The 57,143-nt window shown below is 69.6% G+C and carries 49 protein-coding genes, 1 tRNA gene and 1 other RNA gene (2 of these 51 running past the window's edge); 23 read left to right on the top strand and 28 right to left on the bottom strand.

From position 1 onward, the window contains the following. The 3 genes from G495_RS0105270 to G495_RS0105260 all read right to left on the bottom strand — a co-directional run. Positions 1-234 carry the 5' portion of an Mrp/NBP35 family ATP-binding protein gene (locus G495_RS0105270; protein ID WP_028586944.1) on the bottom strand. 684 nt of this gene lie to the left of the window's left edge, so only the first 234 of its 918 coding nucleotides appear in the window; its start codon is at positions 232-234; the stop codon falls past the left edge of the window. Between the two features lie 131 nt (positions 235-365). Then, the gene (locus G495_RS0105265; protein ID WP_028586943.1) at positions 366-1,328 is read right to left on the bottom strand and encodes a DUF368 domain-containing protein; all 963 of its coding nucleotides are present in this window, start codon (positions 1,326-1,328) and stop codon (positions 366-368) included. A 30-nt stretch (positions 1,329-1,358) separates the two neighbouring features. Beyond that, complete coding sequence (locus G495_RS0105260) at positions 1,359-2,003, bottom strand: protein-L-isoaspartate(D-aspartate) O-methyltransferase (protein WP_035250934.1); 645 nt, start codon at positions 2,001-2,003, stop codon at positions 1,359-1,361. 172 nt (positions 2,004-2,175) lie between these two features. Here G495_RS0105260 and G495_RS0105255 point away from each other — a divergent pair, with 172 nt between their 5' ends. Then, positions 2,176-2,616 (top strand): CBS domain-containing protein, encoded by a 441-nt coding sequence (locus tag G495_RS0105255; RefSeq protein WP_028586941.1) that lies wholly within the window; start codon positions 2,176-2,178, stop codon positions 2,614-2,616. A 94-nt stretch (positions 2,617-2,710) separates the two neighbouring features. On the opposite strand, the gene G495_RS17780 is transcribed toward G495_RS0105255, so the two are convergent. The 5 genes from G495_RS17780 to G495_RS0105230 form a co-directional block, all read right to left on the bottom strand. Beyond that, the gene (locus G495_RS17780; protein ID WP_245588369.1) at positions 2,711-3,331 is read right to left on the bottom strand and encodes a hypothetical protein; all 621 of its coding nucleotides are present in this window, start codon (positions 3,329-3,331) and stop codon (positions 2,711-2,713) included. A gap of 316 nt (positions 3,332-3,647) precedes the next feature. Further along, a complete protein-coding gene (locus tag G495_RS0105245) occupies positions 3,648-3,920 on the bottom strand; it encodes a HypC/HybG/HupF family hydrogenase formation chaperone (RefSeq protein WP_028586940.1) in 273 nt (90 codons plus the stop codon). Positions 3,921-3,937: 17 nt separating this feature from the next. Continuing rightward, on the bottom strand, positions 3,938-4,444 hold the full coding sequence (locus tag G495_RS0105240; RefSeq protein ID WP_028586939.1) for a HyaD/HybD family hydrogenase maturation endopeptidase: 507 nt from the start codon (positions 4,442-4,444) through the stop codon (positions 3,938-3,940). A gap of 89 nt (positions 4,445-4,533) precedes the next feature. After that, the gene (locus G495_RS0105235; protein ID WP_028586938.1) at positions 4,534-6,252 is read right to left on the bottom strand and encodes a nickel-dependent hydrogenase large subunit; all 1,719 of its coding nucleotides are present in this window, start codon (positions 6,250-6,252) and stop codon (positions 4,534-4,536) included. Between the two features lie 68 nt (positions 6,253-6,320). Beyond that, on the bottom strand, positions 6,321-7,274 hold the full coding sequence (locus G495_RS0105230; RefSeq protein ID WP_028586937.1) for a hydrogenase small subunit: 954 nt from the start codon (positions 7,272-7,274) through the stop codon (positions 6,321-6,323). Between the two features lie 527 nt (positions 7,275-7,801). Here G495_RS0105230 and G495_RS0105225 point away from each other — a divergent pair. After that, entirely contained in the window at positions 7,802-9,106 is a 1,305-nt protein-coding gene (locus G495_RS0105225; RefSeq protein ID WP_035250931.1) for a M23 family metallopeptidase, read from the top strand. Between the two features lie 266 nt (positions 9,107-9,372). Here the strand turns inward: G495_RS0105225 and G495_RS0105220 are convergent, their stop codons facing one another. The 5 genes from G495_RS0105220 to G495_RS0105200 all read right to left on the bottom strand — a co-directional run bounded on the left by G495_RS0105220 (position 9,373) and on the right by G495_RS0105200 (position 19,030). Next, complete coding sequence (locus G495_RS0105220) at positions 9,373-9,867, bottom strand: GNAT family N-acetyltransferase (RefSeq protein ID WP_028586935.1); 495 nt, start codon at positions 9,865-9,867, stop codon at positions 9,373-9,375. A gap of 13 nt (positions 9,868-9,880) precedes the next feature. Next, the gene (locus tag G495_RS0105215) at positions 9,881-10,543 is read right to left on the bottom strand and encodes a uracil-DNA glycosylase (RefSeq protein ID WP_028586934.1); all 663 of its coding nucleotides are present in this window, start codon (positions 10,541-10,543) and stop codon (positions 9,881-9,883) included. Positions 10,544-10,624: 81 nt separating this feature from the next. Next, positions 10,625-14,209: a PEP/pyruvate-binding domain-containing protein gene (locus G495_RS0105210; protein WP_028586933.1), complete on the bottom strand. Its 3,585-nt coding sequence runs from the start codon at positions 14,207-14,209 to the stop codon at positions 10,625-10,627. Between the two features lie 162 nt (positions 14,210-14,371). Beyond that, complete coding sequence (locus G495_RS0105205) at positions 14,372-18,058, bottom strand: pyruvate carboxylase (protein ID WP_028586932.1); 3,687 nt, start codon at positions 18,056-18,058, stop codon at positions 14,372-14,374. 81 nt (positions 18,059-18,139) lie between these two features. Further along, a complete protein-coding gene (locus G495_RS0105200) occupies positions 18,140-19,030 on the bottom strand; it encodes a biotin--[acetyl-CoA-carboxylase] ligase (RefSeq protein WP_028586931.1) in 891 nt (296 codons plus the stop codon). A gap of 226 nt (positions 19,031-19,256) precedes the next feature. On the opposite strand from G495_RS0105200, the gene G495_RS22770 reads away from it, so the two are divergent. Together G495_RS22770 and G495_RS0105190 are read left to right on the top strand one after the other, a co-directional pair. Further along, on the top strand, positions 19,257-20,456 hold the full coding sequence (locus G495_RS22770; protein WP_028586930.1) for a tRNA nucleotidyltransferase/poly(A) polymerase-related protein: 1,200 nt from the start codon (positions 19,257-19,259) through the stop codon (positions 20,454-20,456). Between the two features lie 246 nt (positions 20,457-20,702). Then, entirely contained in the window at positions 20,703-21,620 is a 918-nt protein-coding gene (locus tag G495_RS0105190; RefSeq protein ID WP_028586929.1) for a DHH family phosphoesterase, read from the top strand. A gap of 95 nt (positions 21,621-21,715) precedes the next feature. On the opposite strand, the gene G495_RS20210 is transcribed toward G495_RS0105190, so the two are convergent. After that, positions 21,716-22,651, bottom strand: a complete 936-nt coding sequence (locus G495_RS20210; RefSeq protein WP_169734355.1) for a diacylglycerol/lipid kinase family protein — start codon at positions 22,649-22,651, stop codon at positions 21,716-21,718. Positions 22,652-23,209: 558 nt separating this feature from the next. On the opposite strand from G495_RS20210, the gene G495_RS0105180 reads away from it, so the two are divergent. Continuing rightward, positions 23,210-24,208 carry a glycosyltransferase family 4 protein gene (locus G495_RS0105180; RefSeq protein ID WP_028586927.1) on the top strand — a complete coding sequence of 333 codons (999 nt, stop codon included), beginning with the start codon at positions 23,210-23,212 and terminating at the stop codon, positions 24,206-24,208. Between the two features lie 64 nt (positions 24,209-24,272). Beyond that, entirely contained in the window at positions 24,273-25,148 is an 876-nt protein-coding gene (locus G495_RS17770) for an esterase/lipase family protein (RefSeq protein WP_051445085.1), read from the top strand. 13 nt (positions 25,149-25,161) lie between these two features. On the opposite strand, the gene G495_RS0105170 is transcribed toward G495_RS17770, so the two are convergent. Genes G495_RS0105170 through G495_RS17765 form a run of 3 tightly spaced genes read right to left on the bottom strand, consistent with a single transcriptional unit; the run spans position 25,162 to position 28,963 of the window. After that, a complete protein-coding gene (locus G495_RS0105170; protein WP_051445084.1) occupies positions 25,162-26,391 on the bottom strand; it encodes a glycosyltransferase in 1,230 nt (409 codons plus the stop codon). Position 26,392: 1 nt separating this feature from the next. Continuing rightward, positions 26,393-28,057 carry a glycosyltransferase family 4 protein gene (locus G495_RS0105165; RefSeq protein WP_028586925.1) on the bottom strand — a complete coding sequence of 555 codons (1,665 nt, stop codon included), beginning with the start codon at positions 28,055-28,057 and terminating at the stop codon, positions 26,393-26,395. Positions 28,058-28,090: 33 nt separating this feature from the next. After that, entirely contained in the window at positions 28,091-28,963 is an 873-nt protein-coding gene (locus tag G495_RS17765) for a glycosyltransferase family 2 protein (protein ID WP_051445083.1), read from the bottom strand. 260 nt (positions 28,964-29,223) lie between these two features. Between G495_RS17765 and G495_RS0105155 the strand changes: the two genes are divergently transcribed. The 8 genes from G495_RS0105155 to ispD all read left to right on the top strand — a co-directional run bounded on the left by G495_RS0105155 (position 29,224) and on the right by ispD (position 36,291). Further along, the gene (locus G495_RS0105155) at positions 29,224-30,708 is read left to right on the top strand and encodes a GGDEF domain-containing protein (protein WP_028586924.1); all 1,485 of its coding nucleotides are present in this window, start codon (positions 29,224-29,226) and stop codon (positions 30,706-30,708) included. Positions 30,709-30,889: 181 nt separating this feature from the next. After that, positions 30,890-31,579 carry a queuosine precursor transporter gene (locus tag G495_RS0105150; protein ID WP_028586923.1) on the top strand — a complete coding sequence of 230 codons (690 nt, stop codon included), beginning with the start codon at positions 30,890-30,892 and terminating at the stop codon, positions 31,577-31,579. Positions 31,580-31,624: 45 nt separating this feature from the next. Then, the gene (locus G495_RS0105145; RefSeq protein ID WP_028586922.1) at positions 31,625-32,530 is read left to right on the top strand and encodes an NAD(P)/FAD-dependent oxidoreductase; all 906 of its coding nucleotides are present in this window, start codon (positions 31,625-31,627) and stop codon (positions 32,528-32,530) included. Between the two features lie 155 nt (positions 32,531-32,685). Then, positions 32,686-32,761 (top strand) — tRNA-Ile (locus tag G495_RS0105140). An 86-nt stretch (positions 32,762-32,847) separates the two neighbouring features. Continuing rightward, entirely contained in the window at positions 32,848-33,636 is a 789-nt protein-coding gene (locus G495_RS0105135) for a Nif3-like dinuclear metal center hexameric protein (protein WP_028586921.1), read from the top strand. A 105-nt stretch (positions 33,637-33,741) separates the two neighbouring features. After that, a complete protein-coding gene (locus tag G495_RS17760; protein ID WP_084457876.1) occupies positions 33,742-34,620 on the top strand; it encodes a C4-type zinc ribbon domain-containing protein in 879 nt (292 codons plus the stop codon). Between the two features lie 57 nt (positions 34,621-34,677). Then, positions 34,678-35,035: RNase P RNA component class A (gene rnpB / locus G495_RS20215), an RNA gene on the top strand. Positions 35,036-35,109: 74 nt separating this feature from the next. Beyond that, positions 35,110-36,291 carry a 2-C-methyl-D-erythritol 4-phosphate cytidylyltransferase gene (gene ispD, locus G495_RS0105125; protein WP_028586920.1) on the top strand — a complete coding sequence of 394 codons (1,182 nt, stop codon included), beginning with the start codon at positions 35,110-35,112 and terminating at the stop codon, positions 36,289-36,291. 146 nt (positions 36,292-36,437) lie between these two features. Here the strand turns inward: ispD and G495_RS0105120 are convergent, their stop codons facing one another. After that, positions 36,438-37,211, bottom strand: a complete 774-nt coding sequence (locus tag G495_RS0105120) for an EF-hand domain-containing protein (RefSeq protein WP_028586919.1) — start codon at positions 37,209-37,211, stop codon at positions 36,438-36,440. A 324-nt stretch (positions 37,212-37,535) separates the two neighbouring features. Here G495_RS0105120 and cysS point away from each other — a divergent pair, with 324 nt between their 5' ends. Both cysS and G495_RS20205 read left to right on the top strand, forming a co-directional pair. Beyond that, a complete protein-coding gene (cysS, locus tag G495_RS0105115; RefSeq protein ID WP_028586918.1) occupies positions 37,536-38,993 on the top strand; it encodes a cysteine--tRNA ligase in 1,458 nt (485 codons plus the stop codon). 361 nt (positions 38,994-39,354) lie between these two features. After that, entirely contained in the window at positions 39,355-40,200 is an 846-nt protein-coding gene (locus G495_RS20205) for a substrate-binding periplasmic protein (RefSeq protein ID WP_084457871.1), read from the top strand. A gap of 109 nt (positions 40,201-40,309) precedes the next feature. Here G495_RS20205 and G495_RS0105105 read toward each other — a convergent pair whose 3' ends face one another. From G495_RS0105105 to G495_RS0105065, 10 genes are all read right to left on the bottom strand, one after another. Next, positions 40,310-42,019 (bottom strand): GMC family oxidoreductase, encoded by a 1,710-nt coding sequence (locus tag G495_RS0105105; protein ID WP_028586916.1) that lies wholly within the window; start codon positions 42,017-42,019, stop codon positions 40,310-40,312. A gap of 9 nt (positions 42,020-42,028) precedes the next feature. Further along, positions 42,029-42,757 (bottom strand): gluconate 2-dehydrogenase subunit 3 family protein, encoded by a 729-nt coding sequence (locus G495_RS0105100; protein ID WP_028586915.1) that lies wholly within the window; start codon positions 42,755-42,757, stop codon positions 42,029-42,031. A gap of 458 nt (positions 42,758-43,215) precedes the next feature. Next, positions 43,216-43,539 (bottom strand): type II toxin-antitoxin system RelE/ParE family toxin, encoded by a 324-nt coding sequence (locus tag G495_RS20930; protein ID WP_084457869.1) that lies wholly within the window; start codon positions 43,537-43,539, stop codon positions 43,216-43,218. After that, complete coding sequence (locus G495_RS0105095) at positions 43,526-43,774, bottom strand: CopG family ribbon-helix-helix protein (protein ID WP_028586914.1); 249 nt, start codon at positions 43,772-43,774, stop codon at positions 43,526-43,528. The genes G495_RS20930 and G495_RS0105095 overlap by 14 nt, the downstream gene beginning before the upstream one ends. 334 nt (positions 43,775-44,108) lie before the next feature. After that, positions 44,109-45,461, bottom strand: coding sequence for a DNA repair protein RadA (radA, locus tag G495_RS0105090; protein ID WP_028586913.1), 1,353 nt, complete (start codon positions 45,459-45,461; stop codon positions 44,109-44,111). Positions 45,462-45,582: 121 nt separating this feature from the next. Beyond that, positions 45,583-46,527, bottom strand: coding sequence for a DUF3426 domain-containing protein (locus tag G495_RS0105085; RefSeq protein ID WP_028586912.1), 945 nt, complete (start codon positions 46,525-46,527; stop codon positions 45,583-45,585). A gap of 44 nt (positions 46,528-46,571) precedes the next feature. Beyond that, positions 46,572-47,090, bottom strand: coding sequence for a hypoxanthine phosphoribosyltransferase (gene hpt, locus G495_RS0105080; protein WP_028586911.1), 519 nt, complete (start codon positions 47,088-47,090; stop codon positions 46,572-46,574). A gap of 61 nt (positions 47,091-47,151) precedes the next feature. Then, the gene (locus G495_RS0105075; protein ID WP_028586910.1) at positions 47,152-47,619 is read right to left on the bottom strand and encodes an N-acetyltransferase; all 468 of its coding nucleotides are present in this window, start codon (positions 47,617-47,619) and stop codon (positions 47,152-47,154) included. Between the two features lie 4 nt (positions 47,620-47,623). After that, entirely contained in the window at positions 47,624-48,163 is a 540-nt protein-coding gene (locus G495_RS17750) for a TlpA family protein disulfide reductase (RefSeq protein ID WP_051445081.1), read from the bottom strand. 17 nt (positions 48,164-48,180) lie between these two features. Further along, positions 48,181-50,589: a homocysteine S-methyltransferase family protein gene (locus tag G495_RS0105065; RefSeq protein WP_028586909.1), complete on the bottom strand. Its 2,409-nt coding sequence runs from the start codon at positions 50,587-50,589 to the stop codon at positions 48,181-48,183. Positions 50,590-50,836: 247 nt separating this feature from the next. Between G495_RS0105065 and G495_RS0105060 the strand changes: the two genes are divergently transcribed. The 7 genes in view from G495_RS0105060 to tkt are tightly spaced (at most 59 nt apart) and all read left to right on the top strand, a layout consistent with a single transcriptional unit that may run on beyond the window. Then, positions 50,837-51,868, top strand: coding sequence for an RNA polymerase factor sigma-32 (locus G495_RS0105060; protein WP_051445080.1), 1,032 nt, complete (start codon positions 50,837-50,839; stop codon positions 51,866-51,868). Then, on the top strand, positions 51,861-52,631 hold the full coding sequence (locus tag G495_RS0105055; protein WP_028586907.1) for a hypothetical protein: 771 nt from the start codon (positions 51,861-51,863) through the stop codon (positions 52,629-52,631). The genes G495_RS0105060 and G495_RS0105055 overlap by 8 nt, the downstream gene beginning before the upstream one ends. 55 nt (positions 52,632-52,686) lie before the next feature. Continuing rightward, positions 52,687-54,363 carry a tetratricopeptide repeat protein gene (locus tag G495_RS0105050; RefSeq protein ID WP_051445079.1) on the top strand — a complete coding sequence of 559 codons (1,677 nt, stop codon included), beginning with the start codon at positions 52,687-52,689 and terminating at the stop codon, positions 54,361-54,363. Further along, a complete protein-coding gene (locus tag G495_RS0105045; RefSeq protein WP_028586905.1) occupies positions 54,360-55,235 on the top strand; it encodes a hypothetical protein in 876 nt (291 codons plus the stop codon). The genes G495_RS0105050 and G495_RS0105045 overlap by 4 nt, the downstream gene beginning before the upstream one ends. 18 nt (positions 55,236-55,253) lie before the next feature. Beyond that, complete coding sequence (locus tag G495_RS17745; protein WP_051445078.1) at positions 55,254-55,682, top strand: hypothetical protein; 429 nt, start codon at positions 55,254-55,256, stop codon at positions 55,680-55,682. Positions 55,683-55,709: 27 nt separating this feature from the next. Beyond that, positions 55,710-56,150: a ribose 5-phosphate isomerase B gene (rpiB, locus tag G495_RS0105035; RefSeq protein WP_028586904.1), complete on the top strand. Its 441-nt coding sequence runs from the start codon at positions 55,710-55,712 to the stop codon at positions 56,148-56,150. 59 nt (positions 56,151-56,209) lie between these two features. Next, positions 56,210-57,143: the beginning of a transketolase gene (gene tkt, locus G495_RS0105030; protein ID WP_028586903.1), read on the top strand. Its footprint extends 1,055 nt past the window's final position; only the first 934 of its 1,989 coding nucleotides appear in the window; the start codon lies at positions 56,210-56,212; the stop codon falls past the right edge of the window.

Here is a 57,143-nt window from a genome sequence, read left to right as displayed (position 1 = left end):
GCCGACCTTGTAGCCCAGCCGGGCCAGGGCCGCCGCCGTGTTCACGGTGATGGAGCTCTTGCCCACCCCGCCCTTGCCGCTCATGATGAACAGCTTGTAGCGGATGTGCGACAGGGTGCTGGAAATCACCTGGTCCTGGACCTTGAGCTTGGTCTCCTTGGGGTCGTCGCACCCGCCGCCCTTCTTGGCCGACGCGCACGAGGACGCCGAGGAGCAGGAACCGCAGGAACCCATATCCTCACCTCGTGGTTTGCTTGTGGCGTGGGCGGGGCGCCGGCCCGGAAAGCCGTCCGGACCGGCTGCCCCCGCGAAGTCTCTGCTAGCATAAGTCCCCGGGCCCTGTCTGCAAGGCCGAGGGGCGAAATTCACTGCCTGCGCGCGCTGACGGCCAGGCGGTCGAGGGCCAGCACGGCCACGAACCCGGCGGCCATGAGCCCCAGGGCCAAGAGCACTCCTGCGTCCAGGGCGCCGGGCAGCACCAACGCCTCGCGCAGCACAAGGACCTTGCCGCCGACGGTCGTGGTCTCCAGGGCTTCCTTCCAGGGCCAGACCTTGCGCGCCGCGCCGATCATGAAGCCCGTGAGCAGCGCCACCATGGGCGCGTGCCAGCGCGCCAAAAGCCAGCCGAGCAGCCGCGAGAACCCGGCGATGCCCACGGCGCAGCCGCAGCCGAAAACCAAAAGGATCAGCAGGTTGCCAGAGTCCAGCGGGTTGCGCAGGGCGGCGGTGACGTACTCGTACTTGCCCAGGATGAGCAGCAGGAACGAGCCGCTGATGCCCGGCAGGATCATGGCGCAGATGGCCACGGCCCCGCACAGGAACAGGAACCACGGCGCCTCGGGGGTGGACACCGGGATGAGCCCGACGATGGTCCAGGCCGCCACGGCGCCCAGGGCCAGGGCGCCCAGGGTCCGGGCGTTCCAGCGGCCCACCTCGCGGCCCACCACCAGGATGGACGCGGCGATGAGCCCCAGGAACAGCGCCCAGGTCTGCACGGGATGCACGGTCATCAGGTAATGCATCAGCCCGGCCATGCCCACCAGGGCCGTGCCCAGGCCCAGCAGCAGCGGGACGAGAAAGCGCAGGTGCAGCTCGGCCAGGGCCTGGCCCGGGCGCAGGCGCGCCAGCGCGGCAAAAAAGCGCAGGTTTACCGAGCGGATGGCCGCCAGCAGGTCTTCGTAGATGCCGGTGATGAAGGCCACGGTGCCGCCGGACACGCCGGGGATGATATCCGCCGCGCCCATGCAGAAGCCCTTGGCCGCCAGCAGCAGGGCCTGGGGCAGCGTCGTCGGGCCGGGCCCTTGGAGCCACGCGTGCTTGAACGTCATACGCCTTCCGCAGGGGTTCGGGGATAGGGGCTACCAGCCGTGGCGGCCCACCAGATCGACGAAGACCACGCCGCCCTTGTTCTCGCGCAGCAGCTCGCCGCCCTGGCGGCGGACCATGACGAGCTGCTGGTCGCGCCGCGAGCCGCCCACGGGGATGAGCAGGATGCCCGGGTCGGCCAGCTGGGCCAGCAGCGGCAGGGGCACATCGGGCCCGCCCGCCGTGACGAGAATCCGGTCGAAGGGCCCGGCCTCGGGCCAGCCCAGGGTGCCGTCGTCGAGCTTGCAGCGCACCCCGGCGTGCCCCAGGCGCGACAGGCGCACCCGGGCGGCGTCGTACAGTTCGGGGATGCGCTCCACGGTCCAGACCCGGGCCCCCATTTCGTCCAGCACGGCGGCCTGGTAGCCCGATCCGGTGCCGATTTCCAGCACGCTCATGCCCGGCTCCAGTTCCAGGTACCAGGTCATGAGCGCGACGATGTAGGGCTGGGAGATGGTCTGCCCGAAGCCGATGGGCACGGGGTGGTCGGCGTAGGCCTGGCCGTGCAGGGCCTCGTCCACGAACAGATGGCGCGGCACCCTGCGCATGGCCGCGAGCACGCGCGGGTCGCGCACGCCCCTGGCCTCGATCTGCTCCCGGACCATGCGTTCCCGGCTGCGGCGCATGTCAACTCGCATCACCCCTCCCTTTCCGGCGCAATCCATACGCCGCGCCCAGGCGCCACGCAAGGCGTTTCCCACCAGATTTCGCCACGCAAGTCAACTTCGGGGCCGTCCCGGGGCCAGGGCGCGGCCTTGACAGCCCGGGCGGGATGCGGGACTATGCTATGCAATACAAAGGAGTGCGCCCATGCTCACCGTGGCCGACCTGATGACCGGGGAAGTGTTCACCCTGCGCGAGACCGACACGCTCAAGACGGCGCGGTCCATGATGTCCCTGGCGCGCATCCGGCACATTCCCATCGTGGGCAAGGACATGGAATTCCTGGGCCTGCTCACCCACCGCGACATCCTGAACGCGACCATCTCGCAGTTCGCCGGGGTGGACCGCAAGACCCGCGACGAGATCGACGCAGGCATCCCCATCATGGAGGTCATGCGCCGCGACGTGACCGCCGTGGCCCCGCAGATGAAGCTGCGCGACGCCGCCGACATCCTGCTCAACCACAAATACGGCTGTCTGCCCGTGGTCGAGGACGGGGTGCTCAGGGGCATCATCACCGAGGCCGACTTCCTCAAGCTGACCATCCGGCTCATGGAGGCCCTGGAGGGCGACCTGGCCGACCTGTAGCGCCACGCGCGCCAGGCCGCGCCACGGGAAAAACGCATGGAGCGGGGCCGCCCTGGGGGCGGCCCCGCTCTCTTGTCCCGGCCTGGCCGGAGAGTCAGATCGAAAGATCAGCGGGCGGGCGAACGGCCCCGGGCTGCGGGCCCAGGTCCGCAGGGTCGAGCCCGCTGCCCCCGTACAGGGCGCGCACCTCGTCCAGGTCGATGAGCCTGGGCTCCACCAGGGTGAACCCGCTGGTGTCGCACCAGTCGTGGCGGTCGGCGAACTCCCCGTCGTAGCGAATCTCGTCCAGGATGTAGTAGTCCGGGACGCCCATGATGCGGTCCCACTTGTGGACCATGAATTCGAAACGCTGCGGGTCGAAATCGGACACGTTGTTCCAGGTCCACTGGAACTTGCAGATCTCGTTGTCGTAGCCCAGCACGCACAGGTAGCGGGCCTTGCTGTCCAGATACATGCGCCTGCGCAGGCGCAGCGGGTTGGCGACGATGCGCGACACGTCGAAGGGCACAGGCGCGCCGTCCAGTTCCACGCGCACGTTGCATTCGTCGTCGATCTTCATGCCCCAGGTGGCGGTATTGCCCTTGCGCCACCAGCGCAGGATCTTTTCGCGGTACACGTCCGTGCCCAGGCGGCGGATCATCCGGGCCGTGCTTTGCGAGACGGGATGCAGGGCCAGATCGCACGAGCGTCCGTGGACAATGACAGACAGGACCATGGGGCTGCTCCTTGGGCTGGGGTTGCACGTAAGACTGTCGCAGTGGTTGCATCCTCCGTGCCCAAAGCCGCCCTCTGCCTGCTTTTGCCCGATATTTCCCCACTTCCTGATCGGGGCTTTCCCGGACGCGCCGCCGCGCGGGCCATCGCGCCGCGCGTTGCGCGCAAGGCGGGCGCCTTGCGCGACTCCTGGCGCGACCGCAGCGCACCGCGCGGCGCCTCGCGCAGCGCACCGCGCGGCACACAAAACGGAACGCCCCGGCCGCCAGAAGCAGCCGGGGCGCCCATCGCGCAGTATCCGCCACCGCGCGGCGGCCTCACTCCGAAAGGTCGAAGGCCGTGTTGCCCACGGGCACAGTGCCCGTCAGGTCGGACATTTCCTTGAGCAGGGCCAGGGTCTTGCGGGCCTCTTCCTCTTCCACGGTGTTGATGGCGAACCCGGCGTGGACCAGGACGTACTCGCCCACGGCAGGCTTCACGGGCAGCAGCATGCAGGCGCACTTGATGAACGTCTCGCTGTCGCCCACCTGGACCCGGGCGATGTCCTCGTCAAGGTATTCGACAATCTTGCATGGCGTGGCCAGGCACATCCGCGTTTCCTCCTGGTCTAGTTGTCGTTGCGGGGCACGCAGGTGCCCCCTGCGGCCCTGATCTCCGCCAGGGCGCGCTCCATCAGTTCGGGAATCCTGTCCTCGATTTCCGGGCTCAGGGCCACCAGGGGGTCGGACTGGTAGTCCTTGGGCTCGATGCCGATAATGGTCGCGCTGGGGCGCTTGCCGGAAATCAGCTCGCAGCAGCACATGGTCTCGAGCAGGTCCATGTCGTGCACGGAGTTCTTGAAGGCCACGGACAGGCGCAGGTCGTCGCCTTCCAGGCGGTAGAGGGTGCCCGGCGGGTGGCCGTTGACCACGGCGTCGATGACCACCACGTGGTCGGCGGCGATGATCGGGTCCATGAGGATCATCCCGCGCACTCCGCCGTCCATGAGGCGCACGTTGTCGGAAAATTCGTACTCGCGCTCCAGGCGCTCGACCACCCGCACGCCGACGCCCTCGTCGCGCAAGAGGATGTTGCCCACGCCAAGCACCAGGATATTCTTTTGCGGATCGGCCACATGCGCTCCTTGCCGTGAAAACAGGAAAAGGGACCCGACCCCTGGGGGCCGGGTCCCTTTGTATAACCAGCGTTCGTGTCCTGTCTACCCTAGCAGACCTTGAACTTGTAGGTTTCGTTGGTCTTGGGGTCGATGATGTGCACGCCGCAGGCGATGCACGGGTCGTAGGAGTGGATGGTGCGCAGCACTTCCACCGGACGCTTGGGATCGAACACCGGGGTGCCGATCAGGGCCTCTTCCACCGGGGAGAGGACGCCGTCGTCCGAGCGCGGGCCAAGGTTCCAGGTGGACGGGACGACCAGCTGGAAGTTCTTGATCTTGCCGCCCTCGATCTCGATCCAGTGCGACAGGAAGCCGCGGGGGGCGTTCACGCAGCCGACGCCGAAGGCGGAGTCGGGCATCTTGAAGGGCGCCACGATGTCCTTCTTGCCGGCGGCCACGTTGGCTTCCAGCTTCTCGATCCAGGCGACCATCTCGTCACCGATGACCTTGGTCTCGATGCAGCGGGCAGCGGTGCGGCCCAGGGTCGAGAACAGGGCCGCGGGGCCGACGCCCAGGTGCTTGAGCACCAGGTCCACCACCGGCTTGACGCGCGGATGGCCCTTGCCGTAGGCGACCAGCACCTGGGCCAGGGGGCCGACCTCGGTGGCCTTGCCGTCGTAGCGCGGGGCCTTCATCCAGCTGTACTTGCCGGTGTTGCCCGTCTCCATCTCGTCCAGCGAGGTGTACATGGGCTCGGTGACGCCCTGCCACGGGTGCTTGGGCGAGCCGTCCTTGTACCAGCTGTGGGCCACGTGCTCCTCGATCTTCTTCAGATCGAAGTCGTGGACCACGGACAGGTCGTTGTTGAAGATCACGCCGGCGGGCAGGTAGCGCGAGCCCAGGTCGGACTCGTCCATGGGGAACTCGCCGCAGGCCGCGAAGTGCGTGGTGTGGCCGATGCCGCCCCAATCCAGGTAGTACGGCGCAACGGCCAGCACGTCCGGGATGTAGGTGTTGTTCACGAACTCCATGGTCTGCTTGAACAGCGCCTTGAACTGGGCGATGTTCTCGGGCTTGAGGGCGTCGTAGCAGGTGATGCCGCCCTCGTAGAGGCTCTGGGTGTGCGGGTTCTTGCCACCGATGATGGCCATCATGCGCGACGGCAGGATCTGGATCTTCAGGGCCTCCAGATAGTGGTGCGTGGCGATGAGGTTCAGCTCGGCGGGCAGCTTGTAGGACGCGTGGGGCTCGAGGAAGTAGGCGTTGGTGAAGATGCCCAGCTGGCCCTGCTCCACGAACTTCTTGACGCGGTCCTGGGTGGCCTGGAGCTCCTCGACGGTGTGCGGGCGGTGGCCCAGACCGGCGGTGTTGGCGATCTCGGCGGCCTTCTTGGGGCTGGCCGACAGGGCGCTGACAACGTCAACCCAGTCCAGGGCGTGCAGGTGATAGAAGTGCACGATGTGGTCGTGCAGGAACTGCGCGCCCAGCAGCAGGTTGCGCAGCACCAGGCCGGTCTCGGGGATGTCCTTCTGGACGCCCACGGCGTTGTCCACGCAGCGGGTGGAGGCCAGGGCGTGGGTGTGCGTGCACACGCCGCAGGCGCGCTGGGTGAAGTGCTTGGCGTCGCGCGGGTCACGGCCCTGGAGGATGATCTCCAGGCCGCGGAACAGCTGCGAGCTGGACCAGGCGTTCTTGACGCGACCGTTCTCGACCTCGACCTCGATGCGCAGGTGGCCCTCAAGGCGGTTCACCGGGTCGATGACGACCTTGCCGTTATAATTGCCGACGGGAGTCACCGGCATTTTACTCGTTTTACAACCAGCCATGATTTCCTCCTAAAAGGTTGCTCTTGTTCTTGCTTGTTGTTCAGGCGATAAAATGAAGCCGCCGAGCCTTACAGGGGCTCGTAGAACGGGCTCATCTCATCCCAGAAGTCAGGCTCGGAGCAACCGATGCAGGGGTGGCCCGCCTGGATCGGGAAGCTGACCTGGTTGAAGAGCACCTTGGGGCAGTTGTTGTAGGTGTCCGGGCCCTTGCAGCCCAGGTCGTACAGGCAGTAGCCCTTTCTGGCCTCTTCGGAGTCGAAGGACGGCGCGAACTCGCCGGCGTCGAAGTGCGGCAGGCGCGGGCAGTTGTCGTGCACGGTCTCGCCGTAGAACAGGGTCGGGCGGCCCAGGTCGTCCAGCTCGGGCATGCCCTTGGTCAGGAAGTAGACCACGGTGCCGATGAAGCTGATGGGGTTGGGCGGGCAGCCGGGAACCTGGACCATGGTGGCGCCGCCGAGAGCCTCGGAGCAGCCCTTGGCCGCGGTGGGGTTCGGGGCGGCCTTCTGCACGCCGCCGTAAGCGGCGCAGGTGCCGATGCAGATGGTCGCGGCGGCCTTGGGGTACACTTCCTCAAGGATGGAGAGCATGGTCTTGCCGCCGACCTTGCCGTGGATACCGCCCTCGGCGGTGGGAATGCCACCTTCCAGGACCAGAACGAACTTGCCCTCGTTGTGGTGGATGGTGTCGTGCAGGGCTTTCTCGATGGCCTCACCGGCGCACTGCATGAGGGTCTCGTGGTAGTCCAGCGAGATCACGTCGAACAGCACGGTGGCCATGTCGGGCTCGGTGGTGCGCAGCACGGACTCGGTGCAACCGGTGCACTCGGCGAAGTGCAGCCACACGACCGGGGGACGGCTGCCGGAGGTCAGGGCCTCGGCGACCTTGGCAGGGGTGAACGTCGCATCCGCGGCCATGGCGGCGGACACAGCGGCGCAGAATTTCATGAAGTCACGGCGGGAGATCCCTTTCTCTTCCAGAGACTTCATCACATCATTCTTACCGCTTCCAATAGAACATTTCATAAGACACCTCCATAGTTACCAAACAATCGGTGGGCACGTGCCCGCCAATATGGCAAACCTTCCTTCCAACCTGGTTGAGGGTTTATGAATCACTGCATTCGTCAACTGAAATTTGCAGGAATTTTCACCACAATTTCCGGAGGGCGTCAACCGAAAACCAGAATTTTCAGCCAGGATTTGAGCATATTCCCAATGGTTTACATGTTTGATGCATTGTTATGCCGAATGGTAGCACTGACGCAAAAATACGTATCACCAGCAGCGCTGCAATATCAAAATGTTCCCACAGAACGCTTGACGATGATTCTCCTTCTCCCCTGCGTCGGTGCGTCCGGAGGCGGCGGGCGCGCACGGTCCGCCCCTGCTCCGGACGCGGCGGCCAGCCACGCACCCACGGCGCACAAGCGCCCCTTGGCATGCGGGCGCGAAACGGGTACGCTGCACCCCCAGCAAACCACGGACGCCGCCGGTAGCGCACCGGGCCGCGCCCCCGACACCCAATCACCATCCCGAGGACCAGACCGACCATGCAGAAGATGCTCACTTTCGTTTTTGTCGCCCTGTTGGCCGCTGCGGCAGCCGGGGCCGCCCTGCTGTTCCTGTCCGACGGCCAGCCCCCCGCCCTGACCCTGACCCCCGCCTCGGGCCCCGTGGGCAAGGCCACCGAGTTCACCCTGGAGGCCGCCGATCCCTCGGGCGTGCGCGCGGTCATCGTCTCCCTGCGCACGGCCTCGGGCTCCACCGTGCTCGCCTCGCAGGACTTCGACAAGCTGCCCTCCGCCAGCCTGACCTTCACCCTGGGCGAAACCAAGGCTCCCGAAGGGCCCATCGAGATCGTGGCCTCGGCGGTGGACGGCTCCATCCGCAACCTGGGCAAGGGCAACGCGGGCGAGACGGTCTTCTCCATGACCATGGACACCCGGGCCCCGCACGTGTCCGTGCTCTCCGGGCAGCACAACCTGACCCGGGGCGGCGTGGGCTGCATTTCCTACACGCTCAACGAGGACGTGCGGCGCAGCGGCGTGCGCGTGGGGCCGCATTTCTTCCCCGGCTACCGCCTGCCCGGCGGCAACTACGCCTGCCTGTTCGCCTTTCCCTACAACATGACCCCCGCCGAGTTCTCCCCGCGCCTGGAAGCCGAGGACCTGGCCGGCAACCGCCGCGAGCAGACCTTCCCCTTCCACGTCAACGACCGCACCTTCCGCGCCGACGTACTGGAGATTCCCGACAGCTTCCTGGACGCCAAGATGCCCCAGTACGAGGCCGACTACCCCGAGGCCAGCACGCCCCTGGAGATCTACCTCAAGGTCAACACCGAGATGCGCGCGCGCGACGACGCGGCCATCCTGGAGCTGGGCCAGACCAGCGTCTCCGAGCCCCTGTGGCGCGGCGAGTTCCTGCGCCTGCCCAACTCCGCCCCCCGGGCCGGGTTCGCCGACGCCCGCACCTACCGCTACAAGGGCGAGACGGTGGACAACCAGACCCACCTGGGCGTGGACCTGGCCTCGCTCCAGGCCGCCCCGGTGCCTGCGGCCAACGCGGGCGTGGTGGTGCGCACGGGCTTCCACGGCATCTACGGCGAGAACATCATGATCGACCACGGCCTGGGGCTGATGACCATCTACTCCCACCTGTCGCAGATCGACGTGGAGCCCGGGGCCACCGTGGCCCGGGGCCAGATCATCGGGCGCACCGGCGCCACCGGCCTTGCGGGCGGCGACCACCTGCACTACGGCGTCTACGTCTCCGGCGTGGCCGTGAACCCCATCGAGTGGTGGGACCCCAGCTGGATCAAGAACAACGTCGCCGACCGCGTGGGCCACACCGAGTAGCCCCCGCGCCCACGGGCCGGGCACGACCCGGACCCCGGCCGACAACGGAAAAGCGCCCCGGAACCGCAAGGTTCCGGGGCGCTTCGCGTTGCGCGCCCCAAAAAGGCGGGGTGCCCCCCCGCCATCATCAGGGGCGAAACCGGGCGCGGCGCGCTGCACGCCAACAAGGCCGGGCTGGTTCCCGGGCAGGCAGGCGCCGCTGACTCCCGGCGCGGGCCGGGCGCTGATGCGCGCGCCAGCGCCCGGCAGGCCCCGCCCCGCGCCGCTCAGCCCAGGTCCAGGCGCATCTCGCGCCAGGCGGCCCCGCCGTGGGCCGAGGCCGAGGGCCCGCCGTCGGCAAAGCCCAGGCCACGGTAGAAATCCTTCAAGTGCTCCTTGCAAAGCAGCAGCACCCTGCCCCGCCCCCGGGCCCGGGCCTCGGCCACCAGCCGCGCCATGAGCGCCGCCGCCACGCCGCGCCCGCGCCAGTCCGGGGCCGTGGCCAGGGAAAAGACCACCAGGTTGGGCCCGGCGGGGTCGTGGCCCACCAGGGCCTTGAAGGCCTCGTCGGTGATGTCGTCCTTGCGCGTGGCGCCGCAGTTGACGTGGCCGACCACGGCCCCGCCCGCCTCGGCCACCAGGAAGGCCTCGGGAAAGCGCGCGATGCGCGTGGCGATGCTCTCCCGCGAGGCGGCCTCGGCGGGCGGGAAGCAGCAGGCTTCCAGGGCGTGGCAGGCGTCCAGGTCCTGCGGGCGGACGCGGCGGATGGTGAAACCGGACACGGGGCGACGCTCCCTACGACGGGGTGATCCAGCGCACGGGCGCCTGCCCGCGCGCGGCGAGCCACTGGTTGGCCCGGGTGAAATGGCCGCAGCCCAGAAAGCCGCGATGGGCCGACAAGGGCGACGGATGGGCCGCCTCCAGGACCAGGTGCCGCGCAGGGTCCACCAGGGCGGCCTTGGCCCGGGCCTGGGCGCCCCACAGCAGGAAGACCAGCCCCTCGCGGCCCTGGGCCAGGGCCCGGACCACGGCGTCGGTCAGCGCCTGCCAGCCCAGCCCGGCGTGGGACCCGGCCCGCCCGGCGTCCACCGTCAGCACCGCGTTGAGCAGCAAAACGCCCTGCCCGGCCCAGGGCGTCAGGTCCGGGCTCATGTCCGGCGGCGCGCCCAGCTCCTTGAAGATATTGCGCAGCGAGGGCGGGGGCTTGACCCCTGCGGGCACCGAGAAGGCCAGTCCGTGGGCCTGGCCGGGGCCGTGGTACGGGTCCTGCCCCAGGATGACCACGCGCACGGCGGAAAACGGGGTCAGCTCCAGGGCGCGCAGTTCCCGGCCCCGGGGCGGGCAGACCTCGCCCCGGGCGCGCAGGGCGTCCACGCGCGCCAGCAGCTCCTCGGCCAGGCCCCCGGCCAGCTCGGGCACATGGCGGCGCCACCGGCGCAGCGGATCGGAACGGGACATGGCGGCTCCTGCGGCGGAAAAACGAGCCCCCCGGGAATGTCCGCAGGGGGCTCGGGTGTTCGCATCGGGCCGGGGCCCGGACTACAGCTTCTTCTGGCGCTGGGCCTCCAGGGCCCGGGCCTGCTCGTCGAAGTCCTTGAACCCGGCCTGGTGCAGGGCGTCGGCCACGGTGGCCTCCCAGTCCCAGTCGGCGTAGATCACCGGCTTGTGGAACAGGGAGCGGAAGCGCTCCAGCTCCTGGCGGTAGAACTCCTCCTTGTCGGCGTCGAGGTTGTCGCGCAGCTGCACGGCAAAGCGCGCCAGTTCGCCCTCGTACCACTCCATGAAGTCGGCGGAGGTCTTGTACTTCTTGAGGATATGCCCGTACTTGTGATCTTCGATGAGCTTGACCAGCCGGTTCAGGTGCTGCTCCTTGATCCAGGCCCCCAGGCGCGAGGCCGGGATGCCCAGGGCCTCGACGGCGGCCATGTCCAGCTTGGTCTGGTGGTAGGTGTCGGGCACCACCGAGGCCGAAACGATGCCCGCGATGGCCACCAGCCCGCGGATGACCAGGCTGTTGGACACGCCCTGGCCGCAGAAGCCGACTTTCTTGCCGAACTTCTGGCCGGTGAAGATGGTCACCAGGATGGCCCAGACCACCGCCGGGTCCTCCTCGTCGTAGATGTGCTGGAGGCGCGAGTTGTCGCGGTCGGTGGCCAGCACCATCTGGGTCATGTCGTTGGAGCCGATGGAGAAGCCGTCGAACTCCTGAATGAACTGCTTGGCCAGGATGGCGTTGGCCGGAATCTCGCTCATGAGGATGAGCTTCAGCCCGTCCTTGCCGCTCCTGAGCTTGTGGACCTGCTCCAGGTAGCGCTTCATGCTGCGGGCCTCCTCCAGGGTGCGCACGAAGGGCAGCATCATCTGGAGGTTCTTGCCGCCGAACACGCCGCGCGCCAGCTTGAAGGCCTCGATCTCCCAGTCGTGGAGATTGCGCGACACGCCCCGGTAGCCGATCATGGGGTTGTCCTCGTGGGCCTCGAAGAGGTTGCCGCCCAGCAGGTTGCGGTACTCGTTGGACTTGTAGTCCGTGGTCCGGTAGACGATGTCGCGCCCGTGGAAGGCCATGGCGAACAGGGCCAGGCTCTGGGCCAGGGTCTGCACGTAGTGCTCCTTGCCGTTGCGGAAGCCGCGCGAGCGGATCAGCTCGCGGATCTTCCCGGGCAGGGTGCGCACGTCCTCGATCTCCTTTTCCAGGCCCACCTGGCGGGCGACCTCGGTCCGCAGGCGGCTGATGCGCTCCAGCACGTCCTGGACCATGGGCTCGTCCTGGACCTTGGCGCAATGGGCCTGCACGGCCTCCAGGGCGTCCTGGCGGCGCTTGTCCACCTCGGGGTCGGTGCCCGGGGCCTCGAGGATCTCGGTGTAGCCCATGATCACGGCCACGTGGGCTTCCAGGTCCTCGGAGGTCTTGAGCACTTCCAGGCGCTGGGTGGCCAGCTCCAGGTGGCCGTCGAGCTTCTTGTCCAGTTCGCGCAGGCGGCGGTGGATGGCCAGCACCTCGTCGGTGCCGCCCCGGGCGCCCTCGCGCTCGGTGAGCCCGGCGATCTCGTTGCCCAGGCCGCTGACCACGGCCACGTACTCGCGCAGCTTGAGGTCCAGGGTCTGGATGCCCGTGGCCAGGTGCTCGCGCAGGATCTTGGTCAGCTCGGCGTCGAGCTGGCGCAGCTTGCGGTTGACCAGCACCTCGAGCTTGCGGTTGTCGTAGGCCTCCAGGGCCAGGGGATGCACGGCGATGTTGCCGAGCATGAACTCGGCGCGCAGCAGGCCGACTTCGAAGTCCGGCACCTGGCGCAGGCGCGACAGGAACAGCGACTGGCCCACGTCGGCCAGGATCAGGCCGACCTTGGTCTTGGTGGCCGGCAGGGCCGCGGTGTCGATCTCGCCGCCGACTTCCATCAGCGGCAGGCAGCCGCGGTAGACCTTGCCGCGCGAGCCGTCCACCGTGACCTCCTGGCCGTCCAGGCTGCGCAGGATCTCGGCGCGCTGGATGCCGATGACCGCCGGGATGCCCAGCTCACGCGAGGTGATGGCCGCGTGGGAGGTGTCGCCGCCCACGTCGGCCAGGATGGCCGAGGCGATGCGCATGCCGGGCACCATGTCGGGGTCGGTGCGCTCGGCGGCCAGGATGTCACCCTTGTTGATCTTGTTCAGCTCCAGGGCCGAGCGCAAAAAGCGCACCGTGCCCTGCCCCGCCCCGCGCGAGGCGCCGTTGCCCTCGATGATGACCTCGGCCCGGGCCAGGGCCTTGGGGTCCACTTCCAGGCGGCGCATGAAGATGGTGTTGGGGTGCTGCTCGAACTCCTCGTTCCAGCGCGTCTCCGGGCGGGCCTGGACGAACCACAGCCGGTCGGAGCTGTCGATGCAGAACTCGGTGTCCATGATCATGCCGCCGTAGGCGCTGGAGATGCCACGCACGCCCCGGGCGACCTCCTCGGCCTGGGCCAGGGACAGGGACCACTGGTAGGTCTCCAGGTCGCCGACCTTGACGACCTTGGTGCCGCCTTCGGGGTCGTAGACGATCTTCTTGTCCTTGAAGCCCATGAAGCGGATGACGACCTCGGCCCCGTCCTCGCGCTCGAAGACGTAGAACTTGTCGGGGGTGACCATGCCGCCCACCACGGCCTCGCCCAGGCCGTAGCTGGCGTCGATGGACACCAGCTCCTTCTTGTCCGTGCCGCGGCAGCCGGTGGCGGTGTCCGCCGAGAAGGCGGTGCCCGAGATCACCGGGTTGATCATGCGCATGATGCACACCGACAGCGAGGTGTTCTCGATGGCCCATTCCTTCTTGGCCTGGGCGGCGTACTCGTCGTCGCCGGTGCGCTCGGCACGGGCGATGGCGTCGAGGATGGCCTCGCGGCGGTAGGTCATGGAGCGCAGGTTGTAGGCCGAGGCGCAGTCCCAGTGGTAGGCCTCCACGCACATGTTCTCGCCCACGATGTTCAGGTAGGTGTCCTGAAGCCCGGCGAAGGCCTTCTTGCGGCTGTCCTCGCCAGCGGCGGAGGAGCGCACGGCCACGGGCACGTCTTCGAGCCCGGCCTCCTTGCAGATGCCCAGGTAGGCGGCGCGCACGGCCTGGTCCACCTCGGCGGGCAGCTCCACGGAAAGGATGGCCGACTGCACGAGCACCGAGCGCTTGCGCAGCTGGTCGATGCCCTCGGGGGAGGTGGCGAAGCCGTCCACCACGTTGTTGACAAAGGTGCGCAGGCGCACCAGCGGGCCGCTGGAGGCGCCCTGGCGCACGATACGCGCGATGTTGCGCACGAACTTCTGCAGGAAGTCCGAGTCCTTGTTGACCTCCTCGTCGTTCCAGTCCACGCGGTTGTACTCCGCGTCCACGGTGGAGCGGACCAGGGCGGCGTTGACCTTGGTCTCGTCCAGCAGCTTGTGGAAGGCGATGGAGGAAATGGCCCGGAACTGCGGAGCACGGATGCCCGGCACCTGGCTGATGATGGCGGTGTTGTAGTTCTTGCCGCCGACCAGGATCTCGGACTCCTCGCCGATGGCCGTGATGTCGGCCCCGTTCAGCACGATCTGCCTGCGCAGCTCGGCCACATCCAGGCTCTGGGGCTGGGCGGCGGGGGCTTCGGCGCTCTTTCCTTGCTCGGCTTTCTTGGCTTTGGCCATGCTCTCCTCCTTAGCGGCATGGAACGGGAATGCTCACCTCGGGCCGGCCCCATCCGGAGTCCGGCCCGTCGCACGTCGAACAGCCACGCGCGCCGGAGCCCCGGGGGGGGCTTCCGGCGGCGAGGGCCGCGCGGCGCCGAGGGCGCCGCGCGGCCTTCTCGTCTACAGCTTCTGCCCGCACTCGGAGCAGAACTTGAACCGCTCGTCGAGGACGTGCATCTTGCAGGTGGGGCAGGTCCGGGGGATGGGCCCGATCTCCACCAGCAGCTCGCCTTCGACAACGGGAACCATCTTCTTCTCGTCCTTGTAGTTGGCGGACTTGAGCACCCGCCGGACCACGCCGTCCACCGGGGAGAGCACGGCCTTTTCCTGCTTCATGATCGAGATGTTGAACAACTCTTCCCCGGCCTTTACCACATCTCCGGGGGCCACGTACATGATCCAGAGGTCGCCGTTGGAGGGCGAGCCCACCTGCTGGGGGTTGTCCGGGTCGGCCATCTCCACCGTGCTCTTGCGCGCCCCGGTGCCCTGGGCCACCTTGACCTGCTCGGAGAGCGTCTCGGCGTCGAGCACGTAGCGCACGATGCTCATGCCGCGCTCGTCGGGCTCGGCGATGTCCAGAATGGACATCATGTGCGGCTTGCGCTTGGAGTCCTGGAATGTCACCTCGCGCCCGGGCTCCAGGCCCTCGAACCACACGTCCAGGGGCAGGTTGTTCGGGTCGCCGAACTTCTGGTGGAACTGGATGGTCTTGAGCGCGTCGCCGGGGTGGTTCAGGTACATGACGAACTCCTCGTCGGAGGGTTCGCGCTTGATGTGCCCGCGCAGGGCCTCCAGCTCGGCGTCCATGTCCATGTCGCACAGCTTGCCCAGGGGCGATTCCTCGGAGCGCGAGGCCAGGGCCTTGCGGTATTCGGGGCCGAAGGCGCTCTCGTAGACCCAGTCCGGCGGCCAGCCCAGGGGCAGGCGGCCATACTGGCCCAGCAGCAGGTTGCGGAAGGCGTCGTTGGCGTCGCAGTAGATGGCCAGCCGCTCGCGGCGCATATTGTCGGACATGTCGCGCTCGGGGGTGGCCACCACGTATTCCAGCACGTCGAGCAGGTCGCGCACGGCGCGCTCACCGCCGCGCTTGTGGGCCCCGGTCACGGCCAAAAACGCCGTGTTCCAGGTGATCTGCGAGCCGGGGGTCACGTCGTGGTAGCGCACGATCTGGCGCGTGCCGGCCAGGAACTTGAGCATGTAGGGCAACAGGTGGATGTGGCCCTGCTTCATGGCCCCCTCCTGGGAGGAGGAGGTCGCCCCGCCGGGCATGCCGTGGTCCACCACGTCGTAGTCGATGCCCTGGAAATACGGCGCGGTGTAGCGGTCGTAGTAGGGCATGATCTGCTTGAGCACGAAGTTGCAGGTGCGGATCATTTCCTTGTTCAGGTTGGTCTTCAGGCCCAGCTCCTGCTCCAGGTAGGCCGCCGTGGAGAGCACCTCGCCCTGGCCGTACCAGCGCACGCTGGCGCCGATGGCCGTGTCCACGATGTGCGCCCCGGCCTTGGCCGCCGCGCCCACGGCGGGCACGAACAGCCCGTCGGTGTAGTGGCGGTGGTAGTGCAGCACCAGGTCGGGATACTTGCGGCGCAGGGCGCCCACCAGCTCGCGCATGAAGTGCGGCGGGCAGACCCCGGCCATGTCCTTCAGGCCGAGGATGAACAGCCGCTGGGCCTTCTTGGCGCTGACGCCCGCCACCTGGCGCACCAGGGTCACGATGGCCTCGGTCACGTCCAGGTAGTGTTGCACGGTGAAGCCCTTGGCCCAGGACAAGGAGATGGCCGGCTCGAAGATGTTGCGCTTGCTGGCCAGGGCGACCTCGGCAAAAGGCCGCATATTCTCGATATGGTTCAGGAAGTCGAAGCAGCGGATGACGTCGTAATGCTCATTGATCATCTCGCCGGTCTTGCGCATCAGGTTCGAGGGCTGGGGCTTGTAGCCCAGCACGTTGGTGGAGCGGATGAGGATCTGCTTGAGGGTCTTGGGCGCGAACTCGTTCCACAGCGCGGCCTCGGTGAACGGGTAGGTCATGTTGGCCAGCATGGCCACGTGGAAGTGCGCGCCGCCGCCGTTCTCCAGGGAGAAGAACCCGCAGTTGTCCAGGTACTGGGCGATGAGCTTGTCTTCGGCCCAGCGGAAGCGGTTGCCGCTGTTGGACTGGGTGATGTCGCGGGTGGTGGTGTCCATGAAGTGGACGTGGTCCGAGTCGCGCAGGTAGTCCAGGGTGGCTTGGCGGTCGTGGCGCGGATACGGGTACTTGTAGGCGTTGGGGTAGATGCGCGGCAGCACCACCTCGAGGTGGCCCATGCGCTTGTCGCGCCGCCCCCGGTATTCGCCAAGCTGCACGTAGGGGTTGTAGCCCTTGGCCGAGATCTCGGCCACCAGCCGCGACAGGCGCAGGGCTTCGGGCTCCCAGTCCACGTAGTCCATGAGCTCGGGATGCGTGCGCACGAAGTTGGTGTCGAACTCGGCGTCGCGGAAGGCCTGGTTGCGCACGATCTGGCGGTGGAAGGGGATGGTCGTCTTCAGCCCGCCGATATGGTACTCGCGCAGGGCGCGGTCCATGACGCGCAGGGCCTTTTTCCACGACTTACCGTAGGCCACCAGCAGCGAGGCCGCCGAATCGTACTGCGAGGGGAATTCGTAGCCTGCGGTGATGCACGAGTCGAGCCGGATGCCGGGGCCGCCCGGGGAGACGTAGCGCGTGATAACCCCGGAGTTGGGGGCGAAGTTCTTCTGCGGGTCCTCGCAGTTGATGCGCACCTGGATGGCGTGGTTCAGCGGCCGGGTGTCGCGCTTGTTCAGGCGCAGCTTGGCCCCGAAGGCCACGGCGATCTGCTCCTCCACCAGGTCCACGCCGTAGCGGATCTCGGTGATGCCGTGCTCCACCTGCAGGCGCGTGTTGACCTCGATGAGGTACGGCGTGCCGCTCTGGTCCACCAGAAATTCCACCGTGGCCAGGGAGAAGTAGTTCACGGCCTTGACCAGGCGGATGGCGTATTCCTTGAGCCGCTCGCGCAGCTCGGGGGTCATGCCCGCCCAGGGCGAGGGGGTGATCTCCACCAGCTTCTGGTGGTTGCGCTGCACGGTGCAGTCGCGCTCGTCGAAGGCGAAAGCGTTGCCAAAGCGGTCGGCCACCACCTGGATTTCGATGTGCCGCACGCTGGTCAGCAGGCGTTCCACGAACAGGCGCGGGTTGCCGAAGGAGGCCTGGGCCATGGCCGAGGCCTTGGCGAAGGCGTCCTCGAGCTGGTCGGGCCGGAAGACCTCGTAGATGCCGCGCCCGCCGCCGCCGCCCTCGGCCTTGAGCATGATGGGGTAGCCGATCTCCTCGGCGATGCGCCGGGCCTCGGGGATGCTCACTGCACCCTCGGAGCCGGGCACCACGGGCACGTCCAGGGTCTGGGCCAGACGGCGCACCTCGACCTTGTTGCCCAAAAGGCGCATGGCCGTGGCCTCGGGCCCCAGGAACAGGATGCCCGCGCGCTTGCATTTCTCGGGGAAGGAATCGTCCTCGGCGGCGAAGCCCCAGCCGGGATGGATGGCCACGATGCCGCGGGCCTTGGCCTTGCGGATGATGCGGTCGATGTCCAGGTAGGCGCGGGGGTTGTCGCCCAGCAGCAACAACTCCTGCACGCCGGACAGCACCGGGGAGGTTTTGTCCACGTCCGTGGCGGTCATGATGGCCACGGCCCCGCCCATCTCGCGGATGGTGCGGGCGATGCGCCGACCGGGAATGCCCCGGTTGGCCACGAGAATCTTCTTGCCGGAAAGCTCGTTGAGCACTTCCTTGAAAGGCTTGGGACGCAGTTGCTGCTCAGACAATTCCGTACACTCCCTTTGGGCTGATGGTCCTCAACCGTCCGTGCACCCCCCGGCGCAGCAGGCACGTCATGGCAGGAAAACGCTCCCGGAGTGCAGGGTCACCCTGCGGCCCGAACGCTCAAGGACAAGCCCCCCGTCAGGGGCCAGGCCGAGCAACCGGGCCGAAAAGTCGCCCTCCGCTTCGCGAACCCTCACCTCCCGGCCCACCCAGGCCAGGCGGAGGGTGAAGCTTTCCAGAAATTGTGCAGGACTGCCGCCGGAAACTTTCAGGGCATACCAATTTTCGGCCCGCTCCACAAGACTCCGCCACAGGGAGATAATCGATTTCATTTCCCCGTGGGCCGTCAGGAAATCCGCCCGGGGCACGGCGTCGTCACGCAGCTCGTGGTCCTGCGGGGCGCTGGCGAGGTTCAGCCCCAGGCCCACGAGCACCACGCCCCCGCGCTCCTCCACCAGGATGCCGCCGACCTTGCGCCCGCCCACCAGCAGATCGTTGGGCCATTTGACGCGCACGGCAAGGCCCCGGGCGGCCAGCTCGTCGCAGACCACGGCCCCGGCCAGCAGCGGCGCCAGCGCGGCCCACGGCCCCGGGGGCGCGGGCCAGCGCCAGGCCGCCAGCAGGTCGCCCGGGGCGCTGTGCCAGGCGCGGCGCAGCTGCCCGCGCCCGGCGCTCTGGGCCACGGCCAGCACGGCGCCCCACTCGGGCAGCGCGCCTTGCCCCGCCAGGGCCCAGCCCACGTCCAGGGCCGAGGTGCACGGGCCGCACACGCACAGCGGCGCGCCGGAAGGCGCCCCGGCGGCGCGGTGCAGGCCGTCGTCGTCCTCGACCCAGGGGCCCAGGGCGGCCACGTCCGCAGCCCACAGGGCATGCGCCGCCCCAAGGGCCTCGGGGCGCAGGGGGCGGGCCAGGCCGTCGAGGCCCGGGCCCAGGAGGCTGACTCCGGCTGGCAGGTGCATGGGCGGGTTGTACGCGTGCCCGCGTGCGCGGTCAATTCGTGATTGCGCCAGGATTCCAGGAAGAAGCACCTCGCCGCTTCTCCCCGCGCAAGGACCAAGGCACCGGCCACCCGCCACCCCATGGGAGAGGCCCGGCCCAGCGCCGGGCCCAAGCGCCCGGGGGCCGCGCAATCCCCCGCGCGGCGCGGCCATTGGCAAGGCTCCCCGGGGCTGCTATTGCTGGGCCATGCTCATCTGTCTGGTCGGCGGCGCGGTCCGCGACATGCTCCTGGGGCGCGAGGCCAACGACAGGGACTACCTCGTCCTGGGGGCGACCACGGCCCAGTTCCTGCGCCGCTTCCCGAGGGCCCGCCAGGTGGGCAAGGCCTTCCCGGTGTTCCTGGTGGGCGGGCAGGAGTTCGCCTTCCCGCGCGAAGGCGGGCGCGTGGCCTGCTGCGGCGGCGCCCAGGCCTGCGACCTGCTGGCCGACCTGGGGGCGGACCTTCTGGCGCGCGATTTCACCATCAACGCCCTGGCCCTGCCCCTGCCCGACTACCCCGCCGAGCCGGACCCGGCCCGGGTGCGCGAGCTGGCCGTGGGCCTGCCCCACTCCCTGGCGGACCTGGACGCGCGCCTGCTGCGCCCCGTGGGGCCGACCTCCCTGGACGACGACCCCCTGCGCGTGGTGCGCGCGGCGCGCTTTCTGGCGCGCATGCCCGACTTCGCGCCGCACCCCGACCTTGTGCCCGCCATGGCCCGGGCCGCCGCCGGGGCAGCCTTTGCCGCCCTGCCCCCCGAGCGCGTGGGCGCCGAGGTGCGCAAGGCCCTGTGCAGCCCGGCCCCGGGGCGGCTGCTGCGTGTGCTGGCCCAGGCCGGGGCCCTGGCGCCCTGGCTGGCCGAGCTGGCCGGGGCAGAGACCATCCCCGCCGGGCCCGCGCCCTGGCACGACGAAAGCACCCTGGAGCACACCGCCCAGGTCATGGACCGCCTGGCGGGCGACGAGCTGCCCTGCTGGATGGCCCTGGCCCACGACCTGGGCAAGACGGCCACCCCCCGGGAGCGCCACCCCAGCCACCACGGCCACGACCGCCTGGGCGCGCCCCTGGCCCGGGCCCTGGGCCAGCGCCTGGCCCTGCCCAACCGCTTCATCCAGGCCGGGGAGCTGGCCGCCGCCCTGCACATGACCGCCGCGCGCTACCCCGAGCTGCGCCCGGCCACGCGGGTGGACCTGCTGGACACCCTGCACCGCGCGCGGCTGGTGGAGGAGATGTTCCGCCTGGCGCAGGCCGACCACGGGCAGGACCACGCGCCCCTGGCCCGGCGCGACCTGCGGGCCATGCTCGCCGTGACCCTGCCCGGCCCGCTGCGCGGCCTGGGCGAGGAATCGGGCCGCCGCCTGCGCGAGCTGCGCTGCCAGGCCCTGGCCCGCCAGGGCGCCGCAGGCTAGCCCGGGCGGGCCAGGCAGCCGGAGAGGACTCGCGCACCGCCGGGCAGCCCTGGCCCTGCGGCGCTGCCCGCGCCGAGCCGACACGGCGCGCTCCCGCCCGGCGGACATTGTGAGGCCACGCATTTCAAATACTTTGACAATAAAATTCAATTGGGCATATTACAGGGTGCAGGGGCGAATGCCACACGGGCCCGCCGCCCCGCTGCGACAGGCCCGCCGAGACAGGAGAATTCAAGGAGGACATCCATGAGGCTGCTTACCCGTTCCGACTTCGACGGCCTGATCTGCGCCGTCCTGCTCAACGAGCTGGGGCTCATCGACGAATGGAAATTCGCCCACCCCAAGGATTTGCAGGATGGCACCATCGAAGTCTCCGAGAACGACATCCTGGCCAACGTGCCCTACGTCAAGGGCTGCGGGATGTGGTTCGACCACCACGCCTCCGAGGCTGCCCGCCTGGGCACGGACTTCGAGTTCAAGGGCGCCTACAAACAGGCCCCCAGCGCCGCGCGCGTGATCTGGGAATACTACGGCGGACACGACAAATTCCCCAAAGACTTCGATGAGATGATGACCGCCGTGGACAAGGTGGACGATGCGCAGCTCACCGAGGACGAGATCCTGAACCCCACGGGCTGGATCCTGCTCGGCTTCATCATGGACCCGCGCACCGGCCTGGGCCGCTTCCGCGACTACCGCATCAGCAACTACCGGCTCATGGAAGACCTCATCGAATACTGCCGCGCCATGCCCGTGGAAAAGATCCTGGAGCTGCCCGACGTGCGCGAGCGCGTGGACCGCTACAAGGAACAGGAGAAGCTCTTCCGCCAGATGCTGCTGGACAACTCCACCGCGCAGGGCAACGCCGTGATCATCGATCTGCGCGACCAGGAGACCATCTACGCGGGCAACCGCTTCATGATCTACGCCCTGTTCCCCAAGGCCAACATCTCCGTGCATGTGCTCTGGGGCCTGAACAAGCAGAACACCGTGTTCACCGTGGGCAAGAGCATCGTCAACCGCACCAGCAAGACCAACGTGGGCCAGCTCATGCTGCGCTACGGCGGCGGCGGGCACCAGGCCGTGGGCACCTGCCAGGTGGACAACGAGCGCGCCTCCAAGGTGCTGGACGAAATCCTGGCCAAGATCAACGCGGACGGCTGAGCCCCACCGGCCGCCCCGGCCCCATGGCAAACAAAAACCCCGCTTCGGCGGGGTTTTTGTTTGCCATGCGCGGGCGTGGCGGGACTTCGTCCGGCCTACAGGATCAGTCGCACGCTCTCGGGCAGCATTTCGAAATGGAACTGGCGGCCCGTGCCGCCCCATTCGCCGTCCAGTTGCAGGGCCTGGTCGCGGTCGCAGGTGATGGTCAAGGCCGTGCCGCGGTGGAAGACGCCCGTGGTGGGCGCGATCTTGAGGGCCGCCGCCGCCAGGGCCTTGAGGGAGGCCAGCCGCGAGCGGTTGTAGGCCCGCACGTGCAGGCAGGGATCGGTGATGGCGCCCCGGTTCACGCGCAGGCCGTAGCCGTAGAAGGGGTGCTTGGAGATGATGGTCGCCAGGGCCCGGGGCACGGGCAGCACCGTGGCCCCGTCGCGGATTTCCAGGTCCGCCGGGTCGTGCTCGGCCAGGGCGGCGGCAAAGGCCAGGGCGTAGCGCCCCAGGCCGTGGCCCAGCCGCGCCTCGTTGTACTTGCGCACGGTCAGGGCGTCGATGCCGATGCTGGCGAAAAACGCCTTGCGCGCGCCGTCCACGCGCATGATGCCCACGGCCCGGCCCTCGCCGCGCCGCACGCGCTCCAGGTAGCGCCCCCGGGCGCCGGGCAGGCCCAGGGCCCAGGCCAGGGCGTTGCCCGTGCCGAAGGGCAGGTAGCCCAGGGCCGCTGGGCCGCGCTCGCTGTTCAGGGCGTCGGTGAAGGTGCCGTCGCCGCCCGCCACCAGCAGCACCTCGAACTCCCGCGAGGCCTCGGCCACGCAGCTGCGGAACTCCGGAGCGCTGGCGCAGTCCAGCCCGAGCACCGGGGCGCCCAGGCTGCGGGCCACGGCGTCCAGCCGCCCGCGCGAGCGCCCGCCGCGCAGGCGCCCCGCCGCCGGGTTGGCCACCACGGCCACCCCCCGGCGCTGGCGCACGGCGGGGCTGGCGCAGGGGGCGCAGGGCCGCCCGCTCCGGCGCGGGGTCGGGGTTGCGTGTGCATTCATATCCTGGCTCCTTGATGCCCGGGCCGGGCGTCCGGCGGGCTTGCATGCCGTGTTGCCCCGCAGCGCGGGGGAAGGCGGCGACCATAGGCGCCCCGGCGATTTCGTGTCAACGAAACGGCAAAAATGTAACATTGCCCCCGGCCCGCGCCCGCAGTCCGTCCGGTCCCTCTCATCTCCCGTCCGCGGCCGGTCACGGGCGGGCAAGGACGCCCTGCCCCGAAACCGCCCCCGCCCGCCGCGCGCGGGCCAGCCCCATCCGTCAACAACCGCCTGCCCAACCGTTGCGCTTTCGCCCTGCCCGCCCCCGCCTGCGCCACCGGGCCAGGGCCGGGCGGCCCTCCCGTCTTGCACCCCGCGCGCCCCCCGCCACCGCTCCGCATCCTGCGCCCTCGCCGCGTGGCAACGCGGTGACGCCCGGGCGAAATTCCGGTGACGACGGCGCTTTGCGGGCCGTTGCGCGTTGTCACAATCCTGCGGGCGGTGTACCCATGCCCGCAGCCCCTGCCCGACGCCCGCGCACAACCCCGCGCCGCCCCCGGCGCCCGGAGCCCGCCGCCCATGAGAATCGCCATCTGCACCGACGCCTGGCAGCCGCAGACCAGCGGCGTGGTCACCACCCTGAACCGCATGACCGCCGGGCTCGCCGCGCGCGGCCACGAGGTGCTGGTCGTCCACCCCGGGCTGTTCCGCAGCGTGCCCTGCCCCACCTACCCGGACATCCGCCTGGCCGTGCTGCCCGGGCGGCGCCTGGGGCGGCTGCTGGACGAATTCGCGCCCCAGGCCGTGGCCGTGCCCGCCGAGGGCCCCCTGGGCCTGGCCGCGCGTAACCACTGCCTGCGCCGGGGCTGGCCGTTCACCACGGCCTTCATGACCCGCTTTCCCGACTACGTGCGCCTGCGCTCCGGGATGCCCGAGGCATGGACCTTCCGCGCCCTGCGCTGGTTCCACCGCCCGGCGGCGGCGACCATGGTCTCCACGCCCAGCCTGCGCGAGGAGCTCTCCCGCCGGGGCTTCGCCAACCTGCGCCACTGGGGCCGGGGGGTGGATACGGAGCTGTTTTGCCCGCGCGGCAAGGCCGCCCTGGACCTGCCCCGGCCCATCGCCATGTACATGGGCCGCGTGGCCGTGGAGAAGAACCTGGACGCCTTCCTGGGCCTGGACCTGCCCGGCTCCAAGGTGGTCATCGGCGACGGCCCGGCCCTGGAGGCCATGCGCCGCCGCTATCCCGCCGCGCGCTTCCTGGGCCGCAAGACCGGGCTGGACCTGGCCGTGCACCTGGACGCCGCCGACGTGTTCGTCTTTCCCAGCCGCACGGACACCTTCGGCATCGTGCTCATCGAGGCCATGGCCTGCGGGGTGCCCGTGGCGGCCTATCCGGTGCCGGGCCCGCGCGACGTGGTGGCCCATGGCCGCACCGGCTGGCTGGACGAGGACCTGAGCCACGCCGTGGACCGCGCCCTGGCCATGGACCCCGCCCAGTGCCGGGCCCTGGCCCTGGAGCACACCTGGGAGCGCAGCGTGGAACAGTTCCTGGGCAACCTGGTGCCCATCGCCTGAGGCCCCTTCCCTTTTGCGCGCCCCGGCCCTACCATGGCCCGGCGGCCCCGCCGCAAGGAAACCCATGCTCGCGTCCCTGATCCTCACCGCCCTGGCCCTTGGCGTGCTCACGGTCTGCACCGTGACCTACTGGCGCTTCTGGAGCACCGCCGTCGGCACGCCGCACATGGACCTGCTCCGCGAGCGTTCCGGGGGCCGCGTCTGGCGCTGGGCCGTGGCGGCCTTCGCATCCAGCCTAGTCAGCCAGGTGGCCAGCGTGGCGCTCTACCCGGCCTTCCTGCTCAAGAAATACTGGCTGGCGCCCCTGGAGCGCGACCCCGGCCCCGGGGCCGGGCCGCCGGTGCTCTTCGTCCACGGCTACACGCATACGGCCTCGGCCTGGGTCTTCTTCTCGGCCTGGTTCCGCGCTGGCGGATACCGCGACCTGCACGCCATGACCTACAACAGCCTGGTGGACAGCTTCGCGGGCATTGTGGCCCAGGTGCAGGACGAGGTGCGCCGCCTGGACGCGGCCCGGCCCGGGCGCGGGGTGGTCCTGGTGGGCCACAGCCTGGGCGGGCTGGCCATCCGCCAGTTCCTGAACACCAGCCCCCTGGCCGGACGGGTGCTGGCCGCCGTGACCCTGGGCGCGCCGCACCAGGGCAGCACCCTGGCCGGGCTGGGCCTGAGCGCCCTGGGCCGGACCCTGGCCTTCCGGGGCCCGCTGGTGCGCGCCGTGGAGGCCGCCGACAAACCGCCCGCCGTGCCCTGCCTGAGCATCTACTCGCCCATGGACAACATGGTCCTGCCCCCGGAGGGCCTGCGCATCGCGGTGCCGGGCTGGCACGAGCGGGAAGGCGCGCCGGTCTGCCATGTGGGCATGCTCTACCACAAGCCGACAGCACGCATCGTCCTTGATTTCCTGAAAGAAAACCTGCGCGGCAGGACGCCGCGCGGCTGAGGCCACCCGGAGCTCAGGCCCCCAGGCGGCGGTAGAGCTTCAGGTAGTCCGCCGCCATGCGCGCGGCGCTGAAGCGCTTCTGCCCGTGGAAGAACCCGCGTTCGCCCATGCGCCGGGCCAGCCCCGGGGTGGACAGCAGGGCCACCACGGCCTCCTCCAACTCCGCCCACTGCATGCTGCGCACGCAAATGCCCGCCTCGGGGTCGGAAAGCTGCTCGGGGATGCCCCCGGCGCCGAAGGCCGCCACGGCCAGGCCCTGGCTCATGGCCTCCAGCACGGTCAGCGGATGGTTGTCGGCCTGGCTGGGGTAGACCAGCACATCGGCGGCGCGCATGAAGGCGAGCATGGTGGCGTTGTCCACATAGGGCCAGAAGGTCACGCCGTCGCCGCGCCGCTCGTAGCGCCCGCCGCCGACGATGAAGCACTGCGCCCCGGGCACCCGGGCCCGGATGCGCGCGAAGGACTCCACCCACTGCCAGCCGCGCTTGTAGGCGGCCTCGGTGCCGCCGTGGGCGGCGAAAAGCAGCAGCGGCTCCGGCCCCAGGCCCAGGCGGGCGCGGGCTTCGGCGCGCGCGGGCACGCGCTCGGGCCAGGGGATGCCGTTGGGGATGACGCGCACGTCCAGCCCGGGCAGGGCCTGGCGGGCCATGTCCGCCAGCCAGCGCGAGGGCGCGGCCAGCGTGGGGCGCAGCCTGCCCAGCAGCTCGCGCCGCCCGGCGCAGGCCGCCCGGGCCTCCTCGAAGCCCCGGGGGCATGGGTCCGTGCAGCCCGTGCGCCACTCGCGGCAGCGCAGCGGGTAGGGGCAGCCGCCCGTGAGCGCGCGGCAGTCGTGCAGGGTCAGGAGCGTGCGCGCCCCCGCATAGAGCGCGCCGCGCAGGCAGGCCTGCCAGTCGGCGCTGGCGTGCAGGTGCAACAGCGCCGGGCCGTCGGCCAGGGCCCAGGCCCCGGCGGCCAGCGGCGAAACGCGCGCCTCGGCCCCGGGCACGCGGGCGGCGGGCGGCGCGGGCTCGGCCCCGGGGGCAGCGCCCGGGGCAGCCCCCGGGGCGTCATCCTGCTCGAAGCTCAGGCCCGCGTCGGCCCCGGCGGCCAGGAGCGCCTCGTGCAGCAGCCGGGCCACGCCCGTGGTGCCCCCGCGCAGGCGCAACAGGGTGTGCTGGCGCACCCGGGGCAGCTCCGCCGGGGCGCCGCCGCCTTGTGCGGCGCGGGAATCCAGGGAGCCGGGCCCGGCAGGCGCCTCGGGCACGTCAGTCCGCCCCGCCAGGGGCCTCGGCGTCCCCGGCGCGTTCCAGCAGGTCGTGCTTCAGGGCCCAGAGCACCAGGAAACGGGCCTGGGCGGCGTCCAGGGCGCAGGCCGCCGCCACCTTGGCCGCCAGTGCCCCCGCGCCCAGGGGCTTGCGCGCGAAAAACACCAGCCGGGCCACGGCCTGCGGGTCCACCAGCCCTTCCAGCCCGGCGCAGACGGTGATGTAGTCCTGCCCGCGATACACGGCCTCGCCCGTGCGCGACCAGCGCAGGGCCAGGGCGTCGTCCCAGGCCGCCGTGGGGTAGCCCGCGAAGGCCGCGCCGTAGGGCATGTGCAGCGGATGGGCCCGCCCGCGCAGGGCGGCCTCGTCCACGGGCGCGGCCCACAGCTCGTCCCACAGCTCCACATGGCGACGGACCACCGCGGCCCAGGTGAACCCGGCCTCCACCCGCGCCCGGGCGGCGTCGCCCATGGCCAGGCGCAGGGCGGGGTCCTGGGTCAGCCGCGCCAGGGCCCCGGCCAGGGCGGGCACGTCCACCGCCGTCTGCTGGGCCAGTAAAAGGTGCGACTGGTTGTCGAAGACCAGCGGCGCCAGGGCGTCCACGTCGGGGGTCGGGCCCGGGCCCAGGGTGGGCACCAGCAGGCCGGTGCGCCCATCCTCCACCAGGTCGCGGTAGCCGTCGTAGTCCGACACCACGCAGGGCAGCCCGAAGGCGGCGGCTTCCAGCACCGTGAGCCCGAAGGTCTCCTGGGGGTTGTCCACCGGCGAGAGAAACACGTCCGCCGCGTGGAACAGGGCGCACTTGGCCGCCTCGTCGGGCCGCGAAATCACGTCCAGGCGCAGCCCCGCGTTGGCCGCCAGGGCCGCCAGGGTGGCCGGATACGGGTCGCCCGCATCGGTCCAGCCCGCCACCAGCAGCCGCAGGCGCGCAAGGTCCACGCCCCCGGCGGCCATGCGCCGCGCGGCGCGCAGCACGGGCACGAGGTCCATCTTGGAATACTGCGAGATGCGCGCGAAGACCAGGATGGCGCACTGGTCGTCGTCCAGCCCCAGGCGGTCGCGCGCGGCGGCGCGCTGGGCCGGGGTCGGGGGCCGCAGGGCGTCGGTGTCCACGCCCAGGGGGATGCGCTCCACCCGGGGCCGGGGCAGCGGGCCGTAGCAGCCGTCCAGGTGGTCGTAGAGCGCGCCCAGCACGCCCACGGCCCCGCGCGAGGTGGCCACCACGCAGTCGCGCGGCGTGACCCCGGGCCAGAGGTGGGCCAAGAGGTCGCGCATGTAGCGCGTGTAGCTCAGGGAATGGGTGGGCGCGGTGATGGGGAACAGCGCCGGGGCCAGGGCGTTGCGCAGCCGGGCCAGGTGCGCGGGGCTGTTGATGCAGTCCGAGAGGTGGAAGCAGTGGTAGCGCGTGGCACCCAGGGCCCCGGGCAGCTCGCGGCGCGTGCGCACGCGCAGGCGCCCGTCGCCGTGCTGGGCCGGGAACTCGCGGGCCAGGAATTCGTCCACCCCCCGGGCCAGCACCTGGTCGCGCAGGAAGAAATGATACTCGTCCAGGGGGTCCAGGGTCAGCAGGGCGCGCAGGAAGGCCTCGTTGGCCACGCTGCGGCCCATGATCTCCCCGCCCTCGTGGAAGGGATCGAGGGTGGCCCAGATTTTCCGCGATTCCATGGTGTTTGATGATGAACCCGTTGGCGCCGCGCGTCAAGAACCCTGGGCCCGGGCCAGGGGCGCGGCCCGGCGCGCCCGGGCCACGTCCGCCGCGATGGCCCGCAGGGCGGCCACGTCCCGGGCGCGGGGGATGAGCCCGCGCTTGAAGGGCACGGCCCAGGCCTCGCCGCGCAAGAGCGCCCGGGCCCAGGCCAGCACTTCGGGGTCGAAGAAATACTTGTTGTCCGCCACGATCTGCGCCTTGGCCCGGCCATCGGCCAGCCGCGCGCGCCAGGAAAAATTGGCCCGGTGGTGGTTGTAGCAAAACAGCGGCGCGGGCACGCGCACCCCGGCAAACCCTGCCGCCGCCGCCTGGACCCAGAAGTCCCAATCCTCGTAGGCCGTGGCCGCCGAAAAGCCCCGGCTGGCGGCAAACACCTCGCGGCGCATCAGCGTGGCCAGGGTCAGGGGATTCTGGGTGCGCAGCAGGCCCGGGTCGAACTCCGGCAGGGCCACGTCGCGGCTGCCCCCGGGGCCGGACTCCACATAATCCGTATAGGCCAGGGCCACGCCCGGGTCGGCCTCCAGGGCGGCCACCGTGCGCGCCAGAAAGCCCGGGGCCAGCTCGTCGTCGGGGTCCAGGCACAGCAGGTAGCGCCCGGCGGCCACGCGCAGGCCCGCGTTGCGCACCGGGCCGGGGTGGCCCTGGTGGCGCAGGGGCAACACGCGCAGCCGCGCCAGCCCCAAGGCCGCGCCCAGGGCCCGGGCCACGGGCACGGACCCGTCGGTGCTGCCGTCGTCCACCACCACCAGCTCCACCCGCCCCAGGCCGAAGGTCTGCCCCGCGAGGCTGTCGAACAGGCGCGGCAGGTAGCAGGCGTAGTCGTAGTTGGCGACCACGATGGAAACCAGCGGTGTTTCGGGCATTGGGCGGTCCTGCCTCCTGGCGGGCGTTGCGGGGCGCTCGGGTGCCGGGCGCGCGGCGCGCCCCTGTCAGTTCATCGGCAGGGCCGCGCCGGGGGTTTAGCCCGCGCCCGCGCGGCAGTCAAAAATCCGACCGCCCGCCCCGGGGGTAAAAAATCCCCGCGCGCCAGGGCTGGCGCGCCCGGGCCCGGTCCGGCGACAGTTTGGCCCCGTTCTTGCTATCCAAACTGCGATTTCGCCCCCACAGCACAAAGGACGCCGCAATGAACACCGTGGAACCGAACATCCTCTTCTGGGGCCTGGGCCTCGCCGAGCTTGACGCCGTGCGCATCCAGACCGCCGTGCCCGGCTGCACCCTGCGCAACTGGCCCGAGTCCGCCCTGCCCGGCGAAACGGAAATGGACGAAGAGACGCCCTTTTTGATCTGGATTCCCATGCGCGTGTGGGAACGGCTGGACGCCGCCGGGCGCGCCGCCATCCTGGAATGGGACCCGCCGCAGAAAGTGCTGGTGCTCGACCCCGGCGGCGAGGCCGACCTGGAGGCCTTCATCGACATGGGCTTTCTGACCGTGTTGCGCCGCCCCCTGGCCGAGGCCAAGATCACCGACACCATGCGCAAGGCGGGCGAGGTCCATTCGCTCTACGAAGATATCATGCGCATGACCCGCGAGATTGCCCTGGAGCGGGAAATTCTCTCGCGCAAGACGGACTACCTGCTGTTTTTGAACAGCTTCATGGCCCGGGTGTCCGAAAGCCTGAACCCCGCGACCATCGTGGCCACCGCCCGCAAGGACCTGGCCGGGCTCATGCCCGTCACCGCCGCCCAGGGCATCTTCTGGCAGGAGATGGGCAAGGACACCATGGAGAGCGAAATCTTCCTGGCCTTCCACGAGGACGCCGCCGTGCAGGAGCAGTGGATCGAACTGCTGCTGGGCAGCGCGCGCAGGCTCTCGGGCGCCAAGGTGGAGAGCTACCAGCTGACCTACCTCATGGACGCCGACGCCGTGGCCCAGGGCGCGGACCTGACCCCGCGCGACGGCAGGCTGATGCTGCTGCCCCTCAAGGCGGGCGGGCGCAGCTTCGGCTGCCTGGCTCTGCTCACCGGCGAGGACGTGCGCCTGACGCGCCAGCAGCGCGATGTGCTCAACTCCGCCGTCAGCCACCTGGGCCTGGCGCTGAAAAACGCCCTGCTCTACCGCGAGGTCAAGCTGCGCGCCGACCACGACGGCCTCACGCGCATCTACAACCGCCACTATTTCGACGAGCGCATCGTGGAGGAGCTTTCCCGCGCCCAACGCTACGGGCAGGACATCTCCCTGCTCATCCTCGACCTGGACCACTTCAAGGCCGTGAACGACACCCACGGCCATCAGGCCGGGGACACGGTGCTCAAGGACGTGGGCCAACTGCTCCAGGACACCCTGCGCTCCACGGACTTCGCCGCGCGCTACGGCGGCGAGGAGTTCTGCGTCATCCTGCCGCACACCGGGCAGGCCCAGGCCCTGCTGCTGGCCGAGCGCCTGCGGGCCAAGGTCCAGGCCCTGCGCTTCTGCTTCGAGGGCCGGGAGCTTGCGGTCACGGCCAGCATCGGCGTCGCCTCCCTCACCCCGGGCGGCTTCTCGCGCAACGTGGACCTGGTCCGCGAAGCCGACCGCGCCCTGTACCTGGCCAAGGAGCGAGGCCGCAACCAGGTCTGCCTGGCCGGTGAATGCGGCGAGGACGCCCTGCGCAGGGACGCTGCGGGCTGAGCCCCCCGGCGCGGGCCGGCGCGTCACAGCACACAAATCCAAAGGCCGCCCCAGGGCGGCCTTTTTGCGTTCCACCCCCGCCCTTGACCCCCGCCCCGAAGGCGCCTATAGACAGAGCCCTTCCGGCACGGCGCCGGGATGGAGGCCGCCCTCCATCTAAAACATCACTCCGGAGTTTGACATGTCCAACGAGATGCTTTGGGTGGGCTTTGCCCTGTTCGACCTGACCATGGTCGTGGTGCTGCACCGCCTCTTCGGCAAGGCCGGGCTCTACGGCCTGATCGTTTTCAATCTCATCCTGTGCAACGTCCAGGTGCTCAAGACGGTGCAGCTCTTCGGGCTGACCACCACCCTGGGCAACGTGCTCTACGCCAGCGTGTTCCTGGCCACGGACATGCTCGGCGAGCTGTACGGCAAGGCCGAGGCCAAGCGCGGGGTCATGCTCGGCTTCACCGTGCTGGTGCTGGCCACGGTCTACATGCAGATCGCCCTGGCCTTCACGCCCACCGCCGACGACTTCGCCCAGCCGCACCTGGAAGCCATCTTCGGCGTACTGCCGCGCATCGCCCTGGCCAGCATGGCGGCCTATCTCGTGTCCCAGCTCCACGACGTGTGGGCGTTCCACTTCTGGAAGAGCCGCACCGGCGACTCCATGCTCTGGCTGCGCAACAACGCCAGCACCCTGGTCAGCCAGCTGCTGGATTCGTCCATCTTCTGCGTCGTCGCGTTCTGGGGCGTGTTCCCCGGGCCGGTGCTGCTGGAGATCATGTTCACCACCTACGCCTTCAAGAGCTTCGTGGCCCTGCTGGACACGCCGTTCCTCTACCTTGCGCGGCGCGTGGGCACGGTTGCGGGCCGGGCCGGGTCCTGATACACTGGGGGCTTGCCTGCAATCGACAACCCCCGAGGAATCCCCATGCAACAGGTCCAACTGCTGATCGTCGGCCAGGGCCCCGCCGGCCTCAGCGCTGCAATCTACGCCGCCCGGGCGGGCATCGAGACCGTCGTGGTCGGCCTGACCCCCAAGATCGACGCAGACTACGACATCGACAACTATTTCGGCTTCCCCGAGACCACCAAGGCCAACGACATCATGGCCGCCGGGCGTACCCAGGCCCAGCGCTTCGGCGCCCAGATCGTCACCGCCCGGGTGCTGGGCATCCACATGAACGAGGCCATGCGCTTCGAGGTCAAGACCGAGTCCGGCCACTACGACGCCTGCGCCGTGATCCTGGCCACGGGCGTCTCCAAGGTCCGCCCCGGCATCTCCAACTTCGACGACTACGACGGCAAGGGCATCTCCTACTGCGTGTCGTGCGACGGATTCTTCTACCGGGGCCGCCCGGTGGTGGCCCTGGGCGAAGGCGTCTACGCCGCCAGCCAGGCCCTGGAGCTGCTGGCCTACACCGACAAGGTCGCCTTGTGCACCCAGGGCAAGGAAATGACCATCTCCAAGGAATACCTGAAGAAGCTCGAAGAGGCCAACATCGCGGTCCTCACAGGCAAGATCGTGGAGCTGCGCGGGGCCCCGGCCCTGGACACCCTGGTCTTCGAGGACGGCCAGACCTACGCCGCCGACGGCCTGTTCATCGCCATGGGCGAGGCCTCCTCGTCGGACTTCGCCTGGACCCTGGGCCTGGAGCGCAACGGCAACCACATCGTGGCCAACGCCATGCAGGAGACGAACATCCCCGGCGTGTACGCCGCGGGCGACTGCGTGGGCCGCTTCGCCCAGATCAGCGTGGCCGTGGGCGAGGGCGCCATCGCCGCCCGTCAGGCCATCAAGTACTGCCGCGACAAGTGCCCCAAGGCCAAGGCCTGAGCCGCCAGGCAGGGCGCCTTTTCCCGCCGGGTCCCAGCTGGGGCCCGGCGTTTTTTTCCGCCCCGGGCCCGGCCCGGCGCACCGGGCAACCCCCGCGCAGCCTTGACACAATGCACCATACAAGGATATGAAATTCGGCTTGGCGAGCACCAGATGGGCCAATAGCTCAGTTGGCAGAGCCCCCGGCTCATAACCGGATGGTCGCAGGTTCGACCCCTGCTTGGCCCACCACGACCTCCCGGCCCGCCAGGCAGACGGCAACCGCACGCGTCCCCCATCCCGGAGCCCCCGGGAGCCGGGCGGATGCTGGAGAGACCATGGATCACGCCGCGCTCATCGCCTGCATCGAGCAGATCGCCCCGCCCGCCGGGGCCGCCGCGTGGGACAACTGCGGCGTGCAGGTGGCCGGAACGCGCCAGGACGTGCGCAGGCTGGCCGTGACCATCGACCCCGCGCCCGAGCGGCTGCGCGAGGCCCTGGCCTGGGGGGCGGACATGGTGCTCACGCACCACCCGCTGTACATGGAGCCCCGGCCCCTGTCGCACCCGGGCTATTTTCTCGACGCCGCGCGGGCGATGCTCGCGTCCGGGGCCTGGCTCTTCGCGGCGCATACCTCCCTGGACGTGCAGCCCGCGGGCCCGGCGGGCTGGCTGGCGCGCGCCCTGGAGCTGACGGGCCTGCGCGTGCTCGAACCCACGGGGCCCGACGCCCCGCGCACGGGCTTCGGGCTGGCGGGCGAGCTGCCCGCGCCCCTGCCCTGGGACGACTTCGCCGCGCGGCTGGCCGACTGCGTGGAGCGCGATTTCTGGGCCCTGGCGGGCGAGACGCCCCGCACGGTGGGCACCGTGGCCTACTGCACGGGTTCGGGCGCGGCCCTGGGCGGCGCGGCCCGCGCGGCGGGCGCCGATGTGCTCGTCACCGGCGATTTGAAGTACCACCAGGCCATGGAGGCCGAGATTTTCACCATCGATGTGGGCCATTTCTCCCTGGAGGAGCGTATGGTCCGCGAGATGGCCGCCCTGCTGGACGAGCGTCTCGGCCCGCAGGGCGTCGCAGTGCGTTTTTTCCCCGGCAGCGACCCCTTGCGGGTCCACCTGCCCCGATAGGCGCTCCGGGCCCCGCCCGGAACCGTGCAACCAAGGCCGGCCCCGCAGGGCTGCGCATACCGAAGCGGTCGCCGCGTGCGGCCATGGGAGGATAGCCCCTTGAGCATGTACCTCGAACAGATCGAAAAACTCGTCGTGCTCCAGAAGGTGGACGGCGAGATCCTCGTCCTCGAAGAGGAACTGGGCAGCATGCCCCGCGAGCTGGCCGAACTGGAGGCCAAGAACGCCGAATTCCTCGAGCGCAAGGCCGTGCTCGAAGACAAGCTCGACATCCTCCAGACCCAGCGCAAGCGGCTGGACCTGGAGATCGACGACAACACCTCGCGCATCAAGAAGAGCAAGAATAAGCTCATGATGGCTGGCAACACCCGCGAATACCACGCCATGATGCGCGAGATGGACAACATGGAGAAGGCCACGCGCAACCGCGAGGAAGAGAAGGTCGCCCTGGCCGAAGAGCTGGAGCGCCAGACCACCCTGCTCGACGAGCTGCAAAAGGAGCACGCCGAGCTGACGGCCCGCCTGGACGAGTACCAGGGCAACCTGAAGAAGCGCTCGGCCTCGGCCCGCAAGCGCCTGGCCGAGCTGCAAAAGGAGCGCGAGGATGCCTGCGTGGTCGTGCCCGGCCCGGTGCTCAAGCGCTACGAGTTCATCCGCGAGCGCATCTCCAACCCGGTCATCGTGCCGGTGACGGCGGGCGTGTGCTCGGGCTGCTTCATCCAGATTCCGCCCCAGGCCTTCAACGACCTGCAAAAGGGCGAAACCATCCTGTCGTGCCCCAACTGCCAGCGCCTGATCTACTGGTGCGAGCACTTCCAGGCCTGCGACTCCAACCTGGCCGCCGCCGCCGCGCGCACCATCGTGCCCATGGTCGATGACGAGGACGAGGCCGGGCCCGACGACGCCGGGTACGACGAGGAGCCCCGCTACTCCGACGACCACGACGGCCCCGACGACCACGACGCGGACAGCGATGACCGCTGACCCGCGCTTCCGCCCGGCCCTGGACTGCGGAGCCGGGCGGACTTAGCTGGATATTTGGGAGCCGGACGGGCCATCGCCGCGGCCCGCAAGGGCCGGAGAGGAAAGTCCGGGCTCCGCAGGGCAGGACGCTGGATAACGTCCAGGGGGCGAAATCCCCGGAAAGTGCCACAGAAAGCAAACCGCCCTCCTCGGAGGGTAAGGGTGAAACGGTGGGGTAAGAGCCCACCAGCGGCCAGGGTGACCTGGCCGGCTCGGCAAACCCCGTCCGGAGCAAGGCCAAATAGGAAGGCGATCGAGGCTGGCCCGGCCGATGCCTTCGGGTAGGCTGCTTGAGGCGGCGGGCAACCGTCGTCCTAGAGGAATGATGGCCACCCCGAAAGGGGAACAGAACCCGGCTTACAGTCCGGCTCCCATTTCTTCGACGACTACACAGCCGGGCGCGCCCGGGGGCATCCCCCCGGCGCGCCCGCAGCGCATCCGGGAGGTGCGATGAGCACATGGGCCGTGGTTCTGGCCGCTGGCAGCGGCACGCGGATGGCCGCCGCCGGGCTCGGCACGGGCAAGCAGTTCCTGCCCTGGCGCGGGGCGCCGCTGTACTGGGCCAGCGTGCGCACCCTGGCCCGCGTGGCCGGGGTCCAGGGGCTGGTGCTGGCCTTCCCCGCCGCCGATTTCGAGCGGGCCCGGGCCGAGGCCGAGGCCCTGGCCGCCGCCGAGGACCCCGGCCTGCCCCTGCGCTTCGCCCCGGGCGGGGCGCGCCGCCAGGATTCGGTGGCCGCCGCCCTGGCCGCGCTGCCCCCGGGCTGCATGCGGGTGCTGGTCCACGACGCGGCGCGGCCCTTCGCCTCCGCCGCCCTGGTCACGGCGCTGCTGGCGGCCCTGGACGCGGGCGCCCGCGCGGCCATTCCCGCCGTGCCCGTGAAGGATACGGTCAAGCGCGTGGCCGGGGGCCGCGTGGCCGCCACCCTGCCCCGGGCGGAGCTGGCGGCGGTGCAGACGCCCCAGGCCTTCGTCCTGGCCGACCTGCTGGCCGCCCACGAGCACTGCGCCCGCCACGGGCAGGACGTGACCGACGACGCGTCCATGGTCGAGGCCCTGGGCCTGGAGGTGGCCGTGGTGCCCGGCGAGGAGGCCAACGTGAAGATCACCACCCCGGAGGACCTGCGCATGCTCGCCCCGCACCCCGCGCCCCGCGTGCCCGTCACCGGCTGGGGCTACGATGTCCACAAGTACGGCCCCGGGCGGCCCATGGTCCTGGGCACGGTGCCCATCCAGGGCGGGCCGGAGGTCGTCGCCCACTCCGACGGCGACGTGCTGCTGCACGCCCTGGCCGACGCCCTGCTGGGCTGCCTGGGCCGGGGCGACATCGGCGAACATTTCCCGGACACCGACCCGCGCTACGAGGCCGTGCCCTCCGCCGTGCTGGTCAACGAGGTGCTGGAAATGGCGCTGGAGGCCGGGGTCGAGGTCGTCCACGCCGACCTGACCGTCATCTGCCAGGTGCCGCGCCTGGCGCCCTGGAAGGCGCAGATCCAGGCCGCCGTGGCCGGGCTGCTGCGCCTGCCTCCGGAGCGGGTCAACGTCAAGGCCACCACCGAGGAGGGCCTGGGCTTCACCGGCGAAAAGAAGGGCATCAAGGCCGTGGCCTGCGTCAGCGCCCTGCTCCCGGGCTGAGGCCGCCCGGCCCCGGAAAAGGCACACCCCGCCCCCGCTGCCCGGCGCACCCCCCGCCGCCCGGCGCGCCACAGGCCGCAATAAAAGCCGACCCGCCATTCCAGACGGGTCGGCTTTCGTTTCGCGGCCCTGGCGCGGCAGGACCCCTAGGCCATGGAATCCACGTTCGCGGAGCCCTGGTCCAGCAGCGTGCCCAGGTCCTGCCCGGACTGCGCGTCCTGCTGCCCGTAGGCCTGGCTGTAGGCCTGGATGGCCTCGCGCAGCAGCTTGGCCATGGAGCCGCTCGACCCGGTCTGCTGCCCGGAGCCCAGGCCCATGGCCGCGAGGTCTTCCGCGCTCACGCCGTAGAACTCGGCCCATTCCTCCTGGGTCACGATGCCGTCGCCGTTGAGGTCGGCCTCCTGGGTGGAGGACGAGGAGCCCGAGGCGGCGGCCCCGCTCACGGAGGTTTCGGCGGCCTGCTCCTCTTGCGCGTCGCTCCCGGCGCCCTGGGAGCCGCCGCCCTGGGTGGCCGCCAGCAGCGCGTCGTCCTGGGTGATACCGAAGTACTCGAGCACCTCCTCGGGGCTGACCACGCCGTCGCCGTCGGCGTCGGCAGCCTCGGTCTCGCCCGATTCGTCCAGGGCCTGCATCAGCGAGCCGATGAGCCCGCCGTCGTCGCCCTCGGGCCGCTCGCCCATGCGCATCTGGTTCATCATCGCCAGATTTTCCCGCATGGCCTCGAGCTTTTCCATGAGCGCGGCAAGCTCGTCCTCGCTCAGTTCCTCGTTGCCGTCCGCGTCGAACTCCTCCATGAGCTTGGCCGACAACGACGCGCTGGTGTCATCGGCCCCGCCCGAGGATTGCGACGCGGACTGCATCATCGCCAGCAGTTCCTGCAGCGACGATGCGCCCTGTCCGCCTACGCTGGAAATGGACATGTCCTTGCTCCTTGGTTTGTGCCCCCGGCTGGAAAGGGAGGCGGCTGCACTTTCTGCCGCCCCCCGGCCGTTGGACGCCGGACATGCAAGAACCTTCCCCGGGCAGGGCCCTGGAACGTCCTGGTTTGTTTTGGATTTTTCAAGATTTGTTAAGCGGGGCGGCGCACGGTGGCCCGCGCCGCCGCCGGGCCGCGCCGCCCTGCCCCGCGCGCGCCTGGGCCTTTGACGGGCCGCAGCGTTTCGGGCATGATGCCCAACCGGCCAGCAGCGGCCCAGGGCGCCCCGGCCCGCCAACGAAATCCACACGCCACGGAGCATTCCCCGATGCAGCTCTACAATACCATGACCCGCCGCAAGGAAGAGTTCACGCCCCTGCGCGACAACCACGTGCGCATGTACGCCTGCGGCATCACGGCCTACGACTACTGCCACATCGGCCACGCCCGCTCGGCGGTGGTCTTCGACGTGCTTGTGCGCACCCTGCGCCACATGGGCTACACCGTGACCTTCGCGCGCAACTTCACGGACATCGACGACAAGATCATCGTGCGCGCCAACGAGAACGGCGAGGACCCCATGGCCCTGGCCGAGCGCTTCATCCAGGCCTTCTACGAGGACATGGACCGCCTGGGCATCCTGCGCGCCGACGTGGAGCCCCGCTGCACCACGCACATCCCCGAGATGCTCGTGCTGACCGAAGAGCTGATCGCCAAGGGCCACGCCTACGCCACGCCCTCGGGCGACGTGTATTTCCGGGTCCGCTCCTTCGCGGGCTACGCCAAGCTCTCGGGCCGCGACATCGACGAGATGCGCGCGGGCGCGCGCGTGGCCCCCGGCGAGGAAAAGGAAGACCCCCTGGACTTCGCCCTGTGGAAGGCCGCCAAGCCCGGCGAGCCCACCTGGGACAGCCCCTGGGGCCCGGGCCGCCCCGGCTGGCACCTGGAGTGCTCGGCCATGAGCGACAAGCACCTCGGCCTGCCGCTGGACATCCATGGCGGCGGGCAGGACCTGATCTTCCCGCACCACGAGAACGAGATCGCCCAGACCGAGGCCGCCACGGGCACGGAAATGGCCCGCTTCTGGGTCCACAACGGCTTCGTGCAGGTGGACTCGGAAAAAATGTCCAAGAGCCTGGGCAACTTCAAGACCATCCGCGAGATCATGGATGCCTACCTGCCCGAGACGCTGCGCTATTTCCTGCTGACCAAGCACTACCGCAGCCCCATCGACTTCACCCTGGACAACATGGACGAGGCCGAAAAGAACCTGCGGCGCATCTACACCGCGCGCCAGGAGATGGCCGCGGCCCTGGCGGGCACCAAATGGGCCGGAGCGGACCTGCCCGCCGAGCTGGCCACCGAGCTGGCCGAGCAGGAAGCCGCCTGGGAGGCGGCCATGGCCGACGACATGAACACCGCCCAGGCCCTGGGCCATGTGTTCAACCTCGTGCGCCTGGCCGGGCGCATCGCCGAGGACAAGGCCCTGCGCAAGACCCAGGGCGCCAAGACCGCCTGGGAACGCATCCAGGCCGACCTGGACACCTGGGGCGCGGTGCTGGGCGTCTTCACCCAGGACCCGGCGCAGTTCCTCGCCGCCCTGCGCGACACCCAGGCCCGGCGCAAGGGCATCGACGCCGCCCAGGTCCAGGCCCTGCTGGACCAGCGCGCCGCCGCCCGCGCCGCCAAGGACTTCGCCGCCTCCGACGCCCTGCGCGACCAGCTCGCCGCCCTGGGCGCCACGGTCAAGGACACCCCCGCCGGACAGGTCTGGGACGTGGCCTAGTTCTTCGGGTGCGCCAGGACGGCGCCCGAAAGAACTGCGGGATCACAGGCCAATTCCGCCCCGGACCGCCCCCCCCCCGACCAGCAACACCCGCCCCCAGCACGCAGGGCGGGCGCATTGGTATTGCCCAGGGAAGGCTTCCTCGCTATACAAGGGCTACAGTTGGAAAGCCCTGGCTGGAGATGCAGGCGGCAGGCGAAGGGGAGAGACGATTCCTGTCGGCGACCGGGCTGGTCGGCATGGCCCATTTCCGCCATAACAGGCGCTCATGGTTCCATTCAAATTTTGGGGCACCCTCATGCCTGGTGGAGACGGCGCCATGACCAACAAAGCAGTGGCCTGAAGCGAACGAAGGAAGGATATGTCTTTGCGCAGGGCGACAATCGATCCTTGCCTGCCACGCACAGCACAACCGGGAACCAGCCGGGGCGTCCCCGGCAATCCGGTGGCCACGTTTCTTTTCGTTTTCGTCGGCACCTTGCTCATGCTCTCCCTGTTCGTTTCTGCGGCCTGGAGCCAGGAGCAGAAGACGATACGGCTGGTGGGCTTCAAGTACCCGCCCTTCTATCAGGAACAGGGCGATACCGTGGAAGGCATCGCCATCGACATTGCGCATGTGCTCTTCGCCCGTCTCGGTTTGACTGCCGAAACCAACGTCTATCCCCTGAAGAGAACGTTGCTGCTCCTTGAACAGGGCCGTGCAGACGGCACGATGATCCTGATCCAGACTCCCGAAAGATCCGAGTATCTGCACTTCACGGACCCCGTCATGACGGTGCGCGGTCTTATCTGGTCTGTGGCAGGCAGGGAGGGCGGGGCCGTGGACTTCGACACGCTGGAAGAGTTGCGGCCCTACAAGGTCGGCGTGACCCAGGGGTACAGCTATGGTCACGAGTTCGACAAAATACTCGCGACAATGGACGTCGAGGTCGCGAATACGGACTATCAGAGCTATCTGATGCTGTTATCGCGCAGAACAGACATTGTTCCCGGAAACGAGATCGTCGCCAAGGGCTTGTTCAAGAAGCATCCCGAGCTTCGTGGCAAGTTCGTCCATTCGGAGCAAGCCTTCATCAAGTGGGACCTGCGCATCGCCATAAGCAAGAAGTCCCCTGTCGCGGCCCTGGTACCCGAAATCAACGCGGTGCTGGCGGACATGAAGCGCGAGGGGCTCATGGACGAGATCGTCAAACGCTATACACAGTAGGCTGTCGGCACGCGGGGCAGGCGCCCCGGGCCGGGGGCGGGGCGGCCCGGAAGGGATTCCCGAACCACCCTGCTCCCGCCCTGGCCCCCCGCGTGCCCGGGGCAACCCGCTAGGCCAGCATGCCGCCGCTCTGGGCGTACTTGAGGACGCCTTCGGCGCAACGGAAGCCCAGGGCGCCCACGGTGCCCGTGGGGTTGCAGCCGCCGTTGTGCGGGAAGTTGCCCGCACCGACCACGAAGAGGTTCTCGGCGTCCCAGTGTTGCAGGTAGGAGTTGACCACGCTGTCCTGCGGGCTCTTGCCCATGATGGTGCCGCCGGTGTTGTGCGTGGTCTGGTAGGGCACGATGTTGTAGTCCTTGATCATGCCCCGGGGCGCGACGGCCACCGTGTCCATGTTCCTGACGATCTCCTCGATCTTCGTGTTGAGATGCGCGAACAGCGCCTTGTCGTGGTCGGTGAAGTTGTAGGTCATGCGCAGCAGGGGCAGGCCGTAGGCGTCCTTGTAGGTCGGGTCCAGGTCCAGGAAGTTGGCCCGGTGCGGCATGGACGCGCCCTGCGCGCCGACCCCGAAGCTGCGGTTGAAGTTGTGCAGGGAGCTCTTCTTGAACTCCGCGCCCCAGGTCGGGGTGCCGGGGGTGGTGATGTTCGCGGCGATGGGCCGCCTGCCCGTCTGCGAGATGGCGATGCAGCCGCCGTGGATGAAGTCCAGCCAGGAATGGTCGAAGGCGTCGGCGTTCAGGTCGTCGATGACCATGCCCAGGGCCCCGGCCCCGGCGTAGAGATTCGTGGGCTCCTTCAGGTAGCCTGTGGCGCCGGGCAGGATCTGGTAGCAGTAACCCCGGCCCAGCGTGCCCTTGCCCGTGGCGGGGTCGTACTGGCGGCCGATCTTTGAAACCATCAGCAGCTTGGCGTTGTTGAGCACATAGCTGGACAGCACCACCACGTCCGCAGGCTGGATGAACTCTTCCAGGGTCAGCGTGTTCACATAGCGCACGCCCGTGACCTTGTTGCCCTTCTTCAGGATTTCCAGAACGTTGCAGTTGCAGCGCACTTCGCAGTTGCCGGTTTTCTCCGCCACGGGGATGAAGGTGTTGGTCGGCTGGGCCTTGGCGTCGTATTCGCAGGCGAAGCGCTCGCAGAACCCGCAATACTGGCAGGGGTTGAGCTGCATGCCGTCCGTGGTGGTGTACGGCTCGGAGGCGATGGCCGCCGGGATGTGGTAGGGGTGGTAGCCCAGCTCCCGGGTCGCCTTCTCGAAGAGCTTCATGCCCGGGGTCGTGGCCAGCGGCGGCATGGGCCAGGGCTTGGAGCGCGCGCCGTCGAAGTGCCCCGGCTCGCCGGACACCCCGATGGCGTACTCGAATTTGGTGAAGTACGGCTCCAGCTCCTCGTAGGTCAGCGGGTAGTCCTGGATCTGGTACTCCGGGCCGAGCTTCTTCTTGCCGTAGCGCTCGTCGGTCATGGTCTTGAGCTGGAAGTCGTAGGGCTTGAAACGGTAGTTCATGCCGTTCCAGTGCTCGCCCGCGCCGCCCAGCCCGTCGCCCAGGCAGAACGAGCCCATGCGCCGCATGGGCAGGGCGGGCATCTTTTCGGAATTGCGGAAGGTTATGGTTTCCTTGGACAGGTCCTGCATCAGGCCGAAGTTGATGGCGTAGCGCCACTCGTCGTGGATTTCCTGGAAATCCTGCAACCCCCGCCTGCCGCCACGCTCCAGGCCGACCACGGAAAGCCCCGCCTTGGCGCATTCCGCCAGGGCGATGCCCGCCGTGAAGCCCACGCCCACCGTGACCACGTTCACTTTCTTCATTTCTTTCGCCATGGTCGCCTCCTACTGCATGCTGGCCAGGGATATGGGTTCGACCTTGTCGAAGCCGTCGTTTTCGATGAGGTGCGTGTAGACCATCTGCGCGCCCGGGTAGTCCTTCAGGCGCCAGCCGTCCATGTTGTTGTTCCCGTTGTAGATGGGGTCCGCATAGCAGCCCGCCAGCACGGCCCCGCGCAGCTCGGCGAAGAAATAGGACGAGGTGAAGCCCTCGGTGGGCAGCTCCCCGGCCTGGCACAGCTTGAGGATCTCGTCCTGCTCGGCGCCGGGAAGCGCGGGGAAGTCCTTCTTGTGGCGCTGCTGCGCCGCGTCGTTCAGGGCCAGCAGGCCCTGGCGGAACAGGTCGCGGCGGATGAGGGCCGTCTGCGGGCCCTGGGTGGGCGCGCCGGGGGCGAAGGGGCCCTGCATGTATTCGCGGGCGTTGTAGCCCCAGGCGCCCGCAAGCTGGTTGTCGATGAAGTACGGCACGGCCAGCTCGATGGCGCCGGGCCCGAGCTCGTCCTTGGGGAAAATCCGCTCCGCCGCGCTGGACAGGATGGAGAATTCCAGCGTGTTGGTGAAGAACATCTTGCCGCGGTGCAGGTTCACGTCTTCGGAAGCGCCATGGCTGTGCCCCTCGTGCTGCGCGGCGGCGCCGACCATGGGCAGGGCCATGGTCCCCAAGGCGGCAGCCCCCGCCGCGATGCCCGTGGTTTTGAGAAAATTGCGCCGCGAAACCTTGGTGTCGTCTGCCATGGGATGCCTCCTTTGCATGGGCGTACGGTCGCGGCCCGGGAAAACCTTCCGGGCCACGCCGGTCAGAATACTGGACTCTTAGGATCGGAATCTAGCAGACAGCGCGCACAATGAAAAGGCCTGTCGCCGATTTTTCCTTTTCTCTCTAGGATTTTACAGCGGGAGGACGCCGGAGGGCACCCTTGGAACGGACCCTGCCCGCACTCGTCGGAAACTGCCTGGCCCGATCGCCCGCGCGGCTGGCTGGCGGGCGTGGCGAAGATGGAACGGGGAGAAAAAATCGCAGGAAGCCGTTGCGCGCTTGAACAGATAGAATTCCCAGGCGCAACAAAGGACTTCCAGGATCACAGGAGGAGCGGAGGCAGCGGGGAGAAAGGAGCCTGGAAAGGGCGTCGAACGAAGGGCGGGCGGCAGTTATAGGGAAACCCGGAGGAAACCGGGGCGGGGGAAAGGCAGAGTCAGGTGAATACTCTCTCTGTACACTCCGGAAAACGGCGACTGCTGTGCATCACGCGGAGAATATACACATTGTCTTCATCCACCATGTAGATCAATGCATACGGCGTATTCTTGACGAGCCATTCCCGGGTGTTTGGTATCCTCCCCGGTTTGCCAGCGCCGGGAAGCGTGGCGAGATGTTCAGGACCCTTGAAGATGCGTTTGACGTACGCTTCAACGCTTTCGAACGCCACGCCCTGGGCAAGAAGATATTCCGTAATGCCGTCCAAGTCCTCCCAGGCGCTTGCCGTCCATTTGATGGACAGCGCCTTACGGGGCGACATTGAAGCCCTTGGCCTTCAACCGCGCCGCCATTTCGTCCTGGTCGATGACGCGGCCAGCGTGCACATCGTCTAGCCCTTTTTGCACCGCGTCCAGATACCACGCCTCGCGCTCAAGGTACTGGGCCACGGCTTCCTTGATGATCCAGGCGCGCGATCTGTCCAGCTGCTCGGCCAGCTTGTCCAACCGCTCGCGGATTTCCGGCTCAAGCCGGACTGTCGTGACGGATTGCATCATGTTCTCCCTGCGTATTCGCGTGTATTCTTTCGTATGCGCCAAGCATACGCCGCTGGCAGCCCTTTGGCAAGTCGGCGCCCCCTGCCCTGCATCGCATGCGGCGCAGGGGGGCCGGGTTGTTGCCTGTTCAGGCTGGATTTTGGCGGGGCACCACGGCGCGTCTGCCCGCCCGAAGGAGACGCCAGACCTGATGCGGACTGGAATTTGGTGCAGGACCACCCCACCCCGGGGCGAGCGCGGGGCCAACGGAATCAAAAAAGACAAGGAATCAAGGAAGAGAAGAACGCGCCGAACGCGCGGAAAACGACTGCGAGCCAGGCGCTTGCGATACCCGTCAGCCCCCGCCCTCTTTGCCCCGCCCGAACAGCCGCGTTTGCAACACAGCGATATTCTTGACCTCCCCCGGGTGCAGGACCGGGGCGTGGCCCAGGCGGGCGGCTTGTTTGAGGCGGATGTCGTGGGAGGCCACGGGGCGGATCTGGCCGTTTAAGTCGATTTCGCCCCATGTCACGGCGCCCTCGGGCAGGGCGCGGTCGTAGAAGCTCGACAGCACGGCGGCGACGATGGCGGCGTCCAGGGCGGGGTCGGCCAGCTTCATGCCGCCGCCGATCTTGGCGTAGATGTCCACGCCGCCCAGGTTCAGGCGCAGCTTCTTTTCCATCACCGCCAGCAGCAGGTGCAGGCGGTTGGCATCGAAGCCCAGGGCCGTGCGCCGGGGGATGGCCAGGAAGGTCTTGGTCACCAGGGCCTGGACCTCCACGGCAAAGGGCCGCTGGCCCGAGACGGCCATGCACAGCGCCGCGCCGGACAGGCCGGGGTCGCGGTCCTGCAAAAAGAAAGTGGACGGGTCGTCCACCACTTCCATGCCCGCGCCAGTCATGTGGAACAGCAGGATTTCATGCGCCGGGCCGAAGCGGTTCTTCATCACCCGCAGCATGCGGAACAGGTGCTGGCGGTCGCCCTCCAGGGACAGCACCGTGTCCACCATATGCTCCAGGAGCTTGGGCCCGGCGATCTGGCCGTCCTTGGTCACATGGCCGACCAGGACCAGGGTCGTGCCGCAGCGCTTGGCCTGCTCCACCAGCGCCGTGGCCACGGCGCGCACCTGGGACACGCTGCCCGGCAGCCCTTCCACGGCCTCGGACGACAGGGTCTGCACCGAGTCCACCACCATCAGGTCCGGCGCCTGGCCCTGGGCCAGGGCGGCCAGGGCGTCCTCGGCGCGGGTGGTGGCCATGGCCAGCAGGTCCGGCGAGAGCAGGTCCAGCCGCTCGGCGCGGCCCCGGATCTGGCCCAGGGATTCCTCGGCGGAGACGTAGACCGCGCTGCGCCCGGTGCGCGCCAGGTTGCCCACCAATTGCAGCAGCAGCGTGGACTTGCCGATGCCCGGCTCCCCGGCCAGCAGGACCACCCCGCCGGGCACGAAGCCCTTGCCCAGCACCTCGTCCAGGGCCTCCAGTCCGCTGGAATAGGCCACGGCGCGGCCCTGGCGCAGCTCGGCCAGGGGCGCGGGGCGGTTCTCGGCCAGCAGGGTTTCGGCGGGCGCGCGGCGGCCCGGGGCAGCGGCGGGCTTGGCCTCGGCGCGCTCGGCCATGGTGTTCCACGCGCCGCAGCCCGCGCACTGGCCCTGCCACTGGTGCGACCTTGCGCCGCACTCGGAGCAGACGTAGACGCGCTTGGTTTTCATGGGTGCGGGGCAGGCAGGGCGACGCGCGCGCGCAGCCGGGGCGCCGGGCGCCCGGCAGCAGGCCAGGCCCGGGCGCGGGGCCGGGCCTGGCCCCCGCCGCAGGCCCGGGCGCGGGCCGCGCTCACGGCGCCACTTCCTTGGCCGCCACGACCTTGACGTTGAACTCCGCCAGCCCGCCGGGCGGCGCGAAGAACACGATCATGAACGGCACGCCCTGGCCGGGCTGGACGTTGATGTTGTTGGCGCCGATGCCCGCCTCGTTCTCCAGGGCGGCGTCGATCTCCGGCTGGCCGAGCACCTGGAGCTGGAACAGGTCCAGCGTGTTGCCGCAGGTCAGGCGGCGGGTGGCCAGCTCCTGGTTCTGCGCGTCGAACAGGCTGGCCTCCACGGCGATAAGCTCGCGCGGGCCCTCGAAAAGGTTCACGGCCTTGCCCTGGATGACGAACAGCCGCCCGGCCTTGTCGTTCTCCACATAATACTGCTTGATGCCTTCCAGGGAGATCTTCTTGACCTGCTCGGCCAGCTCGGCGGCGGGCACGGCGGTCTGCTCGTCGCCCTGCCCGAGCCCGGCCCCGGCGCCCGGCAGTGCCAGGTTCAGGTACTGCGGGGCGAACTGCCAGACCCCGGCCAGCCCGGCGCCCAAAAGGAGCAGCACGGCCAGCGCGGCCAGCGCGATGCGCCGACCCTTGCCCCGGCGGGGCTTGCCGGGCGCGGCGTCCAGGTCCAGGCTCAGGGAGGGGGTGGCGGACTTGCCGGAGGGCCGGGGGGCGGGCCCGGCCTCGGGGGCGGCGGGCTGCGCCGGGGCGGACCGGGGCGCGGGCCTGTCGCCCTCCAGGGCGGCGTCGCCCAGGGAGGCCAGAAGGTCCGCGTCGTCGGCGCCGAAATCCTCGCCGAAGCCCTCGTCCAGCTCGTCGAGTTCGGGCAGGTCGCCCGAGGACGGATGGGTCGGGGGCTGTGCCGTGAAGACGTTTTCGCACACCGAGCAGCGCACCTTGCGCCCCCCCGGGGGCACCAGGGCGTCATCGAGACTGAACGAGGATCTGCAGTTGGGGCACTCGACGATCATGGGCGACTCGCAATGCTTCGTCCCGGCCCGTGGGAGCCGGGGCCTCAGGACTCGATTTCGAAGATGCCGCCAAGCTGGCGATAATGCTCGGCGTAGTCCATGCCATAGCCGACGATGAAGCCTTTATCCAGCCTGAATCCGGCGAAATCCACATCCAGGGGCACCTCGCGGCGCTCGTGCTTGTCCACCAGGGCGGCCAGGCGCAGGCTGCGCGGCTTGCGCTCGGCAAACGTGCGCAAAAGGAAGTCCATGGACCGGCCGCTGTCCACGATGTCCTCGACCACGAGGACATTCTTGCCCTGGATGGTGGTCTCCAGGTCCTTGGAGAACACCAGCTCGCCGCTGCTGGTGCCGCTGCCGTAGCTGGCCAGGCGGATGAACTCCAGCTCCAGGTCCAGGTCGATGCGGCGCACCAGGTCGGCAAAGAACAGGAAGGCGCCCTTGAGCACGCAGACCACAGTCAGGGGCTGGCCCTGGTAGACGCCGGTGATCTCGGCCCCCAGTTCACGCACCCTGGCCTCGATCTGCTCCGGGCTGATCACCGTCCTCATCTTGTCGGTCATGCAGGCGAATCCTTTATATGCTGTGATTGTGGCAGGTTGTACGAAAAAGTTCAAGTGCATCCTACAGGGTCAGGAGCATGGCGATCTCGTCGCATTCGGGGAACTTGGGGCAGTTCAGGCAATCGGCCCAGACCTTTTGGGGCAACACGTCCTTGCTGACCTCCTCGAAGCCCAGGCGGGCGAAGAAGCCCGGCACGTAGGTCAGGGTGAACACGCGGTAGACCCCGAAGAGCACCGCCTCGGACAGGCAGGCCTCCACCAGCCTGCGGCCCCAGCCCTGCTTCTGGACCTCGGGCACCGCGACCAGGGAGCGGATTTCGCCCAGGTTTTCCCAGCAGATGGCGAACGCGCAGCAGCCGAGCACGGAGTCGTCCTCGCGCGAGACGAGCACGAAGAAGTCGCGCAGGCGCTGGTAGAGGTCGGACAGCGACCGGGGCAGCAGCTCGCCGCGCCCGGCGCACTGCATGAGCAGGCCGTGGATGGCGCGCACGTCCTGCATCTTGGCCTTGCGGATGTAGAGTTCGGCCACGGGATCAGTTCTCCGTCAGCAGCGTGGTAACGAGGTTCTTGAGGGTCTGGGCGGGCATGCCGCCCTCGTGGGAAACGGCCAGCTCGCCCTTGGTGTCGTAGACCACGATGCGCGGGATGGCGCCCACGCGGTACATGGCGGCCACGCCGTCGTCCACCAGGTGCACGGGGTAGGTGAACTCCGTCTTGGCCACGAAGCGGGCGTAGGCCCCGGGGTCCTCGTCCACGGAAAGGCCGAGCAGCACGAGCTTGTCCTCGCCGAAAGCGCGGCGCACGGCGTTGAGCTCGGGAATCTCGGCGCGGCACGGCGCGCACCACGAGGCCCAGAAGTTCAGGACGGTCACCTTGCCCTTGGCCCGGGCCATGAGGCGCACCACATCCATGGGGCCGAGGACGGCGTCCCCGGCGGCGGTGGTGGCGGCGGCGTCCTGCACGGCGGCGGGCTGCTGCGGCGCGGAGGAGGCCGCCAGGGCGGGGGCCGCCACGGCGGCCAGGGCCAGGGTCAGGGCCAGGGCCCGCAGCAGCGGGCGCAGAAGCAGGAGCATGGGCAAAGCCTCCGGGCTCAGGCGGTCAGATCCTTGGCGAGTTTCACGCAGCTCACGGCGTCGGGCGTGTAGCCGTCGGCCCCGATGGAGTCGGCGAAATCCTGGGTCACCACCGCGCCGCCCACCAGCACGCGGCAGGGCAGCGCCTTCTCGCGCACCAGCTCCACCGTGTCGCGCATGCGGACCATGGTGGTGGTCATCAGCGCCGACAGGCCGATGAGCGAGGCGCCCTCGCGCTCGGCGGCCTCCACGATGCGCGCGGCGGGCACGTCCTTGCCCAGGTCGATGACCTCGAAGCCGTTGTTGCGCAGCATGAGGATGACGATGTTCTTGCCGATGTCGTGGATGTCGCCCTCCACCGTGGCCATGACGACCTTGGCCCGCGGGGCGCCGCCTGCGGCTTCCAGCAGGGGCTTCAGGTGGCTGAAGGCGGCCTGCATGGTCTCGGCGGATTGCAGCAACTGGGGCAGGAAGTATTCCTTGCGCTCGTACTTCTCGCCCACCTCGGTGATGGCTGGGATGAGCTGGCCGTTGACCAGGGCGAAGGGGTCCGCGCCCTGGGCCAGCTCGGCGTCGATCATGGCACAGATGGAGTCCTTGGCGCCGCGGATCACGGCGTCGCCCAGGGTCTTCACCGGCTCGGCGGGGCCGGAGCCGGGGCCGCCCTGGGCCGGGCCGCCGCCCGCACCCGGCGTCCAGCCCGAGAAGCCCGCCACGAACGACGCGGCCTGGGGGTCGCGCGCCAGCAGCACCTCGGCGCTGGCCAGGCTTTCGCGCAGCCGGGCCGACCCGGGGTTGGCAATGAACGAGGTCAGCCCGTGGGCCAAGCCCATGGTCAAAAACGACGAGTTGAGCAGCTCGCGCGCGGGCAGGCCGAAGGAGATGTTGGACAGCCCGCAGGTGGTGGCCAGCCCCCAGCGCTCGCGGCACTGACGGATGACCTCGAAGCAGGCCAGGGCCGACTGCGGCTTGGACGACACCGTGAGCACCAGCGCGTCCACCACGATGAGCCGCCGGGGGATGCCCAGGCCCTCGGCCTGGGCCAGCAGTTCCTCCACCACGTCCAGCCGCTCGGCGGCCGTGACGGGCAGCTTGCGGCCCTTGAGGGGCAAAAGGATGAACGGCGCGCCGTAGAGGCGGCACAGCGGCCCCAGCTCTTCCATGCGCCCGGGCTCGCCGCTGATGGAGTTGACCAGAGGCGAGCCGGGGTAGGCGTCCAGGGCGGCGCGCACGGCGCCGATGTCCGTGGAGTCGATACACAGCGGGGCCTGCACGCGGGTGGCCAGGGTCTGCACCAGGGCGGGCAAAAGCGCGGCTTCGTCCACCATGGGCGCGCCCACGTTCACGTCCAGGATGCGCGCCCCGGCCTGCACCTGCTCCTCGGCCAGGCGCACGGCCTCGTCGAAGCGGCCCTCCTGGAGCTGGGCGGTGAGCTCCTTCTTGCCCGTGGGGTTGATGCGCTCGCCGATGATCACGGCGGGCCGCCCGTGGCCCAGGGGCACGGAGGCAAAACGTGAAGTGACCACCAGACACGGCGGCTCGGGCGGCTCGGGCAGGACCCAGGCCCGCTGGCCCAGGCGCGCGCCCACGGCGCGGATGTGCTCCGGCGTGGTGCCGCAGCAGCCGCCCAGGAACTTGGCGCCCATGTCCACGAAGCCCATGACCTGGGCCGCGAACTCCTCGGGCCCCAGGCGGAACACGGTGCGGCCCTGGTCGTCCAGCTCGGGCAGGCCGGCGTTGGGCTGCACCACCAGCGGCGTGGACAGGCGCGGCAGCATGGCCCGCACCACGTCCAGCATCTGCTCGGGCCCAGCGCTGCAATTGGTGCCCAGAAGTTCGACGCCCATGTTCTGCATGGTGTCGATGAAGGTCAGCGGGGCGGTGCCCGTGAGGCAGGCGCCCTTGTCGAAGGTCATGGACACGGCCACGGGCAGGTCGCAGGTCTCGCGCGCGGCGATGACTGCGGCCCGGGCTTCGGCCAGGTCGAACTGCGTCTCCACGAGGATGAGGTCCGCCCCGCCCTCGGCCAGCCCGCGCACCTGGGCCGCGAAGGCCGCCACCAGCTCGCGGAAGCCCACGTCGCCCATGGGCTTGACGAAATGGCCCGTGGGGCCGACGCTGCCCGCGACGAAGGCGTGCTCGCCCGCCGCGCGCCGCGCACAGGCGGCCATGGCCCGCGAGACGCCCACCGGGTCCTGCCCGAAGCCGAGCTTGAAGGCCGTGCCGCCGAAGGTGTTGGTGGTCACCACCCGGGACCCGGCGGCCACGTAGTCGCGGTGGACGCTCTCCACGGCCTCGGGGTTGGCCAGGCCGAACATCTCGGGCGACTGCCCGGACTTCAGGCCCCTGGCCTGGAGCAGGGTGCCCATTCCGCCATCGAAAAGATGGACCAGCCCGTCGGCCAGAAGGCGGCGAAAATCAGGCAAGGGTTGTTCTCCATTGAGGTTGTCTGGGCCCGGGAAGCGCCCGGGAAGCGGCCAGGGGCGGGCATTCCCGCGCGCCCCGGAGGGAGTGATGATTAACCAAAATCATTGAAAAGGCCAAACAAAAACTATACCGTTTCTTTTTGCGGCGCCGCCGGAAGCCGCGGCTCCTTGCGGCCCGCCCCGGTCCGCCTCCCCCTCTGCCCGCACATGACAGCACGACGAAAATATGACACACGGATCCCGTACAATGCATGACAAGACGCCAGGCCCCCAGGCCGAGACGCCCGAAGTCCTGCCGCCCGAGGAGGACGCCCGCGAGGAGGACGAGGACATCCTCGACCCCGAGCTGGACGACGACCCCGGCCTGGACGACACGGACGTGTTCGAGCTGCTGCCGACACCCGCCGGCGCCGTCGCCACCCGCGACCCGCTGCACCTCTACCTGCGCGAAATCGGCAAGTTCGGCCTGCTGGCCCCCGAGGAGGAATTCGAGCTGGCCCGGCGCGTGCGCGACGAGGGCGACTCCGACGCGGCCTTCCGGCTGGTCTCCTCGCACCTGCGCCTGGTGGTCAAGATCGCCATGGACTTCCAGCGCCGCTGGATGCAGAACGTGCTGGACCTGATCCAGGAAGGCAACGTGGGCCTGATGCGCGCCGTGCAGAAGTTCGACCCGGACAAGGGCATCAAGTTCTCCTACTACGCCGCCTTCTGGATCAAGGCCTACATCCTGAAGTTCATCATGGACAACTGGCGGCTGGTGAAGATAGGGACGACCCAGGCCCAGCGCAAACTCTTCTACAACCTGAACAAGGAACGCCAGCGGCTCATCAGCCAGGGCTTCGACCCCGACACGGCCACCCTGTCCAAGAACCTCGGTGTGTCCGAGGACGTGGTCATCGAGATGGACCAGCGCCTGGCGCGCCAGGACATGTCCCTGGACCTGCCCCTGTCCGACGACGGCGGCGGGGCCACGCGCATGGACTTCCTGCCCGCCCTGACCCCCGGCGTGGAGGATTCCCTGGCCCAGGGCGAGATCGCCGACGTCCTGCACCGGCACCTGCGGGCCATCGTGCCCTTGCTGTCGGACAAGGAGCGCGACATCCTGGAACTGCGCCTGCTCTCGGACTCGCCCGTGCCCCTGCGCGAGATCGGCGAGCGCTACGGCATCACCCGCGAGCGCGTGCGCCAGATCGAGGCCCGCCTGCTGCTGAAGATCAAGAAACAGCTTTCCGACAACATCGACGACTTTTCACAGGACTGGATCGAGGCCGATGAATAAGCTGCTTGCCCGCATGAAGACCGAGGCCCGGGCCATGGTCGCCCGCCAGGAGATGCCGGGCTTCTACACCCAGTGCGCCCGCGAGCTGGACTACTCCCGCTCGACGTTCTTCGACAACCCCCTGCTGGTGCGCCTGCAGGAGGACGTGATCCCCTTCCTCTACGACGACTACGGCCACGGCATCGACCACGCCAAGAAGGTGGCCATCGAAGCCGGGGCCATCGTGCTGGCCGAGATGCGCCAGGGCGACATCGCCCGGGCCCGGCACCTGGCCCTGCTGGCCCATCTGGCCGGGCTGCTGCACGACATCTGCCGCCTGGAGGACGACCACGCCGCCCGGGGTGCCGAGTTGTCCACCTCCATCCTGGCCGACTATCCCCTGGCCCCCGAAGACCTCGCCCGCGTGGCCTTCGCCATCAGCGACCACGAGGCCTTCACCACGCGCCGCGACACCGCCGACCCCGAGGCGGCCCTGCTCTCGGGCGCGCTGTACGACGCCGACAAATTCCGCTGGGGGCCGGACAATTTCAGCACCACCCTGTGGGAGATGTGCGACTACAACGAGGTGCCCGTGGCCGACATCCTGCGCCGCTTCCCCGCCGGGGTGGCCAAGATCCGCGAGGTGGCCGGAACCTTCCGCACCGCCACGGGCCGCACCTTCGGGCCAAGGTTCATCGAACTGGGGCTGGCCCTGGGCGAGGAGCTGCACGCGAAACTGCAAGCCCTGGCGGCCAAAGAGCTTTCCGACGCTTCCCGGCCCTGAGCGCGCCGGAGCACACACGCGGCAACCCCGCATACGAAGGACACGACACAGCGCCATGCATCGCCATACAGCAGCCATCCTCGTTCTCCTGGCCGCGCTCGGGGCGGCCTCGTGCGCGCCCCTGCGCCCCGACACCGCCCCGCCCGCCGTGCCCGTGGCCGAGCGCTCGCCCCGGGCCGAGGCCGCCTACAACTACCTGAAGTTCGAGGAGGCCCGGCGCGCAGGCAACGACGCCGACGCCCAGGACGCCCTGGACGCCCTGCTGCGCCTGGACCCGCGCGAAAGCGTGTTCCGCCAGGGGGCCGACTTCCTGTGGCGCGCCGGGCGCGTGGACGAGGCCCGCGTGCTGCTCAAGGACGGCATCTCCCGCTACCCGGGCTCGCGCGAGCTGGCCGTGGCCCTGGCCAACACCTACTACGCCGAGCGGCGCCACGACGACGCCATCGCGACCATGAGCGACTATCTGGCCCGCAACCCGCAGGACTGGACGGCCTACAAGGACATGGCCCTCATCCACCTCGACGCCGGGCAGCACGCCCAGGCCCTGGAAAACCTGCGCTCCATCCCCCCTGCCGAGCGCAACGCGGCCATCCTCTACTACAGCGCCAAGGCCAGCGCGGGCCTGGGCCTGAACCGCCAGGCCCGCGAGATGCTGCGCGAGGCCGTGACCAAGGACGTGTTCTTCGTCGAGGCCTGGGCCGAGCTGGCCTACCTGTTCGAGGTGGACGGCAACTACCTGGAGGCCGAAAAGGTCTACACCCGCCTGCTGGACCTGGGCGAGACGGGCAGCGAGGTCCACTTGCGGCTCATCAGCCTGAACCTCAAGCTCAACCAGCCCGACCGGGCGCTGGAAATCTACCGCAAGGGCCCCACAGACGCGGCCTACGCCCTGGAAGCTGCGGCCCTGTTCATGGACGAAAAGTTCTACGAGCAGGCCCGGGCCGTGCTCGTCCCGCTGTCCGAGCGCGGCGACGCGCCCGACCGCATCTGGTTCTCCATGGCCGTGCTGGCCTACGAGGGCGACAGCGACGCGGGCCGGGCCATCCGCTACCTGGAGCGTATCCCCGACACCGACCCCAACTACCACCGCGCCGCCCAGTTCCGCATCCACCTGCTCCTGGACAAGGGCGAAACCGAGCAGGCCCTGGACCTCATCCACGAGCTTGCCGACCGCTACCCGGACCAGAGCCAGTATCCGCTGCTGGAAGCCGGCTACCACCAGCGCCAGGGCGACAACGCCCAGGCCCTGGCCGTGCTGGACAAGGCCGTGTCGCGCTGGCCCGAGGACACGCAACTGCTCTACTCCCGGGGCGTGGTGCTGGAGAAGCTGGGGCGCACCGACGAAGGGCTGGAGGTGATGGAGCAGATCATCACCATCGACTCCGAGCACGCCGACGCCCTGAACTTCCTGGGCTACATGCTGGCCGACCAGGGCCGCGAACTGGAACGCGCCCTGATGCTCGTCAGCAGGGCCCTGGAAATCGAGCCCGACAACGGCTACATCATCGACTCCCTGGCCTGGGTCCATTTCCGCCTGGGCGACACGCGCAAGGCCTGGGAGCTGGTGCGGCGCGCCGTGGAGCACGTGGCCGACGAGGCCGATATCTGGGAGCACTACGGCGACATCGCCGCGCGCATGGGCCTGCGCGACAAGGCCCGCGAGGGCTACCGCAACAGCCTGGAGCTGCGCCCCGGCGAGGTGCGGGTCCAGGGCAAGCTGGACGCCCTGTGAGCGCGCTTCGCCCCGCGCGCACCCGCCCGGCGCCGCAGGCCGGGCGCGTCCTGGCCGCCCTGGCCGCCCTGGTGGCCCTGGGCCTGGGCCTGTGGGGCTGCGGCCCCAAGCCCCTGCGCGAGGACTCCCCGCCCGCGGCGGCCCTGTGGGCGGCCTTCAGCGGCGCCCGCGCCAGGGCCGACGGCCTCACCCGGGGCTTCTCGGCCTCGGGCAGCCTGAACTACGCCGGGCCGGACAAATCCATGCGCGTGGAGCTGGAGCTGTGGGGCAACCCCGGCGACGGCCCGCACGGCGGACGGCGCGACCGGCACGCCCTGCGCCTGGACATGAGCGCCGGGTTCGGCACGCCCGTGGCCCTGTGGCGCGAGGACGCCCGGGGCATCGAGGGCTACTTCCCCGGCGAGCGCACCCGCTACGTCCACGCCGACCCGCGCGCCGGGGCCGCGCGCATGGGCCTGGGGGTGCCCCTGTCCCTGGGCGACCTGGCGGCGCTGGTCTGCGGCAGCTACGCGGGGCTGGTGCCCGCGCGCTACGACGCGGCCCGGCCCGCCCCCCAGGGCGGCTACGTCTACGAGTTCTCCGGCCCGCAGCCCGTCTCCTCGCTGACGCTGGACGCGGCGGGCAGACCGGTGGTACTTGCAGGGCGGTTGCACGGCGTCGCCTGGACCCTGGAAGCCGGAGCCTTCGACGAGGCCGCCGCCCTGCCCGAGCCCAGGCGCCTGGCGCTGCGCACGGCCAGCGCCACGGCCATCATGCGCATCAAGCGCCTGGAGCGGCGCGAGGCGCCCTGGCCCGGCGACCGGCTGGCCCTGGCCGTGCCCGAGGGCACCAGGACCGTGCCCCTTGAACTGTACGAAACCCTGGACAACTGACGGGGACGGGAGACCACCATGACCCAGAAAGACGCACCCGGGGCCGCCCCGGAAGCACCCTGCCCCGAGGCCGGCCCGGCCCCGCAGCCGGAAAACGATTCGCGCCGCCCCGGCGCCCTGGGCGGCGTGCTGGCCAACTGCCGCACGGGCCTGCGCGTGCTGGGCGGCGAGATATGGTGGATGCTCACCGGCTGGCTGCGCAGCTACGAGTCGCGCCAGGTGCGCCGCCGCCTGGACGCCGAATACGCCGCCCTGGGCCGGCTGGCCCGCGTGCATCTCGCCTCGGGGGGCAAGGCGCCCCTGGCCGCCGACGGCGAGGCGGGCATCGCCGTAGCCCAGATCGACTTCCTGGAAAAGGAGCTGGAGTTCATGGCCGACGACCTGCGCCGCACCCGCAAGGAAATGCTTGCCCGGCGCAGGCGCGAGCTGGACCACGACGACAACTAGCCCGCCCGCCAGGGCGAAGGATACCCCATGTCTTCCACCACCGTCGCCATCGGCTCGGACCACGCCGGGTTCCGGCTCAAGGAAGTCCTCAAGGCCGCCATGCAGGGCCAGGGCATCGAGGTCCTGGACGTGGGCACCATGACCACCGACAGTTGCGACTACCCCGCCATCGCCCAGGACCTGTGCCGCGCCGTGCTGTCCCGGGGCGTGCCCGGGGTGCTCGTCTGCGGCACGGGCATCGGCATGAGCATGGCCGCCAACCGCTTTCCCGGCATCCGCGCCGCCGTGTGCGCCAACGCCTACCAGTGCGAAATGACCCGCCGCCACAACGACTGCAACGTGCTCTGCCTGGGCGAGCGCGTGACCGGCGACGGCGCCGCCTTGCAGATCCTTGACTTTTTCCTCAATACCGAGTTTGAAGGGGGCCGCCATCAACGGCGCGTGGACCTGATGGACCCCGCCTCGTAGGGCCCGCCCGCCCGGCCCCGGGCCGGATCAACCGCATCCCGCACAAGGAAACGCCACCCATGGAACACACCACAGACAGCGCCCTGGACGCCCTGGCGGTCAGCGCCCTCAAGGGCCTGATCATGGACGCCACCCGCAAGGCCAACTCCGGGCACCCCGGCGGGCCCATGTCCTCGGCGGACATGGCCTACGTGCTCTTCAAGGACACCCTGCGCTTCGACCCCAAGGACCCCTCCTGGTTCGACCGCGACCGCTTCGTGCTCTCCGCCGGGCATGAATCCATGCTGCTCTACGGGCTGCTCCATTTCCGCGACCTGTTGACCATCGACGACCTCAAGGCCTTCCGCCAGTGGGGCAGCCGCACCCCCGGCCACCCCGAGCACGACATGACCCCCGGCGTGGAGGCCACCACCGGCCCCCTGGGCCAGGGTGTGGGCATGGCCGTGGGCATGGCCGTGGCCGAGGCCATGCTGCGCCACCGCCTGGGCGAGGAGCTGTGCAACCACCGCACCTACGTCCTGGCTTCCGACGGCGACCTTCAGGAGCCCGTGGCCCTGGGCGCGGCGGCCCTGGCCGGGCAGTGGGGCCTGGGCAGGCTCACGCTGCTTTACGACAGCAACAAGATCCAGCTCGCCGGCCCCACCAGCCGCTGCGACTGCACCGACTACCGCAAGGTCTTCGAGGGCATGTGCTGGCAGGTGCTGGAGATCGACGGCCACGACCACGGCGCCATCCGCGCCGCCCTGGCCCAGGCCCGGGCCGAGGCCGACCGCCCGACGCTGATCATCGGCCACACCGTCATGGCCAAGGGCGCCGCGACCCTGGAAGGCGACTTCAACACCCACGGCGCGCCCCTCTCCCCCGAGGAGATCGCCGCCACCAAGACCAAGCTGGGCCTGGACCCCGAACAGGACTTCCAGGTGCCCGCCGACGTTTTGACCCATTTCCGCTCGCGCTTCGGGCACCTCTGCGCCGAAAGCGGCATGTGGCACC

It is taken from the genome of Desulfocurvus vexinensis DSM 17965 (genome assembly GCF_000519125.1).
Classification (GTDB): Bacteria; Desulfobacterota; Desulfovibrionia; order Desulfovibrionales; family Desulfovibrionaceae; genus Desulfocurvus; species Desulfocurvus vexinensis.
Note: the sequence above shows the minus strand (reverse complement) of the source record. Positions and strands in the feature narration are given on the sequence as shown.

Coding starts and splice junctions, on each gene's coding strand:
- G495_RS0105245 (WP_028586940.1), bottom strand. CDS start 3,920: ATGTGCCTGGCCACGCCATGCAAGATTGTCGAATACCTTGACGAGGAC.
- G495_RS17770 (WP_051445085.1), top strand. CDS start 24,273: ATGCTCGCGTCCCTGATCCTCACCGCCCTGGCCCTTGGCGTGCTCACG.
- G495_RS20205 (WP_084457871.1), top strand. CDS start 39,355: ATGTCTTTGCGCAGGGCGACAATCGATCCTTGCCTGCCACGCACAGCA.
- G495_RS17765 (WP_051445083.1), bottom strand. CDS start 28,963: ATGCCCGAAACACCGCTGGTTTCCATCGTGGTCGCCAACTACGACTAC.
- G495_RS0105165 (WP_028586925.1), bottom strand. CDS start 28,057: ATGGAATCGCGGAAAATCTGGGCCACCCTCGATCCCTTCCACGAGGGC.
- G495_RS0105095 (WP_028586914.1), bottom strand. CDS start 43,774: ATGATGCAATCCGTCACGACAGTCCGGCTTGAGCCGGAAATCCGCGAG.
- G495_RS20930 (WP_084457869.1), bottom strand. CDS start 43,539: ATGTCGCCCCGTAAGGCGCTGTCCATCAAATGGACGGCAAGCGCCTGG.
- G495_RS0105235 (WP_028586938.1), bottom strand. CDS start 6,252: ATGGCTGGTTGTAAAACGAGTAAAATGCCGGTGACTCCCGTCGGCAAT.
- G495_RS0105230 (WP_028586937.1), bottom strand. CDS start 7,274: ATGAAATGTTCTATTGGAAGCGGTAAGAATGATGTGATGAAGTCTCTG.
- rpiB (WP_028586904.1), top strand. CDS start 55,710: ATGTCTTCCACCACCGTCGCCATCGGCTCGGACCACGCCGGGTTCCGG.
- G495_RS0105100 (WP_028586915.1), bottom strand. CDS start 42,757: ATGGCAGACGACACCAAGGTTTCGCGGCGCAATTTTCTCAAAACCACG.
- G495_RS17745 (WP_051445078.1), top strand. CDS start 55,254: ATGACCCAGAAAGACGCACCCGGGGCCGCCCCGGAAGCACCCTGCCCC.
- G495_RS17780 (WP_245588369.1), bottom strand. CDS start 3,331: ATGGTCCTGTCTGTCATTGTCCACGGACGCTCGTGCGATCTGGCCCTG.
- ispD (WP_028586920.1), top strand. CDS start 35,110: ATGAGCACATGGGCCGTGGTTCTGGCCGCTGGCAGCGGCACGCGGATG.
- G495_RS0105255 (WP_028586941.1), top strand. CDS start 2,176: ATGCTCACCGTGGCCGACCTGATGACCGGGGAAGTGTTCACCCTGCGC.
- cysS (WP_028586918.1), top strand. CDS start 37,536: ATGCAGCTCTACAATACCATGACCCGCCGCAAGGAAGAGTTCACGCCC.
- G495_RS0105150 (WP_028586923.1), top strand. CDS start 30,890: ATGTCCAACGAGATGCTTTGGGTGGGCTTTGCCCTGTTCGACCTGACC.
- G495_RS0105060 (WP_051445080.1), top strand. CDS start 50,837: ATGCATGACAAGACGCCAGGCCCCCAGGCCGAGACGCCCGAAGTCCTG.
- G495_RS0105210 (WP_028586933.1), bottom strand. CDS start 14,209: ATGGCCAAAGCCAAGAAAGCCGAGCAAGGAAAGAGCGCCGAAGCCCCC.
- G495_RS0105200 (WP_028586931.1), bottom strand. CDS start 19,030: ATGCACCTGCCAGCCGGAGTCAGCCTCCTGGGCCCGGGCCTCGACGGC.
- G495_RS0105190 (WP_028586929.1), top strand. CDS start 20,703: ATGAGGCTGCTTACCCGTTCCGACTTCGACGGCCTGATCTGCGCCGTC.
- G495_RS0105135 (WP_028586921.1), top strand. CDS start 32,848: ATGGATCACGCCGCGCTCATCGCCTGCATCGAGCAGATCGCCCCGCCC.
- G495_RS0105120 (WP_028586919.1), bottom strand. CDS start 37,211: ATGTCCATTTCCAGCGTAGGCGGACAGGGCGCATCGTCGCTGCAGGAA.
- G495_RS0105145 (WP_028586922.1), top strand. CDS start 31,625: ATGCAACAGGTCCAACTGCTGATCGTCGGCCAGGGCCCCGCCGGCCTC.
- G495_RS0105215 (WP_028586934.1), bottom strand. CDS start 10,543: ATGTCCCGTTCCGATCCGCTGCGCCGGTGGCGCCGCCATGTGCCCGAG.
- G495_RS22770 (WP_028586930.1), top strand. CDS start 19,257: ATGCTCATCTGTCTGGTCGGCGGCGCGGTCCGCGACATGCTCCTGGGG.
- G495_RS0105050 (WP_051445079.1), top strand. CDS start 52,687: ATGCATCGCCATACAGCAGCCATCCTCGTTCTCCTGGCCGCGCTCGGG.
- G495_RS20210 (WP_169734355.1), bottom strand. CDS start 22,651: ATGAATGCACACGCAACCCCGACCCCGCGCCGGAGCGGGCGGCCCTGC.
- G495_RS17750 (WP_051445081.1), bottom strand. CDS start 48,163: ATGCTCCTGCTTCTGCGCCCGCTGCTGCGGGCCCTGGCCCTGACCCTG.
- radA (WP_028586913.1), bottom strand. CDS start 45,461: ATGAAAACCAAGCGCGTCTACGTCTGCTCCGAGTGCGGCGCAAGGTCG.
- G495_RS17760 (WP_084457876.1), top strand. CDS start 33,742: ATGTACCTCGAACAGATCGAAAAACTCGTCGTGCTCCAGAAGGTGGAC.
- G495_RS0105105 (WP_028586916.1), bottom strand. CDS start 42,019: ATGGCGAAAGAAATGAAGAAAGTGAACGTGGTCACGGTGGGCGTGGGC.
- G495_RS0105055 (WP_028586907.1), top strand. CDS start 51,861: ATGAATAAGCTGCTTGCCCGCATGAAGACCGAGGCCCGGGCCATGGTC.
- G495_RS0105260 (WP_035250934.1), bottom strand. CDS start 2,003: ATGCGAGTTGACATGCGCCGCAGCCGGGAACGCATGGTCCGGGAGCAG.
- G495_RS0105225 (WP_035250931.1), top strand. CDS start 7,802: ATGCAGAAGATGCTCACTTTCGTTTTTGTCGCCCTGTTGGCCGCTGCG.
- G495_RS0105180 (WP_028586927.1), top strand. CDS start 23,210: ATGAGAATCGCCATCTGCACCGACGCCTGGCAGCCGCAGACCAGCGGC.
- G495_RS0105155 (WP_028586924.1), top strand. CDS start 29,224: ATGAACACCGTGGAACCGAACATCCTCTTCTGGGGCCTGGGCCTCGCC.
- G495_RS0105085 (WP_028586912.1), bottom strand. CDS start 46,527: ATGATCGTCGAGTGCCCCAACTGCAGATCCTCGTTCAGTCTCGATGAC.
- G495_RS0105265 (WP_028586943.1), bottom strand. CDS start 1,328: ATGACGTTCAAGCACGCGTGGCTCCAAGGGCCCGGCCCGACGACGCTG.
- hpt (WP_028586911.1), bottom strand. CDS start 47,090: ATGACCGACAAGATGAGGACGGTGATCAGCCCGGAGCAGATCGAGGCC.